Here is a 57,671-nt window from a genome sequence, read left to right on the forward strand (position 1 = left end):
TATCCAAAAGAGACCTTGGAACAGCTCAAGAGCAAGAGCATTATTGGTTAGGAGGTAAGAACATGACATTACCCCAACACGTTGAATTGTATGAGGTAGGACCAAGGGAAGGCTTTCAATCAGAAACAGGCACGATTCCAACGGAGGATAAGATTGCTTTCATTAATGCTCTAAGCCAGACTGGACTCAAAAACATTGAGGCTACATCTTTTGTCAGTCCGAAGTGGGTACCACAAATGGCAGATGCAGAAATGGTGCTAACTAGAATTGAGAGAGTGCCAGGGGTTACTTATCGGGCGGCATATCTGAATTTGAAAGGGCTGGAGCGAGCGCTGGCCAACAATGTTACATTAGACGGAAGTCTAGTTCTATCTGCAAGTGATGCCTTTTCGAAGCGGAATATGAATAAATCGACGAGTGAAATGTTTGCCACACTGCCAGAATGGATTGAGGCCTATAAGAAGGCAGGTATTCCTGTGAAACAGATGGGATTTATGGCTTCCTTTGGCTGCAACTTTGAAGGCTACATCTATTTGGATCATTTGCTGGATATTATGGGCAAGGTCATATCCTTGGCAGAAAGCTATGGAGAAAGGATTCAAAAAGTCAAATTAGCAGATACCATGGGCTGGGCTAACCCAGAACAGATTAAGAGAACAGTTAGTGCCATTCAGGACAAATGGCCGGAACTTAATATACATTTGCATCTGCATGATACACGCGGACTGGGACTTTCGAACGTTTACGCGGCGCTTCAGGAAGGACTATGGGAATTCGATACGGCAGTTGCAGGGCTAGGAGGATGTCCATTCGCTGCAGTGAAAGGGGCACCTGGGAACATTTCTACAGAAGATGTTGCGTTTCTATGCGAACAAATGGGAATTGATACAGGACTTAACCTGGAAGCCTTGGTCGAATGTGCCAAGATGGCTGAACGGATTGTAGGAAGAGAGCTCCCTGGGCATCTATCCAAAGGCGGGGTTTTATCTGGAATTAGGCCAAACTCTTGGATGCAAGTACAAGGAAGTTGAAAAGACTGAATATAACAAATATTAGATAAACTAACGATACGATATGGAGGAATAAAAAATGGATTTTGAATTTACTGACCTACAGAATGATATTCGCGCAGGAGTGAGAGAAGTTTGTTCACGGTTTGATTTAGATTATTGGAGACAATCCCATGAGGAACATACCTATCCAACAGAATTTGTTAAAGCCATGAGTGATGCGGGCTGGTTAGGGGCACTGATTCCGGAAGAGTACGGCGGCTCAGGGTTAGGTTTTACAGAGGGAGCGATTATCCTAGAAGAAGTCAACCGATCTGGCGGTAACTCTAACCAGGTTCACGCTCAAATGTATACGATGGGTGCACTTCTCAGACACGGAAGTGAGGAGCAAAAACGCAAATATTTGCCGCAAATTGCGGATGGTTCCTTGAGATTGCAAACGTTTGCTGTTACAGAGCCGGATGCTGGTACGGACACAACTAAAATTAAAACCTTCGCTGAGAAAAAGGGAGATCGTTACATAATTAACGGACAAAAAATCTTTATCTCACGTTTCAACAACACGGATTTAATGCTGCTTCTAGCTCGTACAACACCGCTTGACAAGGTAGAAAAAAGAACACATGGCATCAGCTTATTTCTGATTGACACTCGTGAGGTTGGTACCGGTATTGAATCAACGAAAATCTCGACGATGCTAGGCGGGGACACGAATCAATTGTTCTTCAATGACCTTGAAGTACCTGAGGAATGCTTAATCGGTGAAGAAGGAAGAGGACTTTACTGCGTAATGGACGGAATGGTGGCAGAAAGGATTCTTGTATCCGGTTCCGCACTTGGTAATGGTAAGTGGTTTATTGACCAGGCAGTTAAGTATGCGAACGAGCGTGTTGTATTTAACCGCCCAATCGGTCAAAACCAAGGCATCCAGTTCCCGATTGCACAAGCCTATATGGAGCTTCAAGCTGCGGAGGCGCTTATGTATAAAGCAGCAACTAAATTCGATAACAAGCTACAGGCTGGTGCTGAAGCAAATATGGCGAAGTACCTGTGCTCTGAGGCTGCTTACCATGCGGCTGAAGCGTGTATGCAAACGCACGGCGGCTATGCTGCAGCAAATGAGTACCACATCAACCGTAAGTGGATGCAAGCAAGAATGATGAAGATTGCTCCAATCTCTTCGAATCTAATCTTAAGCCATGTAGGTCAGCACGTATTGAAAATGCCAAGATCATATTAAGAGAGATTCAAGAAAGGAGAGCGATTTGTGTGACTATAGTAAAAGAATCCTACGAAATGTTGAAGGTTGAATATAAAGGAGAAAACAACGAAATTCTGGTTGTTACGCTCAATCGACCTGAAGTAATGAATGCGATGAATACTCAAATGCTCGAGGAAAGGCTAAGGCTTTTCCGCGAGGAGGCCTACAACGAAGATTTAAGATGTGTTGTCATCACCGGTGCAGGAGAGAGAGCGTTCAGCACCGGAGGCGATTTAAAAGAACGCAATGGAATGAGCGACGGCACATGGAAACGACAGCATCATATCATTGAGGACTTGGTCCTAATGACACGGGATTTCCCGGTACCAGTTATCGCTGCTGTGGAAGGCTATGCCCTTGCCGGTGGCTGTGAATTGGCGCTGTCAACTGATTTTATCATTGCTTCAGAAACAGCTGTTTTCGGCTTATCGGAAGCACTAAGAGGAATTTTACCCGGTGGCGGAGGCCTGCAAAATCTAGCCCGGGCAATCGGGGTACGTAGAGCCAAAGAGCTTATCTATACTGGCCGAAAAATTGACGCGGCATTAGCATACGAATGGGGTATGGTCAACCGAGTCGTTTCCAAAGGAAAAGCGTTGGAAACCGCACTTGAATTGGCAGCCAAGATTGCAGACACCTCCCCAATGGCAGTAAGAGCGGCTAAAGTTTCGATTAACAAAGGATCTGAAACAGATTACCATACTGCCTACGCGCTGGATATTGCAGCATACAACCAGTTGGTGACATCACAAGACCGGTTAGAGGGAGTGGCAGCTTTTAATGAAAAGCGAAAACCAAGATGGAAAAATCAATAACTTGATGACAAAGCTCACTGCCTTTATTACGGAAACATCCTATGAAAAGCTTCAAGAGGATATGGTGGAATTAGCCAAGCGGGCAATCATTGATACAGTTGGGGTGGCATTGGCCGGGTGGAATGAAGTTGCCGTAGAAAAGGCTAAAAAGGTATATGTTTTACAGGAGAACGGGCAGGTTGGTGTCTCCTCTCTTTGGGGAGAGCCAGTGAAGGTGGATTGCGATAAAGCAGCCATTATTAATGGAACGGCTTCACATGTGTTGGATTATGACGATGCCTCGGTAGGTGTCGTCATCCATCCAAGCGCTCCGATTCTGTCTGCGATAACGCCTCTTGCCGAGAAGCTTAAAAGCTCGGGTAAGGAAGTCATTACAGCTTATAGCATTGGTACGGAGGTCATGATCCGGATTGGGCAAGTGATGGGGATCCGGCATTATAATCTCGGCTGGCATGCAACCGATACATTGGGCACGATTGGAGCGGCTGCTGCTTCCTCCCATCTGCTTCATCTCAATGAAGAGCAATGCTCCCATGCCATTGCCATTGCTGCATCGATGACCGGAGGGCTGCAGAAGAATTTCGGTTCCATGACCAAGTCGTTGCATGTTGGATTATCGGCATCACACGGCATTCAGGCAGCAATTTTAGCTGAGCAGGGATTTACAGGGAATAAGGATATTTTTGGAAAAAGAGGATTTTTCATGGCATTTAGCGGTGGGGCTGACGAAGATGAGCTTCAAAAAGCGATGAATTCCATCACATTCGGAGAGCCTTACGATATGCTAGAAGGACTATCTGTTAAGAAGTTCCCTTGTTGCTTCGGTACGCACCGCTTTATCCAAGGCGCTCTAGATCTTAAAGACGAGCATCAGTTGAGCTTAGAGGATATAGAAAAAATTGTCCTTCAAGCACAACTGAGAAGTCTCTTGCCTTTAGTTCATTCACGACCAATAACAGGATTACAAGGAAAGTTCAGTGCGGAATATACCGTACTGGCGGCGTTAGCCGACGGACATGTGAGGTTGAGCAGCTTTGAAGACAATCAAGTGCTCCGTGCAGATATTCAGAAGCTGCTTCCTGTGGTCAAGGTGTTGGAATTGCAGGAATCTGAGGAAGACAAGCGACTTAATCGAAGATTAGCGATAGAAATTAGAATAAAAACAAAGAATGGGCAAGTATATGAAAAAACGGTTCAACACGCACCAGGCTCCAAAGAAAAACCACTTAGTGAAGCAGAGCATCGTGAAAAGTGGGTAAGCTGCTTGAACCATTATGCCCAGTTTTCACTTGAACATGGAAGCATGGGGAACATCGCTCATGAGCTGTATGATCAAGGTTTACGAATCGACACATACACATGCTTCAGTGATTGGATAACCGAGATACACAAACAATTGAATGATTATAAACCAAAACAGATGATTTGATTCAATAAGGGAATCAAGTGGAAGGAGTATCATAATGAAAATTGCATTGTTCAACGAAAATCGCGTAGGTGTTGTCGATGGCAGCAGTGTGATCGATATTACTGAACTAACATCTTGGAACAACGAGGAGCCGCAAGCCTCTCTAGTTAAGCTAATGGAAGACTTTGAGGCTTTGAAACCAAAAATTGAAGCAGGTTTAGAGTCTTGTCCTGTTTATCAAGTTTCGGATGTGGCGTTACGTGCCCCTGTCCCAAATCCGAGCAAAATCGTAGCAGCTCCTATCAATTATATTCTGCACAAACAAGAGATGAATACCGCTTTAACGGTAGACGGTCTCGGCTTTTTCCTCAAATCACCTTCTTCAATTATCGGGCCAGATCAAACGGTACTTCTGCCGTTCAGAGACCGAAGAGTGGATCATGAAGCGGAAATTGCTTTCGTAGTTGGTAAGGAAGCAAAGGATGTCAAGGCAGAGGACGCGTCTAAGTACATCTTCGGATATCTTGCTCTAATGGACATTACGGTCCGTGGTAAGGAAGATCGCCCATGGCGCAAATCCTTCGATACCTTTACACCAATCGGACCATGGATTGTGACAGGGGACGAAGTGGAGAACCCGAACCAACTGCAAATGAATCTATGGGTTAACGATGAAATTAGACAATCGGCTAACACAAGTGATCTCATTTACGATTGCTATAAGTTCTTTGAGGCGGCTTCCAGTGTCATGACGCTTCTACCGGGAGATATTATCACGACTGGAACACCTGAAGGAGTGGCTCCTATTACAAAAGGCGATACAGTACGTATTCACATCGAAAGAATCGGTGAATTTTCTGTACAGGTTGACTACAAGCCGGGCATTTAATTGATTATAAAATGAAATCATTATTCATTTTATAGATTGAAAGTTAACAAGAATGGAATGGTGACTATGAGAATTCATAAGACTTTTACAGAAAAAGATAGATTAGAAGATAGGATCAACTATTTGAGAAATGAAATGCTCCAATCTGCTGCAGCTACTGGTTTGAATAGTCACAGGACCATTTACTATAGTCAGAAATTAGATAAACTCATCACCATCTATCAAAAGCATTTTTATCATATGGACACGAACGAAAGAATGCTTCAAAACGATAAAATTATTTGAATATTGAAACACAAAAATAGCTTTAATATCTTGCTTTTAACAATACCATTTGTTTGATTTCATAAGAACGTTTTTATTTGAGTTTGCTCCATGTACTTATATGACTTTATTGTACTATACGTTATGACGAAAGTGGGGGAAGTAAATGTCGGAACATAAAGCAAAGAAACAATGGACACCGGAATTGCAGGAGTTCCACCAAGAGCTGAAGGATAAGAATATGGGCCCTTTATGGGCTTCCGTGTTCAGCTCATCTCAGCCAAAGCCTCGAGCGGTTCCTTATTTGTGGAAAAAGAAGTTGATTCTCGAGGCGCTTGACAAGGCTAAGGAGCTGCTTGCGGTAGGTACGGGTTCGATTGACCGACGAGCCGTGTATTTAGTTAATCCTGGGATGAAGCATTTAGAGCCACACGGATGGGGCGGGGCAACACAAACCTTGTATGCTGCCGTTCAAGCACTTAATCCAGGGGAAATCGCTCCATCTCACAGGCATATGACCTCTGCACTTCGGTTTATTATGGAAGGTCATGGTGCATCCGGCATTGTAAACGGTGTGAAATATCATTTCGAACCGGGGGATTACGTCATTACACCGGAGTGGACCTGGCATGATCATGTGAATGAAGGAAACGAAACAGTGCTATGGATGGACTGTTTAGATATCCCTTTCACTTCAGCACTTACAAGCTCCTTCTTCGAGTTGTATCCCGAGGAGCAGCAGCCCGTTGAATTTCCAGTAGATTATGGTACAAAGCGTTATGCGGGTGGTATGGTACGGCCAATTTCCGATCGCAAGCCTTCACCGGCACCTCTTGGACGATATACATGGGACTTGACGAAGCAAGCACTGGATGGGCAGAGTGAATTGAAGCCAGATCCATTCGATGGGTTCGCTGTAGAATATATCAATCCCTCTACGGGCAAAGATGCAAATGGAAGAGTCGGCGCAAGAATGCAGAAGCTGCCAGTTCAATATAAGGGAAAAGCACATCGCCATGTGCATAGCTCAGTCTATCATGTGCACAAAGGCAGCGGGTACACGATAATGAACGGTGTTCGATTTGACTGGGAAGAGGGCGACTTCTTCGCATTGCCGGCCTGGACATGGCATGAACACGTGAATACATCTGAAACAGAAGAGGCATTTTTGTTCTCTACGAATGATCTGCCAATTTTGGAGCCATTTGGCTTTGAACGAGAAGAAGCGTATACAGAAAATGGCGGTTATCAGGAGATCAAATCTGTTTTTGAGCCTAATCGATCAGATGTAATAACAATAGATTAGTAGAATCATAATAATAGATGGGGTGGTTGTAATGGGAGAAGTGAAAGAGGTCATCGTTGTTGGCGGCGGCATAGGAGGTTTAGCTGCTGCTTTAGGAATTGCAAAATTAGGAAAAAAAGTAACGGTGCTTGAGCAGGCACCACAGTTTGGTGAGGTGGGCGCCGGATTGCAGGTAGCTCCAAATGGCTTGCGGGCGCTTGATGCTTTAGGAGTACTGGATGAAGTCTATAAGCAGGCGGTGTTTCCTCGCCGTCATGTGTTCATGGACGCACTGAGCGGTAATGAGCTATCTGCCGTGCAATTTGGCGATAAATTCCGGGAGAGCTTCGGGTATCCATACATCGTTATTCATCGTTCGGATCTGCATAGTGTATTACTTAAGGCTTGTCAATCGTTAGAAAATGTTTCTTTCTTGACTAATCATCGCTTGGAGTCCATTAAGGAATTCGATGATTATGTGGAATTACGTTGTGAAAATGGTGCTGTACTTAAAGGAGAAACAGTAATCGGTGCGGATGGAATCCGTTCGATGACACGTAAACTAGTCAGTCAGGCAGATCCAGTTATCTCTAAGTATGTGGCATATCGCTTTACTGTTCCAATGTCAGAAATGACGATTGATATCGATTGGGATGAGAAATTAACGTGGATTGGGCCTGGAATTCATTTGGTTCAATATCCGGTACGTCATAAGAGTGTTATTAACCAAGTAGCCGTATTCAAAAGCTACAAATATAGTGAGAACTCTGATGATTGGGGAACAGTGGAGGAGCTCCATCAAATGTTTGCTGATAGCTGCTCTACTATTCAGGAATCTCTCAAGTTTGCAGACAGCGGATTAATCACAAAGCTGTTTGATATCGAACCGTTGGATAAATGGTCAACTAATCGCGTGACGCTTTTGGGCGATAGTGCTCATGCCATGCTGCAATATTTGGCACAAGGTGCTTGTCAAGCTCTTGAAGATGCCGTTTGTTTAACGGAAAAAATCCGGGAGAACGGTTCAAATATAGCCAAGGCATTGGACGAATACCAACAGGAACGCATTCCAAGAACAGCACAGGTTCAACGTGGAGCAAGGACCTGGGGAGAAATCAAGCATGCTGAAGATTCAGTTACAAGACTTCTTCGCAATACAATCATGCTGAATCGTTCGGCAGATGATTACACGTATTTGGAATGGTTATACAAAGAAAGAAAAAAGCTTACCACTGTTTAAAACAAAAGAAATAGGTTCAAATCTTAACTATTTAAAAGGCTATATTCCTTAAGCCATTCCTGGATATAGCCTTTACCTATACTTTTGTTGAAGAAAAATCAACTTATTATATAAATTCAAGGGCGTGATCATACATGAAATCTATTAAATCGAGAGGTCCCTTAGAGGGTATCCGCATTCTTGATCTGTCAACGGTTATTGCTGCCCCCTATGGTGCCGCACTTCTTGGTGATTTTGGGGCAGAGGTTATAAAAATTGAGATGCCAGAGGTCGGCGATCCATTGCGGAATCTAGGTCCCTATTATAAAGGGGAAGGACTAAGATGGCCGGGCATGTCTAGGAACAAGAAATCAATTACTTTGGATTTGCGTCAGGAAGAGGGCAAGGAAATTCTGCGGAAGCTGGTTAGCAAGTCGGATATGGTGATTGAAAACTTCCGGACGGGTACATTGGAAAAATGGGGAATCGGTTATGAGGACCTAAAGGAATATAATCCTGATTTGGTCATGATCAGGGTAACCGGCTATGGACAGACCGGACCATATTCACACAAAGCAGGCTTCGGCACCCCCGCAACAGCCTTCAGCGGGTTTACGTTTTTGCACGGATACCCCGATCGTCCGCCAATCAGTCCTTCTTTTTCTTTAACCGATTATGTCACGGGAATTTATGTTGCTTTTGCAGCGGTTACAGCCTTGTACCATAGGGATTGTCAAGATGAAGGGTCAGGTCAATACGTAGATGTCAGCTTATATGAATCTATGTTCAGAATGATGGAATTTTTGATCTCAGACTATGATCAGACCGGCAACATTAAGGAGAGATCACCAGGATTGAGCGGTCACTCAGCACCGGCCGGGAATTTCCTAACAAAGGACGGACATTGGATTATTTTAGTTACGAGCTCCGACAAGACCTTTGAACGTTTGGCAAAAGCGATGAACCGGGAAGATATGCTGACGGATAAACGCTATCATACTAACTCAGTCCGGTTGAAGCGATTTGATGAAGTAAACGGAATCGTCTCCGATTGGGTGAAAACAAAAACAAAAGATGAACTTCAGCATCTTCTCGACGCATGCGGCGTTCCGATGAGCCCAATCTACAGCATCAAAGATATTTTTGAAGATCCCCAGTACAAGGCGAGAGAAAATATTGTGGAGGTTGACCATCCAAGACTTGGAAAAGTTAAAATCCCTGGCGTTGTTCCGAAGTTTTCTGAAACACCTGGTTCCGTCAGACAAATTGCTCCGGATTTAGGTGAGCATAATGAAGAAATTCTAAAGAAACTATTGGAGTTGGATGAAGGAACCATTGCTAGTTTAAAAGAGAAAAAAGTGATCTAAAAGGAGTGTTCTAGCTTGGCTAATAAAGAGGTTACAATTACCGAGGTTTGTCCAAGGGACGGTTTTCAAGGCGTAAGTGAATGGATTCCAACGGAAGAAAAAGTCAGAATTATTAATCAACTAATTGATTGCGGCTACAAACAGATCGAGGTTACCTCCTTTGTGCATCCAAAAGCGATTCCGCAATTAAAGGATGCAGATGATGTATTGAAAAAAATCAAACGTCCGGCAGATGTGAAGCTGCGGGCACTGGTTCCGAATGTCCGCGGTTTGGAGAGAGCCATTGCAGCTGGTGTAGATAAGGTGAAGCTGATGCTGTCTGCTTCAGATTCCCATAGCATAAGCAATGCAAACTGTAAGACAGAAGAGGCATTTCAGAGGTTTGTACCGTTAGTTGAACTCGCTGAAAAAAGCGGCATGAAGGTAGGGGGATCAATTTCTGTTGCTTTTGGCTGCCCTTATGAAGGTGAAATTCCAGTTGAGCGTCTTGTGATGATCTGTGAACGTTATCGTTCCTTAGGAATTAAAGAGGTTTCACTTGCAGATACAACGGGTATGGCAAATCCAATACAGATTAAAAACAATGTTCGTGAATTAATGAAGAGATTTCCAGACTTCACTTTCTCCCTTCATCTTCATAATACAAGAGGCATGGCATTTGCTAATGCTGTTGCAGGATGGGAGGAAGGCATTGTTCATTTTGACAGCTCTGCTGGCGGATTGGGAGGCTGCCCTTATGCACCTGGAGCAAGTGGCAATATAGCCTCTGAGGATTTAATTCACGGCTTTGAGGAAATGGGGATTCATACGGGTGTTTCCTTAGATAAAGTGTTAGAGGCAGCCAAGGATGTCCAGCAGAGTCTACCAAAGTATGTAGACAGTTTCCTACTAAAAGCAGGCAAGTGTTCAGATTTATCCGCCAGCCCAAAGGCACAGCAAAAAGTTCAGTTATAGTTTGGGAAGAATGGAGGATTTCGATTGTATCAGCAAACTTTAAGTACTGCTTATGGATCGGTTCGCATCCACAGTTTGCAGTCGTTAACACAAAGAGGCATTGTGAATACGGATGACTTGCCTTTTACAATGAAGATTCTTCTTGAATCGCTCATGAGAAATCAAAGCCGTCTCGGGCTTACAGAGCAGGATTTAATCCAAGTGGCTAGAAGAACACGCTCCAATGAACCGGTTGAAATCCCGTTTTTGCCAACAAGAATCATTATGCAAGATGCATCGGGTGTTCCTGCATTAGTCGACATGGTGTCGTTTCGTCAGAGAATGATGGAGGAAGGAATCGATCCAAGCCAAGTGAATCCCGCTATTCCCGTTGATTTGGTTATCGATCATTCCGTTCAAGTTGATTATTCTGGATCGGAATCAGCTTTTTCAAAAAACCTTCAGCTAGAATATGAACGTAATCAGGAAAGATACGAGTTTTTAAAATGGGCGCAGCAATCATTTAAAGGCTTTCGAGTCATTCCGCCTGCCAATGGCATCATCCATCAAGTCAATTTAGAATGCTTAACAAAAGTCATTCAATTAACGAATCAGGATCAGGTGAGAACGGCACATCCGGAAATAATCATCGGTACAGACTCCCATACTACGATGGTGAATGCATTAGGCGTACTAGGTTGGGGAGTTGGCGGTATTGAAGCGGAAGCTGCCATGCTGGGTATCCCTGTTAGTATATCAGTGCCTGAAGTGGTGGGGGTTGAAATTACTGGGAAGCTGAACAATGGGGTCACGGCGACAGATGTTGCCTTAACGATAACCCAGCTCCTGAGGAAGCACAATGTTGTGGGCAAATTTGTAGAATTTTTTGGTCCCGGCTTAAAGAGGCTTTCTCTCCCAGATCGGGCGACAATTGCAAATATGGCTCCAGAATATGGGGCAACCTGCGGCTTCTTTCCGGTTGATGAAGAGACGTTAACATTTTTGCGAATGACTGGCAAACGGGATGAGGAAGTTGATCTTGTTGAGAAATATTGCAAAGAACAAGGATTGTTTCATACGTCAGAAACCGGCGAAAATAGAAGGGTGTATTCCGACCTTCTAACATTTGATTTACATTCAGTAGAAGCAAGTATTTCGGGTCCAAGGCGTCCGCAAGACAGAATGCCGCTTCGTGAGGTAAGAAAATCGTTTCCTAAATCCCTTTCTCCTATCCAATCTAACGGGATGAATACCGGGAGCGCCGAATTGAAAGATGGCTCCATCGTGATAGCTGCCATTACAAGCTGTACGAATACATCAAATCCCGTCAATATGATAGGTGCAGGACTTCTGGCCAAAAATGCCGTGGAGTATGGCCTAACCATTCCCAAGTCCATTCAGACTTCTTTGGCACCTGGATCGAAGGCAGTTACAGGGTATTTGCAAAAAGCGGGACTGCTGCCGTATCTGGAAAAGCTGGGCTTCTATCTCGCTGGTTACGGATGTGCCGTATGCGTGGGCAACAGCGGCAAGCTGGATGAAGATGTCGAAAAGGTCATTCAGGAGCAGGATTTGGCGGTTGCCGCCGTTTTAAGCGGAAACCGTAATTTTGAAGGCCGCATTCATCCTTTGGTTAAAGCAAATTATTTGGTCTCTCCTCCTTTGGTTATTGCTTTTGCTATCGCAGGAACGATGGATATAGATATGGAGAGCGAACCGCTGGGCCGAACTTCTCTGGGAAAAGAAATCTATTTAAAGGATATTTGGCCGAGTTCTGATGAAATTAACCGCAGTGTGAATTCCACAATCACATCCGAAGTATTTCGCGAAGCCTATGAACATGTATTTGATGGTGATGAGAGGTGGCAGAGTCTAGAATATGAGGATGCTCCGATTTTTAGATGGGATGATCGGTCCACGTACTTTAAAGCGTCGCCTTTCTTCAAATCGGAGATTAATGAACACCACCAGACGGGAGATATTCGCCAAGCCAGAGTCTTGTTAATGGTAGGGGATTCGATTACTACGGACCATATTTCACCTGTCGGACACATCCCGTATGACAGTTCGGCTGGAAAATACCTTATTGAACAGGACGTCGAACTAGCCGATTTTAATTCTTACGGTTCCCGCCGAGGAAACTATGAGGTACTTGTCAGAGGGACCTTTGCCCATCCAAGGCTAAAAAATAAATTTATTGATAAAACAGGAGGTTATACTCTCTATGTACCGAGCGGGGAAGAAATGGATGTCTATTCTGCATCTAGAAGGTACCAACAGGAACAGACGCCGCTCATCATATTAGCCGGCAAAGATTATGGAATGGGGAGTGCAAGGGATTGGGCTGCTAAAGGCACCTATCTTCTCGGTGTCAAGGCGGTTATTGCCGAAAGCTTTGAACGAATTCATCGCAGTAATCTGGCCATGATGGGGATTGTGCCTCTTCAATTTATGCCAGGAAAAAACGCGGAATCGTTGAATCTTACAGGTCTAGAGACTTATTCAATTCTCGGATTGAACGAGCCGCTAAGTCCGTACCAAACGGTGAGGGTGGAGGCCGTGAAACCAGATGGCTCGAAGACCACTTTCCAAGCAGTGCTGCGGTTGGATACGCGTATGGAAATTGAGCTTTATTTGAAAAGGGGTATTTTTCAAAGTATCTTAAACCAATGGGAAGAGAGATTGACAAGTTGACAGGTTTAAATCGCGTTATATGAAAAAAGGAGAACTTTCAACGGTTCTCCTTTAGTTTTGAAATAGGTTACAATTCTATGAAAAAATATATATAAAGTGATTATATTAAAAAAATGGCCACAATCGTTGTCACTACTAAACCAATGGTAACCGGCAGGAGGTTGCGGCGGGCAAGCTCAAATGGATCAACATTACAAATGGCTGCTGCCGGAATAAGTGCCCAAGGAACGAGTGTACCTCCGCCGACCCAAATGGCTGCAATTTGACCAAGTGCAGTTAACGTAGCAGCTCCGGATCCGATGGCAGTCGCGAATAAATTGGCGATGGATCCAGCTAGCGAAATACCGGAAAAACCAGATCCATCAAGGCCTGTAATCGCACCAACAGCCGTTAATGTAACAGCCGCGATTTCCTTGCTTAATGGGACAACAGAAGCAAGGGCAACGCCAAGGTCATTGACAATTCCATGGGACGATTCTGGTAAATAGTCGCCGATAATGGTGCTGAAACCAGAATCCCCTAAATAAAAGAAGGCAGCAATCGGAATAACAGGACCGAAGACTTTAAAGCCAAATTGGAACCCTTTGATTAAAAAATCGGTTGTTTGTTCAAGTCCTTTCGCTTTATAACCTGTGAGAGAAATCATAATTAATATAAAGACAGACGTTCCTCCGACTAAGGCTGTAGCGTCACCTCCTGTTAAATCAAGAATGGACATGGCAGCAACATCAATGGCGAAAAGAACTGGAATCAGAAAAGCGAAGAAACGTTTTTGATTAGTGGAAAGGAGAGTTGGTTGGGAGGTTGGTTGAACTTCTGTGACATTGGATGTGGCGGTTAGTTTACCGGATTTGATATCTCTTTTGAGAAAATAAAAGGCGCAGAGCGTTGTAACTGCTCCCATCACAATCACAAGGGGAATACTGGCTGATATCACCTCTTGAACAGGGATGCCTGCAGCATCTCCTGTCAGCTTAGGTGCTGCCTGAATAACAAAATCACCTGAAAGGGCAATTCCGTGGCCAAATAAGTTCATTGCCATGGCTACACCTAAGGCAGGAAGGCCCGCTCTGAGAGCTACCGGAAGAAGTACGGCACCGAGCAAAGCAACAGCCGGTGACGGCCAGAAAAACCAAGAGATAATCATCATGAGGATACCAATCGTCCAGTAAGCCAGTGTAGGATTGCGAATCAATTTTCTAAAGGGAGAAATCATGACATCGTTTATTCCTGTGGATGTTAAGGTATGACTCATAGCAACGATAATGGAAATGACAAGAATAGTCGACAGTAATTCTGTGATTGCGTAAATAAAGCTGTTAAAAACACTGCTGACGGAATGACTTATACCGCCTGTGGCAGTAATGGCAATGAGGAAGATCCCAACGATACAAACTATCGTCGTGTCTTTTCTCATTATCATAAAACCGATAATAAGAGCAATAAAAACAACATATATCCAATGAAGAGCTGTTAACTCAACCATTCCAAGCATAATCGCTCACCTCAATTCTTTTGATGTTAGAATATGAGAAATAGGGTGAATGGGTGAGCGCACAAAAACGCTCTATTTTAGTAGAGCGATTTTGGCAAAAAATGTTCACTATGTTACATATTAACGAATAATGGTCCGTAACTTCGCTCTTGGATTTAAGAACCTACTAACTTTTTGTGAATATGTCTTGGTCTAATTCTAACGGTCGTTTTTTTGCTGTAAACATATAGTAATATTTTAAGGCCGGCATAACAAACAGAAAAATAAATAAAAGCCTGAATATTTGGAAGACAGAAACAACCGAGATATCTGCACGAATCGCATCTGCCAGTAATACCATTTGATCAAGTCCACCAGGTGCTGTACTTAAAAAGCTTGTTGCGAACGAAAAGTCTAAAGTATGGGAAACGATAAGGCTAGTGCCGTAGGTTATGATAATTAAGCCAACGGAGCTTAAGATACCTGCTGCTAAATAGCGTAAAGGAAGCTTAATCATATGCGGCTTTAACATGAGTCCAATATGAGCACCAATTAACAGCTGTGCACCCTTCATGACAAGAGGCGGGACAGGTGCTAAGTCAAATGGTGCGAATTGCAAACCAATGACCAGTATAATAGGTGCTAAGAAATAAGCAATTGGCATTTTAAAGCATTTAGCAACATATGAAAAGCCCCAGGACAGTAAAAATAATAGGATTAGACTATATGACATAGGGATATTTGCTGCTGACTTGCTTACGATATGGCCTGAAACAATAAATGGAATGACCACAACGACTAATAGCAGACGCACAATTTGGAAATAGGTAATCGCTGCTAGATCGACATCCTTTTCTTCCTCTGCAAATAAAAGAATTTGACCTAATCCGCCTGGAATGGTCCCTAGAATCATCGATTTTAACGATAGTCTTGACCATTTACTTAATACAAACGCCAGCGCAATGGAACTGGCAATAAGGATAATATTTAAAAGAAACATATAGAGTAATAGGATACCAGTGCTTCTAAAAAGAGATAAGTTGAATTGTTCACCAATGGCAATTCCTACAATGACAATTCCAATATCTTGCAGTCTTGGCGACCATGATAATGCTCCTTTATAGAAAAATTGGGCAGTAATAATGGAAAATATAGGACCAAGCATCCAGGGAATGGGTATATGCAACAAGCTAAATACATATCCGCCAATGACAGCAAGCAGGAATACTTTTAATATGCCTTTCAAGAATAACACCCCCTTCTGAAATATTCGTTCAATCATCTTGCTAAGAAGAGAATGATTACTCTATGAACGGTCAGTAAGACTTCCACTGATGGAAGTCTTCTTTATCCGTCCCTTCACATAACGATCAGCATTCATTTTTGATAGAGAGTAATCAAAAGGAATGCTGATTGTGTGAACGCTGTGCTACGCTTTTACTGCTTGTATATTTACGTCGTCGCGTCGACGATCCCCCCAATAGGTAGAGCCGTTTTTCTGGTATTCCGCGTAGGTCCATTTAATAGGTTCCCAATCTGGCTCAAAGATGAGGTAGCTGTTTGTGAAAATCTCAACGCGCAGGCCGCTGCCCGGATCTTTCACATAAATAAACATTGCTTGAGAAATTCCATGTTTACCAGGTCCGACAAAGCTAACTTCCTGTTCACTTAAAATATCAGCTGTACGTAAAATGTCTTGAGCGTTATCCTGCCAGAATGCGATATGGTGCATTTCGTTTGGTCCAACAGAAGGTTTTGACATCATGGCTACATCGTGTACTAAATTGGTCACACTCATCCAGCCTACTACCTGTTTATCGTCGGAGTTTACTAAATATTCACGCAATTTAAAGCCTAATGTTTCTTGTAAATAGGTTACAATTAGGTGATTATCCATCGATGTTTGCAGATTGACATGGTCGATTCGACGAGGTGAAACACCTTTTGCCCATGCTTTATAGACTTGGTTTTTCAGCACGGATTTACGTCCTTCTTCTGCTTGTGGTTTTTCCATATCAAAATAAATTTCGAAGCGGTGTCCACTTGGTAATTCAAAACGGATGGCTTCGCCTTGACCTGCTTCTTCACCAGCAGCAATCCATCGTACCTCTGTTCCTGCATCCTCTAATAGACGGGCAAAATTTGCCACATCTTCCCGGCGTTTTGCTTTCCAGCCAATATGATCGATATAAGACGTTTCTCCGGCTGTTATGGAAAGGGTATGGTGCTCAAAGTCACCCCATGCACGTAAATAATGTGTACCATTAACCTCACGTGTTTCCTCTAAACCGATGATTTCTTTAAAGAACCATAATGATTTGTCTAAGTTCTCTGTTACTAATGCAACATGCCCTAATTTAGCAATTTCAGGCGCGTATATAAATTTTTCCATCAACTACACCTCTAAATGTTATAGATTGTTAACTGTCAGATTGAATCTTGCAATCAATTATCCTTGAATATTTGTTTGGATACCAAATAAATGTCTTCCATAACCATGAATTCCATCTTCGTATAAGGAGGTAATATGTGTTCCAATTGCAAGTAAATCGCGCGTAAACATTTCTACAGGATGACCTTTTAATAAGGAATGCCCGCCAAGCGTCAACAAGCTTTTTACACCAATATTGACACACTTATCAATAATAGAAGCACGAATTGCTTTATATTTTGCCCCTTCATATGGACCGCCTTTATCTTCTTCCATCATCGAAATGTAACGGTTTAAGAGAGCTTGAGCAGCTTCCATTTCTAAGCTTAATTCTGCAAGTACACGTTGACTGGTCGGAGATTCTTTTTCTACGACGCCGGAGAAGCGGACGCGGCCTGCTGTATGTTTTTCAAACTCAGCTAAGACACGCTCAGCACCGCCAACAGCCATTGCCGCAAAGCCTACATAGAAGCCAGGATAGAAAGGAGTGTTATAGTATAGATAATCTTGATCGAAATCCTTTTCTGGCGGCTGACTGCATGCGATGATTTTACTAAAACGAAGAATCGCTTCAGGCTTCACAAAAACCTTGTCAACAATCAGTGTATTACTGCCTGAACCGCGTAATCCGAGGGAATCCCAGTTTTTAATAATTTCTAAGTCTGATACTTTTAAGAGGATACCAACACGTTCAGGTTTATCAGAGTCATCAAATTTCATAAAAGCCCCAACGCCAACCCAGTCACTATAGTTGATTCCGCTTACAAAGTTATACGTTCCAGAAACATAGTAGCCGCCCTTAGCCTTTTCTACCTTCCCTACAGGAGCGAAAACATCGGCGACAAACCCGCCTTGGTTCACCACTTCATCACGTAATGGCTTTGGCAGGTAGGATACCCACGAATTGTGTACGGAGAAGAAGTAGGTTAACCACGCTGCGGATAGATTGTGGTAGCCAACGGTTTTAACCATATCGACAAATGTATGCCAATCAAGCTGTGGGTGACCATACTCTTTCGGAAGAATTAAACGATTAATCTGTTCATCGCGAATGATGTTGGCAATATTTTCTGAAATTGTGGCATCTTTATCTGCCTGTGATGCTTCAAGCTCTGCCGCCTGACCAATTCTTTTCGCCTTTTCGATTATTTCATCATAGAGTAGTTTATTTTCAACTAGTAGTTCCATCCAATCATTCCTCCCAAATTGAATTTATATTATTTTACTGCTGCAGCTTCCTCAATTTTAAGTCCAAAAAAGTCAATGACTAGTTTATTAACCAGTTCAGGTTGATCTGTTTGACATTGATGCCCGCAGTTGTCAATGTACGTAAACTCGATGTTTGACAGTAATTTTTCCAGTTTATAAGCTGTTTCAATTGGTGCAACCCCATCATTTTTGCCCCAAATGAATATTCCAGGAATTTTTAGCTTTGGTAAGGAATCTTTAATACAGTAGCGGTCCCATAACTTTGGATCATTATTCATTTTTTCTAGATAATCATCGAATGCTTTATTTGCTTCTCGTACACCTGGTCGGTTTGCAGCTTGATGGCGTAATTGGATTAATTCTTCTGGAACTTCCGCGCCATTCGAATTTCGAGTCATAAACTTACGAAGTGCTTCCTCTGTGTAATCGTAGCCGATAACCTCTAAAAACGATCGTAATTTTCTTAATGGTACTTCCTGCATGGCTTGATAAATTGTGTTACTGCCAATATAGACAACTTTTTTTACTTTTTCCGGATGGTCAATGGCATATTTAGCTGCGATATAAGCACCTTGTGAATTACCAACTAAGTACACTTCATCTAAACATAATGCTTCAATAAAATCGTGTACATGATCCACTAAGCTTTGGTGCCCATTAACAGGCCATGCATGTGGTCGCGTGTCGGTAAAGCCCATGGATAATTGGTCCAGTGCAAATGCTCGATAGCCTGCTTCCGCTAAAGCGGGTAACATATAACGCCAACCGGCCGCGCCACAAGCTCCTGGACCTGCCCCATGTAATAAAATGACTGCTGGTCCTTCTGTACCTGCCCATGAATAATGTGTACGAACTCCATTTGCTAGCACCCAGCTATTATGAAAACCTTCGAAAATTGTCATGAGTTTTACCTCCGTTGTTTGTTTGTATTTGATAATGATTAAAGTATACATACTTGATTTTTGAAATATAATATTAATTTTTATTGAATAACCCATATAATTCTTTAAAAATTATTGAAATTCATTATTTTCTGAATTATATTTAAGACAAAAAGGGGAAATGTTTGTGAGTGATCTCTTAATTGATTCAATGGGAACGAAGAACATTTTAATGTCGGCCAATGCCTTCCTCACATTAAAAAATAATTTAATTAAAAATATCGGGTCGTATAAAACAAACGGTTTCTTGTTTCGCTTTGGGAAAGAATTCGGCATAGAATCTGCAAAAAAAATTTTCCAAAATGGAACGAGGAAAAAGACAGTTGGTAAAATGCATTCAAGACTTGGACACGTAAAAGATGTTACATTTACGGGGGAAATTTTGAGGCATCCAGATGGTACAATTGAATGTGTCAACACACGAGGAAAATGGGTAGAGTCGTTCGAAGCCGAGCTGCATGTGAAAAATTACGGCTATACAGCGGAATGTATTTGTCACACATTATGTGGATTTGCCAGTGGGGCATTATCGTATGAATTTGGAGAATCAATTATTGCGATTGAAACAAAGTGTGTCGCGAAGGGGGATTCTTGCTGTGAATACGAAATTCGTCTTGAACAAGATTGGTTGCCAGAACAGGAGGAGTTAATCAACTTGTATCAAAATGATAATATTTTGTCGGAATTAGAAATGACGTATGACGCGCTCTTGCATCATAAGCAAATGCTTGAAAAAATATCAACGTTCCATAGCCAACTCACAAAAAAGGTGACAGATAAACATTCGATGGATGAGATTATTCGAACAGCATACCATCTATTAAACATTCCAATTTTGATTGAAGATATCCACGGAAATCAGTTAAGCCAAGTCGGATTAACTGAGGAGCAATTACAAACCATTAGAAACAGCCAATCGAACCTAAAATATTTAGGAGATAAACAATCTGCATCCTATTATGCAGGCCCTTCTTATGAAAAATTAGTCTCACCTGTATTAATTAATAATAAAAATTACGCAAGGTGCTCATTTTTTTACTTCCCTCCACAAGAAATAGATAATAATGATTATTTATTTTTAGAAAGAATATCGACTGTTATTGCCCTATGCATTTTATATGAGGAGGCACAATTTGAGGAACAGCGGCGTATGAAAAGCACCATATTAGAACGATTAATTCATAATCAAAACATTCAGGACATTGAATCGTATTTTAAGTTTTTGCCATTTAAATTTCAGCTGCCATTCTCCACAGCTGTCATTCAAATTGATAGAATAAAGCCGAATAAAGAGATGATAGACTTACATGAGCAATTAATCCAACTGTCAGCACTTATAAAAAAGTGGGAGCTTCCTAGTATTTTTGCTGTGGTTGGAGAAGAAATTACGTTATTAAACTCACAAATTATCGATAAACAAGCTTTCATCAAAAAACTTAATAAAATCTTTCAGCATATGGAGAAGCAAAATAATAATTATAAATATACAATAGGCATCAGCAGTACTTTTACAGATTTAAAACAATTTGATCGAACGTTGAAAGAAGCACGAATTGCCTTACGATTCCCCAATAAACAGCTCACTACAGACTATGAGGATTTAGGTATATTAGGTGATATCGCTACAAATATGAGCGTAGAGCAGCTGCATGAAATGGCCAAGAAAACATTAAAGGAATTGTATCATTTCGATGATCCGCGCAAAAAGGAACTGCTGCATACGCTTTATGTCTATTTATTAAATGGGCAGCGTTTAAAAGAAACCATGGAAGAACTGGCATTATCAATCGGCGGAATTCAGTATCGTATTAAGCAAATTGAAGAACTGCTGCAGGTGACGGTCAAAAATGCTTCAACGGCCGCCTATATTTTATTAGTCATTCAGGCACTGATTTTGTCAGGAGAATTACAATTTGATTAGGACAAGCAATAAAAAACTCATTGAAAATGGATAGTACCAACTTCGATGAGTTTTTTTAGAGGTATGTTATTTTTCTCAGTTTATTATCGATTATTTTACTGATTCAATAGGTATAAATGTAACCGTTTTCTCACTTTTCGTGAAAGTATTTTTGCGTTTGCGTGTCAATAATATGATTACAGCACTGATGATATACAACGCTACAACGATTAATACACCTGAATTAAAACCAGAGCGAATATCGTCTCCTGCTAATGTAATTAAATAACCTGTAATATATGGTCCAATAACCCCTGCCATACTCGTAATCGATAATGAAATGCCTGAAATACTGCCGATTAAGTTTTTCGGTACGATTAATGTTTTAATGGTCGTACCTAACGGCAGTAGGCACGTATTCATAATTAGGCCAATCGCAAGGAAAGTAACAGATAGAATAGGCGCTTCAACGACCGTTGTTACACCGTAAGCAACAGCCCCTATGATTAATACTAAAGTTAACACCTTGTCGAAGGATTTGATGAGGCTTTTATTTTTGCGGAATAAAACGTCTGTATATTTCCCGATGAAGATGGCAAAAATTGTCCCTGCAATACCCATGCAGGCGAACACGATACTCATTACTTTTGCATCAAGACCAACAATTTTCGTTAAATATGTTGGCGCCCATGTAAGAACCCAGGTGTTGATCCACATCGATACAAATCCTACGGCCATTACGGAAAGGACATAAGGGTTCAACATAATTTTAATGATATCCTTGAATTGAGCCTCCTGTGTAGAGGGGAGGGCTGAAATCGTTTCTTGAATCGGTTCTTTTGGATGGCTTTTGAAAAAGCAAAATACAACTGCCCAAACTAAACTGACTAGACCTAAGACGGCAAATGTATGCTGCCAACCAACTGAGCCAATTAATAATACTAGAATAGGGGCAGCTAAATATGTACCGAAGGTTGTCCCAGATGTCATAATTGCGTAGGCAGATCCACGTGTTTCATTCGAAAACCATTTTGCAATGTGTGCGACACATAATCCATACGTACCACCTTCGAAGAAACCTAAAACCACACGAATGATGATTAAACCTATAAAGTTTTCAACAAAATAGGCACTTAATAAAGAAACCGTCCAACCAGCCGCAATCAATATTAGTAAATTTTTTGTATTAAAGCGATACGTTAAAGTACCTAGTACAATACTACCGATTGCATAGGATGCAAAGAAACTGCTGCCTACCAAACCAAATTGATCATAATTCAAATGCAGGTGACTCATAATCGGTTCTGCAGCTAGCCAAGGACTGACTTATCTGCGTAATTCAATACAGATAGTGCAAAAATCATTGCTAATACCAGCCAACGCATAATAACAACCCCTTAATAGGCTTTCTAATTCCGTATCGCTCCCAATCCAATAAGATGTTTGTCAACGCATACATATGATTACAATTTAATTATTCACCTCCTCTATCAAGTGAAAGTAGATTAAGATTACTTTTGACATTTATCGTATAAAAGGGGCATTTACGAATGCTGAAATAATTTTTCGGAATATTGCAATAAACATATTCTATGTTAATTTAAATAGTTTTACAATAAAAATGTTATTCACTATTGATATATTGTTTTGCTAGTTTAATGGACTGAAAAACGATGTATTATCAAGTATGAATGACCATTGATTTTTATTGTTTTTATCTGAAATTTCAATAAAAAAGATAATTATAATATTTTTTTGATTATTTTATGATAGTAACAATTAAGCAAGGAGGAATCGTAAATGAAAGTGATATACGTGAATGAAGCCAATTTACGCGATTTACAGGCGGAAGCACTAGATGTTGCCATGGCTCTTGGATACTTTGACGGTGTACATCTAGGACATCAAAAAGTCGTGGAGACCGCAAAGCAGAAAGCTTTGACACATCAGCTTTCATTGGCGGTCCTTTCCTTTACTCCACATCCGAAAAGTGTATTAATTCCAGACTTTGAAGTTGCTTACTTAGAGCCGATTGAGCAAAAAATAGAAAAGCTTGAGCGATTAGGTGTCGATATATTTTATGTTGTTGAATTTACAAAGGAATTAGCGAAAATTAAAGCGGCTGATTTTATACGGCAATATGTTGTTGGTTTGGGCGCAAAGGAAATTATTTGCGGTTTTGACTATACATATGGTGCAAAAGCGAGTGGTAAGGCCGAAATGATTCAACAACAGGTGCCACCGCAGATTGGCGTTACGGTAGTTGAGGAGCTAAAGTGGCGAGGACAAAAAATTAGTTCAACGCTTATTCGAAAGTATTTACGTGAATGTCGATTACAAGAAATTCAAAGTTTGCTAGGTGACTACTATAAAACAAAGTATTGCTGTAAAAATGGGATATTACCAAATTACTCACTCCCAAATATAGGGAAATACAAAATTTTAATCGAAAGAGATGGCGCTATTTCAGAGGCAATCGCAATGGTGAAATCGAAAAAGAAAATCCTTCTGGAATATGACAATCCGACTTTCGACAGTGTCTTGACAATTAAATGGCTGGAGAAAATATAAAGCGTATGCTACCCGAATGAAAAACCTTGATTGGCTAAATGCCATTCAAGGTTTTTCATTTGTCCTAGTCATCTTCATTAACAATTGTATATTTGGTAATAAACGAGGAACGTGGAAAAACTTTTGGCAGTTTCTTTGATGGATTCTCTGCTGCGGATTTTGAATAGACTTCTTCAAATGACTCTGTCGGTTTCCAAAGATGATAGGATGATTCAAATTTCCAGACAGTGAAAATCAGATACGTATCAGATTTTAATGGACGCAAAACACGTATTGCTGTTAAATCAGGCACTTTATTTATTAAAGCCGCTTGATTTTTAAAATGATACTCGAATAATGGGCGCCCTTCATCCGTAACAGGGATATGATGAAAAACCGCAAAACCTGATTCAGGAAAATGCCCAAAATCAGCAATAATTTCATAATTTCTAGGCTCTTTAAAAAAAGAAACTCCATTTGTTTGATGTATGAGAAGAAACTGATCCTCTTTTTGCATCAAAACCAGTTGTTCATCCTTATGTTCAGTCATCAACTTCTTTAAATATGGAAGAGTGCCGCTAGTTATATACATCTTCAACCTAAACACCTCAAATATTTTTCTCCATTATTTATTATATCTTGAACTGCTAGGAACGTTCCCATTCTGTTTAACTAAAAACCTTTAAGGAAAAACGTCAATTTTTTGAGAATAAATAAGGTAAACTATACAACGATAGGTGAAAAAAGGTATGATTGAAATTGTCATATAAATGTGCTTATGTTATTCGTAATTATTCATTTAGTATATTACACTAATTAATAGAAATGTCTTGAAAGGGGATTTTAATAATGGAGAAACAGCTAAACGAAACGTTTTTAAAAGCAGCACGGGGAGAGAGAACAGACTATGTACCCGTTTGGTATATGAGACAAGCTGGACGTTCACAGCCGGAATATAGAGAAATAAAACAGAAATATTCATTATTTGAAATTACCCATCAGCCTGAGCTTTGTGCCTACGTAACAAGATTGCCTGTTGAGCAATATGGGGTTGATGCTGCGATCCTTTATAAAGATATTATGACACCGCTGCCGGCTATTGGTGTTGATGTTGAAATCAAATCAGGAATCGGACCGGTTATTTCCAATCCGATTACATCTTTGGCGGATGTAGAAAAATTAGGCGAGATTCACCCTGAAGCAGATGTTCCATATGTCTTGGATACAATTAAAATCCTTACACAAGAACAATTATCTGTTCCATTAATTGGATTTTCAGGTGCGCCATTTACCCTTGCCAGTTATATGATTGAAGGCGGACCTTCGAAAAATTATACAAAAACAAAAGCATTTATGTATGCGGAACCAAAAGCATGGTTTGCCTTGATGGATAAGCTTGGCGAAGTGACGATTACATATGTGAAATCACAGATTAAAGCAGGGGTTAAGGCTGTACAAATATTTGATTCATGGGTCGGAGCCTTAAATGTCGAGGATTATCGTTATTATATCAAACCGGTCATGAATCGGATTTTCTCCGCTTTAAGTGAAGAAAATGTGCCTCTCATTATGTTTGGAGTAGGTGCTAGTCATTTAGCACTTGAATGGAATGATCTTCCGCTGAACGTTGTCGGTTTGGACTGGCGTCTGCCAATAAGTGAAGCTAGAAGGCTCGGGGTAAACAAAACCATTCAAGGGAATTTAGATCCTGCTGTGTTATCGGCTCCTTGGGAGGTAATTGAAGAAAAGGCAAAAGCAATTCTTGATCAAGGAATGGAGAAACCGGGTTATATCTTTAATCTAGGACACGGTGTATTCCCAGAAGTAAACCCTGAAACCTTGAAAAAACTGACAGCATTTATTCATGAATACTCAGCTGAGAGACTGTCTAAATAACGGGACGTTGAAGGGATGGATTACTAAAATGAAAAGAAAAATGGGCCTGCTTGTTATGGCCTATGGAACTCCGTATAAAGAATCTGATATAGAGCGTTATTATACACATATTAGAAGAGGAAGAAAGCCTTCACCGGAAATGCTGGAAGATCTCAGAAGCCGTTATGAAGCAATTGGAGGTCTTTCTCCGTTAGCAAAAATCACGCAGGAACAGGCAAAAAAGCTTGAAGAATATTTAAATAACAGTCAGGATATGATTGAATTTCATACGTATCTTGGCTTAAAGCACATTGAACCTTTTATAGAAGATGCTGTAAGAAAGATGCATGAGGATGGGATAGAAGAAGCTGTCAGTCTTGTACTGGCACCGCATTTCTCAACGTTCAGCATTCAATCCTATAATGGAAGAGCTATAGAGGAAGCCGCCAAAATAGGCGGTCCGAACATTGTCAGCATTGACAGCTGGTATGATGAACCGAAATTTATTCAATACTGGGTTGATAGAGTGAAGGAAACGTTTCAGCAGATGCCAAGTGAACAAAGAGACCATGCTGTTTTAATTGTGTCAGCTCACAGCCTGCCGGAAAAAATTACGCAATTGGGTGACCCATATCCTGATCAGCTGCAGGAAAGTGCAGACTTAATTGCAAAGCATGCAGGAGTAACTCATTATGAAGTCGGCTGGCAAAGCGCAGGCAACACGCCGGACCCATGGCTGGGGCCGGATGTCCAGGATTTAACAAGGGAATTATATGAAGAAAAAGGTTACAAAGCTTTTGTATATGTTCCGGTCGGGTTTGTATCAGATCATTTAGAGGTCTTATATGACAATGACTATGAATGTAAAGTGGTTTGCGACTCTCTTGGTGCGGCCTATTATCGTCCGGAAATGCCAAATGTGCAGCCGGAGTTTATTGAGGCACTTGCAGCTGTCGTAATGAGGCGAGTAGCGGATTATAAATGATATTTATTAAAAAGAAGGCGATGAAAGATGTCAGATAGTAAAAAACAGATTGTCATTATTGGTGGAGGAATTACTGGTTTAACAGCAGCCTATTATTTGCAAAAAGAGGTGCGGGAAAACCATTTACCATATACTGTTAAACTGATTGAAGCATCACATCGCCTTGGCGGTCAAATGCAGACTTACAAGAAAGATGGATATATAATTGAAAGAGGCCCTGATTCTTTTTTAGAAACGAAAGAAAAAGCTATTCGGTTAACTAATGAAGTAGGAATGGCAGATCGGTTAGTTCATAATATTCCAGGTACTACCTATATTTTAGCAAATGACCAGCTGCATACGATTCCAGGCGGGTCCATTATGGGCATTCCAACAGAGATAGGACCGTTTATGACAACAAAGTTATTTTCTATCCCCGGGAAATTACGGGCAGCAGCTGATTTGATCCTGCCTCGCTCTCATGCAGAGAATGATCAGTCTCTTGGCGGCTTTTTTCGCCGCAGATTGGGGGATGAAGTGGTCGAGAATTTAATTGAACCGCTTTTGTCTGGTATCTATGCGGGTGATATCGATAAAATGAGTTTAATGACCCTATTTCCTCATTTTTATCAGGTGGAAAAAAAGTATCGAAGTTTGATTATTGGAATGAAAAAAAGTACTCCTCCTAGACCGAAGGAATCACCAAAGAAGAATAAAGGAGCTTTTTTGGCATTTGAGACAGGATTGCAGTCGTTTGCAGATGCCATAACGGCAAAGCTTGAGCCGGATTCCATTAAGCTGGGTTTTAGGGTGGAAAAGGTGCGGAAAAAGCTTAAAGGATACGAAATTGAATTGAACGGCGGAGAAGTCCTTGCTGCAGATAGTCTGATCATGGCTGTTCCGCATCAAACCGTTTATCATATATTTCCAGAATATGAGTTTTTTCAAATGTTTAAGGAAGTACCTTCAACATCCGTTGCTACAATTGCTCTAGGATTCTCAAAGGAAGCTGTCAAAAAGGATATTGACGGTACCGGATTTCTTATTTCTCGAAATAGTGATTATACGATTACTTCCTGTACCTGGCTGCACAAAAAATGGCCGCACACAACACCGGATGGAAAGGTGTTGCTCCGTTGTTTTGTTGGTAGAACAGGAGGCGAAGCGATTGTGGACTTATCAGATGATCAAATAGTGGCGAATGTATTATTCGATTTGTCTAAAACGATTTCGATCACTACCGATCCCGAGCTTGCTGTAGTATCCCGCTGGACACATGCAATGCCGCAGTATACTGTCGGTCATCAGGAAAGAATTGCAAAAGTCATAAAAGGAATGAAAGAACAACTTCCCGGCATTTTTCTTGCAGGGAGTTCGTTTAATGGAGTAGGACTTCCAGATTGTATCAAGCAAGGTGAGGAAGCTGTTTCGAACGTGCTGCAGTATCTTCAAGAAATAGAATCTAAAGAAGTAAAAATGACGATATAAGTAAGGAAGAAGCTGCTAATTGGGCAGTTTCTTTTTTTTACACAAAGAAAAAAGCCAAAATTCTTTGGCTTGTATTATACAACAGAATCCAAGATATAGTAATCTGTTAAACTAGTAAATTAGCTTTAGTCTATGATAGATCATCTAATGTAAATTTTTATAGGTCATGAAGGCCCATACAATGGTCGCATTTGTTGCCGTAGCAATCAGCCTGCTCCTCGATTTCCTTTCCACACTCAACACATTTTTTAGCTGGTAGATTTCTGAAAAATTCAATGATATTCTTTACCATGATGTCCCCTCCAATTCGTAACTTTCAATCAATTTCGTGTCTTAATTGTAATATAACAGTACGATTTTTGTCAACGACTGTTTTAAAACAATTTTATTAATATGGAAATATTAATAAATATCTAATAACTTAAATTCATAATACAAATAATAGAATATAGTGATATAAACTAGAGAGAGGATTGAGTATTATGGAGATAACTGTAATAGGCCCATGGGGAGGATATCCGAAAGTAAATGAAGCAAGTGCAGGTTATTTAATTGAACATAATGGATTTCGTGTGTTAATTGATTGTGGCAGCGGTGTACTGTCAAAACTGCAAAATATTGTTCAGCCGGAACTGCTTGATGCGGTAGTAATCTCGCATTATCATGCTGATCATATTGCAGATATCGGAGTCCTGCAGCATGCAAGACTTATTAAAGGTTTTTTAGGCGAAAAGATGGAGTGTTTGCCTATTTACGCTCACCCATTTAATCAGCAAGAGTTTGCTAAACTAACATATAAAAATATTACGAAGGGTGTTTCGTATCAGTCAGATGAACTTTTGAAGCTGGGTCCATTTGATGTTCGGTTTTTACGCACGAAACATCCGGTTGAGTGTTTTGCGATGCGGTTTGAATCTGGAGGAAAAACTGTAGTCTATACAGCGGATACAGCTTTTAAGGATGAATTGATTCCATTTTCTAAAGAAGCAGACCTTTTGCTGTGTGAATGTAATTTCTATGGTGATCAGGATGGTTCAAACGCAGGGCATATGACTAGCTTACACGCAGGGAAATTAGCTAAAATAGGAAATGTAAAACAGCTTGTATTAACTCATTTGCCTCATTACGGGAGACTTGAGCAGCTACAGGAAGAAGCGGCAGAAATTTATCATGGACCGATTCAACTGGCTCATTTTGGGTTAAACATTTCATTATAGTATAAAAAGGAGTGGGTATTTTGAAAATAACCTATCATGGTCATTCAGTTGTTAAAATTGAAACTGGCGGCAAGACGATTTTAATTGATCCGTTTATAACTGGGAATGGTTTAACCGATTTAAAAGATGAAGAGGTAAAACCTGATGTTATTATGGTCACTCATGGTCATGGCGATCATGTTGGTGATACGATTCAATTAGCAAAAGCAAATGATTCTCTTGTTATTGCCAACGATGAACTTTCTACCTATCTAAGCTGGCAGGGATTACGTGTTCATGGAATGCATATCGGCGGTTCCTATCAATTTGATTTTGGAAAGGTAAAGCTGACTCCGGCCTTTCACGGGACTGGTCTTCAAACAGAAAATAAAGAAATCATATACTGCGGAATGCCAGCTGGTATTTTATTTACGGCGGAAGGAAAGACAATTTATCATGCGGGAGACACTGCTTTATTTTCCGATATGAAATTAATCGGTGACCGTCATTCTATTGACGTAGCATTTCTTCCGATTGGAGATAATTACACAATGGGACCGGAAGATGCTGCTTATGCTGCGAAACTTCTTGGGGCAAAAACCATTGTACCGATGCATTATAATACATTTCCTGTTATTCAACAGGACCCGCAGGAATTCATCTTACTGCTTGAACATAACAATGGAAAAATATTAAATCCTGGTGAAGGGATTGAATTATAACCAATGCATAATCGTGTGAACCGTGGATTCACACGATTTTTTTTTAAGTGATGACTACTTTTCAGCTTGTTCGCATAGATTAATAGTAATAGAAAAGGGGTGGATGGATTGAGTAGAAATCGTTATTTATTATGTTTACTGGCAAGCGGGATGCTTCTTTATTATGCTGTTCCCCGATTATCCATTTCGGCAGGAGGGGCAGAAGGTCTCTTTTCTTTATTCTGGCTTGCCTTAGCCTTAATGGTCATAGCTGGAAACTTAACTGGTCTGTTATACACACCGATAAAGAAAAAAAAGCAACAGTCTGCTGGTAATAAAAGAAAAAGAATCAAAGCACGTTTTTACCAATAATACAGAAATTATGAATAAATTGAAACAGAGAAGGTCATTTAATTGAAACAGCTGGCTGAGACCCTTATAATAAGACTATATATACTAGGGAAACTGAAATTAAGTAGAGGGTGAGAGTCTTGGCTACGAAGCACGAGCAAATACTTCAACACATAGATGAATTACCAATCGGTGAAAAAATATCAGTGAGGCAAATCGCCAAGGCATTAGAGGTAAGTGAAGGGACAGCGTACAGAGCGATTAAAGATGCAGAAAATAAAGGGTATGTTAGTACAATTGAAAGAGTCGGTACGATTCGGATTGAAAGAAAGAAAAAAGACAATATTGAAAAGCTTACTTTTGCTGAAGTGGTAAATATTGTGGATGGTCAGGTTCTAGGCGGCAGGCAAGGTCTTCACAAAACATTGAACAAGTTTGTAATCGGTGCCATGCAATTAGATGCGATGATGCGTTATATTGATGCGGGAAGTCTTTTGATCGTCGGAAACCGGGTAAATGCACATGAACTGGCGTTAAAGGCAGGGGCAGCTGTATTAATTACAGGCGGCTTTGATACGAACGAAGACGTTAAGAAACTAGCCGATGAACTAAGCATGCCTGTCATTTCAAGCAGCTATGATTCCTTTACGACAGCTACGATGATTAATCGTGCGATCGACGATCAATTAATCAAAAAGGAAATCATTCTCGTTGAGGATATTTTAACACCGCTCGAAAAAACCCACTATTTAAAAATAACCGACACAATTAACGATTGGTATTTGTTAAATCAGGAAACTGAGCATAGCCGTTTCCCTGTGACAGATACAAATTTAAAGGTACTAGGAATGGTTACTTCAAAAGATGTCATTGGTCATGATAACGATACCTTAATTGAAAAAATCATGACTAAAAATCCAATGACTGTCGGCGAGAAGACGAGTGTTGCTTCTTCTGCCCATATGATGGTATGGGAAAGCATTGAGGTATTGCCGGTTGTAAACGATGCAAATAAGCTTGAAGGAATTATTAGCCGTCAAGATGTTTTGAAGGCATTACAAATGATTCAGCGGCAGCCACAGGTTGGTGAAACGATTGATGATATTATTACCAACCAAATTAGTATGATGAAGGGGAAAACAAAAGGTGATGATGTATATCGCTTTGAAGTATCCCCGCAAATGACAAACCATCATGGAACGATTTCATACGGCGTATTTACAACGATTGTTTCTGAAGCAGCAAATCGGGTACTAAGAGGCTATAAAAAGGGCGATCTTGTTGTAGAAAATATGACCACCTATTTCCTCAAGCCGGTACAGTTGGACAGCATGCTTGAAATTTATCCTAAAGTGCTGGAAGTTGGCCGTAAATTTGGGAAAGTGGATATTGAAGTCTTTAATGAAGGGGTATTGGTTGGAAAAGCAATGCTCACATGTCAATTAATAGACAGACATTAAAACCAAAAGCGACGGAGCCCTTAGCTCCGTCGCTTCATTATCAGACATGCTTCGTTTCCTGAAGCTCTTGAATAGCTAGAGGCAGGAAATATTTATAGGCCTTTATTCCGCCCATAACATTGATGATACCCAGAATAATAAAAACAGCAGCTACAATATACGTGACAGTAGTTTGAAATAGAAAAAGCTGATTGATGCCGAATAAAGCTATGAAGGATCCTAGTGCGATACTTCCTTTTGCTGAAATCCACTGTTTTTCGGCTGACACTTTTGTCCGGAAATACTTTGTTTTGTAGAAAAGATAAAATGCTAGTGAAATAACAATAAGCATTACCAAAATAGGCATTTTCCTCTATCCCCCATTTTAAAATTACTATTTCTATAGTAAACGATTTTGACTGAAAAATGTTAAAAAAATGAATTATATTTCTTTTTCTTCTTGATTACTTATGCTATTAATTAAGTATCTACTTTAAGAGAAGGTGACACTCATGAAAGAGCAAATACTTCAGACTATAAAAAAATATGATACAATTATTATTCATCGTCATGTTCGTCCTGACCCGGATGCCTATGGTTCACAAGGCGGGTTAGCGGAGGTTTTAAAGGCGTCATTTCCGGAAAAGTCAATTTATACAGTTGGAAAAGAAGAAGAATCACTTCAATTTTTAAGACGTCTAAATGATATACCGGATGATACATATAATGGCGCCCTTGTGATTGTTTGTGATACGGCAAATGAAGCTCGTATAGACGACAATAGATATGGGCTTGGGGATATGCTGATTAAAATTGACCACCATCCCAATGAGGATCCATATGGCGACTTATTGTGGGTAGATACAAATGCGAGCTCAACTAGTGAATTAATCTATGAATTTTATCTTTATGGAAAAGATAAAGGATTACAAATGTCAGATGCGGCAGCACGGTTAATCTATTCCGGGATTGTCGGTGATACAGGACGTTTTCTATACCCTAGTACAACGGAAAAAACATTTGCCTTTGCTGGCGAGCTCATCCATTATCAGTTTTCCCGTACCGAGTTATATGAAGGGATGTACAATTTAAAACCCAATATTGTGAAACTCAATGGGTATATTCTACAAAATTTTGCAACTGGTCATAACGGGGTTGCTTTTGTCAAAATGACAAAAGACTTGCTGAAACAATATGATGCGACGCCTTCTGAAGCTTCTCTGCTCGTTAGTACACTAGGAAATATTCAAGGGATCATTGCTTGGGTCTTCTTTATTGAGGAAGTGGATCAAATCCGGGTCAGACTTCGTTCAAAAGGTCCGGTAATAAATGGCATTGCCCGCAACTATAAAGGAGGCGGCCATCCAAAAGCTGCCGGAGCATCTATCTATTCTTGGAATGATGCGGAACAGGTGATCCAAGAAGTGGAGGCAATATGTGAGGAATATGCCCGGTCTTAAACCGGGCATATTTTCTAATTTGAAATGGTAATCTCGAGCTCTATTGAAAGTGTTGTGTAAATTGTCATTTCGGTTACTTTTAATTTATAACGTTTATCCGTTATTTTGACCGTTTTATTTTCAATAATTTTTTTAATTAACTCACGGCTGTTATAGACTGTATCAATATCCTTTGCCATCATCATCCGGATGTCTTCCTTTACCTGCTCCTCTATTTCAAATACACTTAGCTGATCGAGATGGTATTTTTCTTTATTCTTTATTTTTATATAAATGGATTGAATAGTAAGTTTGGCCTTACTTTCTTTATTTATTTTTTTAAACTCTTCCTGCCAAATCGTCTTTTCGTTTTTTAAATCAGCTATTTCATCCTTTTGTGTTTGGATTTCTTTACTATATTCTTCCTGCCATTCTCCATAAATAAATAAAAATATAAACCAGCTTACCACTCCACCTATCACCATGCCTGCAAAAAATTGCTGCCAGGTGGGCTTTCGATAATAAGGTGGAATTCTCATAGCGTTGTATGCTCCTGGGTAAGCCAAGTAATAAACAAAGAACCTGTTTGTGCGCCCCCTAATGCAGAGAGGATTAGAAGGAATTGTTTAAATAGGTCCTTTGTTTCACCTTCTAAAAATCCCCTTTCAAAGGTATATACAGCGTCAAAAGTACCGCCGATGGCAGTGACAATCGCCCAGATCCGGATCATGCTTGAGATGCGATAGATTTCCGTTAAGGGCGGTTTTCCAGTTAAAAAGGCCGCCATGCCTCCAATAAGGGATCCGCCGATTAAAACGCCAAGTGCGATAAAATAGCTTTGTAAGAAAAGAGAAAAAAAGGGTTGATCCTGCATGTAATCCCATCCTTATTTGATTAATTACCTCATAATTAAACATATGGACAAGATATCAGAATTATGTTACCTCAAAGCAGGAAAAAAGAGAACATACTTTCTTTTTACTAGGAAAACTCTATAATAATATGTACAGATGATATAACTGATTTTTATATAAAAAGGCTATGTTAGAGGGAATTGTTGATTTTTGGCCCTTGTTGATTGTAGTGGAGGGCACGTAGACTCCTCGAAAATTCTATCGAATTTTCTCGTGCGTGGGCAGACTCGAGGAAGTAATTCAATGTCCTGCGGGAGAAGCAATAAAGAAGAGACCCTGGAGACACGGAGTGTCGTGCACTCGGCGGTCGCCCTAAGGTGCGCGAAGTGTCCGGAACGAAAATCAACAACATAGTTTAGCAGATCCCTTTATAGATAAGTAATTACTTAAAAAATATAGAAAATAGTCTTCTCATAAGACTTTTAAGGAAGTGAATGTACGTGTCTTTTATTCACCTTCATGTGTATAGTGCCTTTAGCTTGTTAACAAGTACAGCAACTGTTGAACAGCTTGTGCTTGATGCAAAGAAAAAAGGGTACAGAGCACTGGCTTTAACAGATCGTAACGTCATGTACGGCGCAGTAAGTTTTTATAAAGAATGTATGAAACATTCAATTAAGCCAATAATTGGACTAACAGCAGATGTTCTTAGTGAAGAACAAGTGGGATCTGCTTTTCCGCTTGTATTATTAGCAAAAAATCAAATTGGATTTCAAAATCTGCTTAAAATAACGAGCAGCATACAAACGAAATCCTTGTCTGGGATTCCTGTTAAATGGCTGAAGCATTATGCTGATGGATTATTTGCTTTAACGCCCGGTAAGGATGGGGAACTAGAGCAAGCTTTGCTAGATGAAGATATCACAAAAGCTGTGAAGGTATTGAACTTATATAAAAGTTTATTTGGAGAATCTTTCTATATTAGTCTGCAAAATCATCACATTCCTTCTGAAACAAAGATCAATCAAAATCTTATTGAACTAGCTAATGATTATCAGGTACAGCTTGTTGCAACAAATCAAGTGCATTACCTACAGAAAGAAGATTCATTTGCTCATGAATGTTTACTTGCGATCAAAAATGGCAGCAAATTACAGGATGAAAATCGCGAGCGGCTTGAAAGCAATCATTATGATCTTAAGACACCTGAAGAAATGATTGAGCTTTATACAGAAATCCCTGATGCGTTAGAAAATACGCTGAGAATCGAGGAAGCTTGTAATGTCATGATCGAGCTTCATAAAACAAAACTGCCTAAATTCCCAACAGAAAGAGGTCAGTCAGCGGAAGTGTTACTGGAGGAAATGTGCTGGAGAGGACTTCATGAAAGATATGAATCACCTGAAGAAGAAGTAAAAAAACGCCTTCAATATGAATTAGCGATTATCAAGAGAATGCAGTTCAGTGATTATTTTCTTATTGTTTGGGATTTTATGAGATTTGCAAGAGAAGCAGGAATCCTAACGGGTCCGGGCAGGGGATCTGCTGCGGGGTCACTGGTCGCATACACACTATATATTACGGATGTTGATCCTATTGAACATCATCTTCTCTTTGAACGTTTTCTCAATCCGGAAAGGATCTCGATGCCGGATATTGATATCGATTTTCCAGACCACCGCCGTGATGAAGTGATTCAATATGTTGCTAAAAAGTACGGCCAGCTTCATGTAGCGCAGATTATTACATTTGGTACATTAGCAGCAAAAGCTGCTCTTCGGGATGTTGGCAGAGTATTTGGGTTAAATACCAAAGAACTAGACAGGCTTTCTAGGATGATTCCTGGAAAATCGGGCATTACACTCAAGGAAGCCTACAATGAGTCCCCATTATTAAAAGATTTTGTCAATGAATCAAACCAGCAGCGAAATCTATTTGAAACGGCTTTAAAGTTGGAAGGACTGCCGAGACACACGTCCACCCATGCAGCAGGAGTTGTAATTAGTGAACAGCCCCTTGTCGATGTGATTCCAATTCAAGAGGGGCATGAAGACATTTATTTAACTCAGTATACAATGGAGCATCTAGAGGAGCTCGGCCTTTTGAAAATAGATTTTCTTGGGTTACGAAACCTTTCTTTAATTGATTCCATTTTGAAGTCTATCTATCGTAAAACCGGTATAAAATTAAATATTAATAATATCCCGATGGACGATCCGGCAGCCTATCAGTTAATAAGCAAAGGTTTGACGACTGGTGTATTTCAATTAGAATCTGAAGGAATGCGGAATGTTTTAATCAGGTTAAAACCTAATCGATTCGAGGATATTGTAGCTGTCAATGCCTTGTATCGTCCGGGACCGATGGAAAATATCCCCCATTTCATTGATCGTAAACACGGACGTGAAAAGGTGGTCTATCCTCACCCTGATTTAGAACCTATTCTCGAAAATACGTACGGAGTCATTGTTTACCAGGAACAAATCATACAGATTGCTGCTAAGCTAGCTGGATTTTCTCTTGGTGAAGCTGACCTTTTAAGAAGGGCAGTCAGTAAAAAGCAAAAGGATGTACTTGACAGGGAAAGGGCGCATTTTATTGAGGGAGCTGAACGGAAAGGCTATGAACGAAAAACAGCCAATGACATTTATGATTTAATCGTAAGGTTTGCCAATTATGGTTTTAATAGAAGCCATGCTGTTGCCTACAGTTTTATCGCTTATCAGCTTGCCTACTTAAAAGCGCATTATCCGATCCATTTTATTGCTGCTCTTTTAACGTCTGTTACGGGCAATGAAATGAAAATTGCTCAATATTTAAGAGAAATGAAGACGCTGAATATTCCTCTTCTTCCGCCTTCCATAAATAAAAGCGGTTATTCTTTTCTCGCAGAAAAAGATGGAATTCGTTATAGTCTTGGTGCCATAAAGGGAGTCGGAATTGCAGCCCTGACTGAAATCATGCGTGCCCGTAAAGAAAAAGGATTTGTTGACCTCTTTGACCTGTGCATCCGGGTATCATCAAAAGTTGTCAATCGCAAAACACTAGAAGCTTTAGTCTATGCAGGGAGTCTAGACGAGTTTGGCGAGGATCGAGCTGTATTATTAGCAAGCCTAGATGTCGCCTTAGAACATGCGCAGCTGGTAAAACCAACTGAAGGTCAGCAAGGGGATTTATTTTCACATATTGAATTGACCATAAGGCCTAAGTATACGACTGTTGAGCCGATGCGTGATGAGGATAAGCTTCGAATGGAAAAAGAGGTGCTTGGTTTCTATTTATCCAACCATCCTGTATCCGTATACGAGAAATATTTTCCTGCCTTGAAGGTACATTCTTTATTTGGTTCAGCCCTTCCAAATTCAAATAGGAAAGCTGTTGTCTATATCGGTGAAATAAAAAAAATTCGGACCAAAAAAGGCGAGCAGATGGCTTTTTTAACAATCAGCGATTCCAGTGGAGAGATGGAGGCTGTTGTATTTCCTAACATATTTAAGAAGATCTCACCAATTTTACAGCAAGGAAAGATTCTTGTAATTGAAGGAAAAGCAGAAGAAAGACAAGGGAAAACACAGTTTGTAATTAAAACCGGGCAAGAGATTGCAGCAGCAGTGGCTCCTTTACAAAATCAACCGTCAACGTTATTTATTAAAATCATCAAAGAACTGGAAACAGTAGAACAGCTGCAGACTTTAAAAGGGGTTCTGAAGAGATATCCTGGGATAGTCAGTGTTGTTATTTATTATGAAAGTACGAAAAAAATGATTCGATTAGAAGAACAACTGTATATTAATCCAACAACTACCTGCCTAGAAGAACTGAAAAGAATGGTTGGCACCGAAAACGTATTTTTGAAGTAACAATCTTTCTACTCCTTTACAAGTCATTAAGATATGTTATATTGTAAAAAAGAAACTGGTCAGACCAGTAGGAACTAACTTAAAATATTAGATGTATGATAATTGCCACCAAAAAAAGAAATGCCGGCCTGTTTCATAAAGATATGAATTGGATTGAGGAGTGGGAAAGGTGACGTTAAGAGAAGAAGCTTTGCATATGCATCGAGTAAACAAAGGTAAGTTAGAGTCAAAATCAAAAGTAGAGGTGTTAAATGCAAAGGATCTAAGTTTAGCATACTCTCCTGGGGTAGCAGAACCATGTAAAGAAATATATGATAAACCGGATTCGGTTTATGAATATACGATGAAAGGAAATATGGTTGCCGTTGTATCAGATGGAACAGCCGTACTCGGTCTTGGTAATATTGGACCTTCAGCAGCACTTCCGGTTATGGAAGGAAAGGCTGTATTATTTAAAAGCTTCGCTGGTGTCGATGCTTTCCCAATTTGCTTAAATACAACAGATGTTGATAAGATTATTGAAACAGTCAAACTACTAGAGCCTAATTTTGGTGGTATAAATCTTGAGGATATAGCAGCGCCAAATTGCTTTGTCATTGAAGAAAGACTAAAGAAAGAAACGAATATACCCATTTTTCATGATGATCAGCATGGAACGGCCATTGTAACGGCAGCGGGTTTGTTAAATGCATTGAAGATTGTCAACAAAAAGATGTCCGAAATAAAGGTGATTGCAAACGGTGCAGGAGCGGCAGGAATTGCGATTATTAAGCTTTTACATAGCTTTGGTGTACGTGATATTATCATGTGTGACACAAAAGGAGCTATTTATGAAGGCCGTCCTGTAGGAATGAATGCAGTGAAATCAGAAGTAGCTAAGTTTACAAATAGAGATAACCAATCTGGAAGTCTGCAGGATGTCATTGCAAGTGCCGATGTGTTTATTGGTGTTTCTGCCCAGGATGCTCTTTCCAGTGATATGGTGAAATCGATGAATCGAGATCCGATTATTTTTGCTATGGCTAACCCGAATCCGGAAATTCATCCTGATACAGCAAAAGCAGCTGGAGCTGCAGTAGTTGGTACAGGAAGATCCGATTTCCCTAACCAGGTTAATAATGTTCTGGCATTCCCTGGGATTTTTCGTGGTGCACTCGACGTTAGAGCTACACATATCAATGAAAAGATGAAGGTGGCAGCTGTTCATGCGATTGCCGAACTTATTGCTGAGGCTGATCTCCATGAGGATTATGTCATTCCGGGACCGTTTGATCCGCGCGTCGCTCCTGCAGTAGCTGCAGCCGTTGCAAAAGCTGCCATGGAGACCGGTGTTGCGAGATTGAAGGCAGATCCGGAGGAAATAAAAGAAAAAACCCGTGAGCTTGCCCGAATTGGAAAGAGTGAGTGAACAATAAGTGAAACCATCAGAAGCAGTTCCTAAGGTCTACCTGGAGATCGTTAAACAACTTAGAAAAATGATTACAGAAGATCGTCTTAAACCCGGTGATAAACTGCCATCAGAACGTGAACTGTCTGAGCGTCTAAATGTTGGACGCTCTTCTGTTCGTGAGGCTTTGCGGGCTTTGGAGCTTTTAGGATTAATCGAAACAAGAAGAGGCGAGGGAACGTTTATTCGTGACTTTAAAGGTCATCAATTGATTCCACTTTTAAGTACGTTTATTTTACAGGATGAAAATTCAAAGCGCGATGTAATAGAAACTAAGTTTCTTATTGAAAAGAACTGTCTAGCGCTAATTTTAAAGAGAGCTGATTTAGAATCATTTCTAACTGACAGAAGCATGATAAAGGATCCAATCAATGATGATGAATTCTTTTTAAGAATCGTTCAATTAGCCGATAATCATTTATTATTAAGAATATGGGTGATTTTGGCTGATTACGTTAACTCTTTGCAATTAAATATGCAAAAGCCTGTAAAAACGGATTACAAAAGGCTGTTAACAGCACTGTCTGACAGAGATGAAGAGAAAATAGCGGAAGCCTATCACCTGTTAAGGGGATTGTCGAATGAATGACGACAGATTATAACAAGGTTTGTTGAGAACTTCATATATAGTAATGAAGTAAGGACGAGATTCCAACGAGATAACTAGCGAACAAATAAGTGGTCAGGCCGCAAAGTTTTAATTGATGTTGTAATAAATAAGGGAGGTCTCACCTTGCTTAAAGAGATTTTTACAAAAACAACAAAAAAGAAATATGCAACAATCCCTTCTGAACATACAAAGCAAGATGTACCAGAGGGAATTATGACGAAATGTCCAAACTGTAAGAAAATCATGTATACAAAAGAATTAATAAAAAATTTAAAAGTATGTTTACATTGTGGATATCATCACCCTATGAATTCACGAGAAAGAATTGCTTCCTTTTTAGATGAGGATTCTTTCGAGGAATTAAACGCTGAATTGACATCGGTAAATCCACTCAATTTTCCGGGTTATCTAGAAAAACTTGAGCAGGATCGAAAAAAAACGAATGAGAATGAAGCGGTAGTGACTGGAATTGGAACTGTAAATGATATAAAAGTAGTTGTCGCTGTAATGGATTCAACTTTCCGTATGGGAAGTATGGGATCTGTAGTAGGTGAAAAGATTACATTGGCAGCAGAAAAAGCGGATGAGCTATCCTTGCCATTTATTATCTTTACTGCTTCCGGAGGTGCCAGAATGCAGGAAGGTGTTCTTAGTTTAATGCAAATGGCGAAAACAAGTGTGGCCTTAAAGCGATTTAGTGATCATGGAGGGTTGTTTATTTCTATTATGACCCATCCGACAACAGGGGGAGTTTCAGCAAGCTTTGCTTCTCTTGGTGACTATAATCTGGCTGAACCGGGTGCATTGATTGGGTTTGCTGGTAAAAGAGTGATTGAGCAAACGATTCGTGAAGAGCTTCCAGAGGACTTTCAAACAGCAGAATTTCAACTGAAACATGGTCAGCTGGATGCTGTCATTCATCGTTTGAAGTTAAAAGATCAGCTCACAAATATCCTTGATATTCATAACCCAAGGGAGGTGCCTGAATGGTAGGGGAATTGGAATTTGAAAAACCTATTCTTGAGTTGAGGAAAAAAATTACGGATTTAAAGGAATTCACCGAAAACACTGATGTGGATTTAACAGCGGAAATTGAAAAGCTGGAATCGCGCCTTCTCAAGCTAGAAAAGGAAATATACGAAAATATTAAACCGTGGGACAGGGTCCAGATTGCCCGCTTTGCAAGCAGACCAACAACACTTGATTATATTTCATTATTGTTTACAGATTTCTTTGAATGCCACGGTGACCGGACATTTGGTGATGATGAGGCAATTGTTGGCGGAATCGCGAAATTCCAAGGTCTGCCTATAACTATTATCGGGCATCAGCGGGGAAAAGATACAAAAGAAAATATTCGCCGCAATTTTGGAATGCCGCATCCAGAAGGTTACCGTAAGGCGCTAAGATTAATGAAACAGGCTGAAAAATTTAACCGTCCAATCATTTGCTTTATCGATACGAAGGGTGCGTATCCAGGGAAATCCGCAGAGGAACGCGGACAAAGTGAAGCTATAGCCCGAAATTTATTGGAGATGGCCGGTTTCACTGTACCGATTATCTGTATCGTGATTGGTGAGGGCGGAAGCGGCGGTGCACTAGCATTAGGTGTGGGAAATCATTTACACATGCTTGAAAACTCAACATATTCCGTTATTTCTCCTGAAGGCGCAGCTTCAATTTTATGGAAGGATGCAGGTCTGGCTAAACAGGCTGCCGAATCAATGAAAATTACAGCACCTGATTTGAAAGAATTAGGTATTATTGATCGTGTGATTCCAGAGGTAAAAGGCGGCGCTCATAAAGATGTGAAGGAACAGGCTGGTTATATCGAAAAGGTCCTGCTTGATTCCCTCAAAGAGCTTAAGAAGCTGAATAAGGATCAATTAGTCGAACATCGATATAATAAGTTTAAACGAATTGGTGAAATTTCGTTTTTAAAAGATTATATCGGGGCAAATTAAAAACGTACTGTATAGTACGTTTTTTTGTTTTTTATTAGGGTTACTTTTTGGGTTAATCGCTTTCACTTTAATGACAATTCCGCCTATTTTGGTGAATGCATAGATTCTGTTGAGATATAGGTTTCTTCATGCTATTTTAATACTGTTCGGGTTTTTTTTCATTTTATAATTTTAATTATCGAAAATTTTTTTACGAATGTTCTATCTATTTTGATAACTTCTTGGTAAAGTATTGGTAGGAGGTAAAAACATGAGACGAATTGGTGTACTTACAAGTGGTGGCGATGCTCCAGGGATGAACGCTGCTGTCAGAGCTGTTGTTCGTAAAGCGATTTACCATGATGTTGAGGTTTATGGAGTCATTGGCGGTTATGCAGGATTAATAAATGGGAATATCCAAAAATTAGAGATAGGTTCAGTTGGTGATATTATTCACCGTGGCGGTACTGTTCTTTTATCTGCAAGATGCGATGAATTCAAGACTAAAGAAGGGCAGTTAAAGGGTGTTGAGCAGTTAAAGAAATTTGGGATTGAAGGTTTGGTTGTGATTGGCGGCGACGGTTCATACAGAGGAGCACAGGCTTTGACGTCACACGGTTTCCCATGTGTAGGTGTCCCTGGAACCATTGATAATGATATTGCTGGTACTCAATATACCATTGGTTTTGACACAGCTTTGAATACTGTTATCGATGCAATTGACAAAATTAGAGATACAGCGACATCTCATGAGCGAACATTCGTAATTGAGGTAATGGGACGCAATGCAGGAGATATTGCTCTTTGGGCAGGTCTTGCAGGCGGTGCAGAAACCATCCTGATTCCTGAAGATCATTATGATATTAATGAAGTCTGCGAGCGCCTGAAAAAGAGCAAGGCTCGTGGAAAGAAGCATAGTATTATCGTTGTAGCTGAAGGTGTAATCAGCGGGGTTGAATTTGGTAAGAAAATAAAGGAATTGACTGACTTTGATACCCGTGTTTCTGTACTGGGTCATATGCAGCGCGGCGGTTCTCCTTCAGCCTTTGACCGTGTGTTAGCAAGCCGTCTTGGTGCGCGTGCAGTTGAATTGATTTTAGAAGGAAAAGGCGGAAGAGCTGTTGGAATTAGAAACAACCGTGTAATTGATCATGATATTACTGAAATTTTAGAAGAACCTCATACACTTGATTTTAACCTGTTAAAATTATCAAAAGAACTATCTATATAAAAAGTAACATACATATCAGGGGGTAATTACAAATGAAGAAAACAAAAATTGTTTGTACGATTGGACCTGCAAGTGAAAGTGTAGAAATGCTAACTCAACTAATAGAAGCTGGTATGAATGTTGCTCGTTTAAATTTCTCTCATGGAAATTATGAAGAGCATGGCGAAAGAATTAAAAACATCCGTGAAGCGGCTAAGAAGACTGGTAAAAACATTGCCATTCTGCTTGATACAAAAGGACCGGAAATTCGTACACATAACATGGTCAATGGAGCAATCGAACTAAAAGCCGGCAATTCGACGATTGTTTCAATGACAGAAGTTGAAGGAACTCCCGAGAAGTTCTCAGTTACATATGAAGGGCTAATTGATGATGTAGAGGTTGGCTCTAAGATTTTACTTGATGATGGTTTAATTGGTCTAGAAGTAGAAAAAATTGATAAAGCAAATGGCAATATCTATGTGAAAATCTTAAACAGCGGAACATTAAAAAATAAAAAAGGTTGTAACGTTCCTGGGGTATCAGTAAAATTACCTGGTATTACACAAAAGGATGCAAATGACATTCTATTTGGTATCGAACAAAATGTTGATTTTATTGCAGCATCTTTTGTCCGCAGATCTTCAGACGTTCTTGAGATTAAGAAATTGCTTGAAGAAAACAATGCTACACATATCCACATCATTCCTAAAATTGAAAATCAGGAAGGTGTTGATAATATTGATGAGATTCTTGAAATTTCTGACGGTCTAATGGTTGCCCGCGGAGATTTAGGTGTAGAGATTCCTGCTGAAGAAGTGCCTCTTGTGCAAAAGAATCTGATCAAAAAATGTAATGCTTTAGGAAAACCGGTTATTACGGCTACGCAAATGTTAGATTCTATGCAAAGAAATCCGCGTCCAACACGTGCAGAAGCAAGTGATGTGGCAAATGCTATTTTTGATGGTACGGATGCTATTATGCTATCCGGTGAAACGGCTGCTGGATTATATCCGCTTGAAGCAGTTGAAACGATGCATAGAATTGCCTCCCGTGCAGAATCTGCATTAGATCATAAAAAATTGTTATCTACCCGAAGCAAAGAAAATGATCATACGATTACAGATGCGATTGGACAATCTGTTGCACATACAGCATTAAATTTGAATGTGAATGCCATTATTACTTCGACAGAAAGTGGACATACAGCGCGTATGATTTCTAAATACCGTCCAAAAGTACCGATCGTCGCTGTTACGGCAAATGATCATGTCTTAAGACGTCTTTCTCTTGTATGGGGTGTATATGCACAATTGGGTCAAAAATCTAATTCAACAGATGAAATGCTCGAGAATGCAGTGGATGAAAGTTTAAAGAGCGGCTTTGTTTCACATGGTGATTTAGTCGTTATTACAGGTGGTGTTCCAGTAAGCGAATCTGGTACAACAAACCTGATGAAAATACATGTTGTTGGTGATATTTTAGCAAGAGCGCAAGGTATTGGCCGTAAAACAGCATTTGGAAAAGTAGTGCTTGCCAATAATGCTGAGGAGGCCCTAGCGAAAGTGAAAGAGGGTTCAATCCTTATTACACTTGGCACTGATAAGGAAATGGTACCTGCGATTGAAAAATGCAGTGCGCTGATTACAGTAGAAGGCGGTCTTACAAGTCATGCAGCAGTTGTAGGCTTGAACATTGGTATTCCTGTTTTGGTAGGAGTTGAAGATGCAATGAGTATTTTCAAGGATGGACAAGAAATAACCGTCGATGCCCAGCGTGGTGTCATCTATAATGGACATGCAAGTGTGCTATAATTAAAGAATGGGGAAGGGAAATAATTCCCTTCCTTAATTTTTGTTTAAATAAAAGCGGAGAGTGAAGGAATCTGATGAGAGTATTAATCCTGTTGTTTATTTTGATTCCGGCTGCAGAAATAGGGGTTCTTCTCCTTTCTGGTAATGTGATCGGTATCTGGCCGACGATTGCGCTCCTGATCATTACGGGAGTACTAGGGTCGTATCTTGCCAAAAAGCAAGGCATGAATACCTTAAGAAAAGTACAAGAACAACTGCAATATGGCAGACTGCCGGGGGATGAAATACTCAATGGAGTTTGTATCCTTATTGGTGGCGTCATGCTGCTTTCACCTGGATTTTTGTCCGATGTTTTGGGACTGATTTTATTGCTTCCTCCTACTAGAGCTGTAATGAAACCAATCATTCTCAAAATGCTGCAAAAATGGATGAATAAAACTACATTTACCATTATTAGGTAAGAAAAAAGAGGGTATGAAACCCTCTTTTTTCAATCCGCTATTTCTTTTCCTTTAATAAAGGTCCATAAATCCCTAAATACATTTGCTTTGTGCAAGGTTGTAAGGATCACCAGTGTAACAGGTCCGACAATCAGTCCTAAAAAACCAATTAACTTAAACCCGACAAATAAAGCAATCAAGGTTGCCAGGGGGTCCATGCCAATGCTGGAGGAGAGTACTTTTGGTTCCATGATTTGGCGTTGGACAAGAACAACAACATATAGAACTCCAAGACCAATCGCAGCATTGATGTCCCCTGTGATGATTTCATAAATGATCCATGGAACAAAAATTAATCCAGTTCCTAGATATGGAAGGATATCTACTAACCCGGTGACAAGAGCGATTGTTATGGCGTAGTTAATCCGTAAAATCAGTAAGCCGATTAATATAATAACCGTTGTAATCGAAATGAGGGTCAGCTGGGCTTTAATAAAACCAAACAAGGCTTTTTGTAAATCCACCATCACCTTTTGGCTGCTCGTTTTTGCACGACTTGGCAAAATCCGCCCTCCAGTGGCTTTTAAACGGTCCCAGTCTTTGCTGATAAAAAAAGTCGCTAGAAGCGAGAAAATGATTACAGTTGCAGCATTAGGAAACCATGAAATAATGGTGGGAATAAACCCGAAAAAATGTTGAATGAAATCCCCTAAGTTAGTGCCAATGGTACTTCCAACGTTTTGAATATTCTTCATAATGGTGTCTTGCTGGCCAGTTCCCAGACTGTTAAAAAGACTTGTCAGCTGATCATATATAGGAATGATTTGCGAAGCGATTAAGCGTTCTATATAACTGATTAAGGTATCTAATTGATCTGGTACAACCTTTGCTAAGTAGTCTGCACCGGAAACGATTTCCGCTACAAGCAAGGTGATTATTCCTGCGAAAAAGGCAAAAACAAGTATTAATGCAAGCAAAACTGCGAGTGTCCTGGGCAATCGTCCTTTTTTTTGCAGAAAGTTAACAAATGGATTCATTAAAAAAGCAATCGCAAGCCCAATGATAAAAGGGTATGTAATTTTAGATAGGTAATAAATTAGCAGCAGTGAACCGACAATAATGCCGATTACCAACAAAAAACGGAAAGTGCGATTGACATAAATCCGGTTCATTTAATTCACCTCTTTCTCGATATTTGGTCCATAAAAAAGTTTACATTCCTCATTGATTAAGCCTCAAAATGGGGATAGTAAGATTAATAAATAATACGAAATAAAACTGGTTAAAGATTCATGTAAGTAAAACAAATAATCATAAAATTTAGGATTGACTTAATACATTATACTTTTTGGAATAGAAAAGTTATGATAATATAGTATAGAATCGTTAGAAGGGAGAATATTGGTTGATATCACAAGCTACCTTCTTTTTACTGCTATTATTGGTAATTGCATTGATTGCCAAAAATTACTCGCTAATTATTGCTGTAATATTCTTGATCGTTATGAAATTAATTGGTTTTGATGCAAAAACATTTTCTTACCTGCAATCAAAGGGAATAAACTGGGGGGTAACGGTTATTACGGTTGCTGTTCTAGCTCCGATTGCGAGTGGTGATATTGGGTTCAAGGATTTAACAGCAGCTTTTAAATCTCCATATGCATGGATAGCATTGGTATCTGGAATTATCGTCGCTCTGTTGGCAAAAGGTGGAGTCACTTTACTGGCGAAGGATCCTCATATAACTACGGCTCTTGTTTTAGGAACTATCCTTGCTGTCACTCTGTTTAAGGGGGTCGCAGTAGGTCCTTTAATTGGTGCAGGGATTGCGTATTTAGCCATGAAAATACTCGAAATATTTTAAAATAATTTCCAAAAAAAATAATTTTTTTTGGATTTTAAAATTCTTTTCGTTCACAAAAGTCTGATAATTGTTTATAATAATAGTTGTAAATATTGTATTATTACATCATAACTAATATTGTAAGCATTTTCTTTTTTGCATAAAATGAACACTCGCTCAATATGAAACATTTTAATGAATTCTTTAGGTTGCTATCGACTGCTTTTTTAGCAGCCGATTTCTTACTAAGGGGACGATACATGTCTCCTTGACACCATTCAGAAAATTCTTTCTGATAATTCTTAGTTTTTTGAATAGAATAGTTTACAGACATCTGGTATGGGGAATTTTTTGTTTTTTAAGGGGAATTTATTTAAAAGGAGAGGATTTTATATGACAGTAACACGTGGTCTTGAAGGGGTAGTAGCAACATCCTCCTCAGTTAGTTCAATCATTGATGATACACTTACGTATGCAGGCTACAACATTGATGATTTAACAGAGAACGCTAGTTTTGAAGAAGTTGTCTATCTTCTATGGCATAGACAACTGCCTACAGTATCACAATTAAAAGAATTAAAACAGCAATTAGCTGAAAATGCTGAGCTTCCACAAGCAATTCTTGATCAATTCAAAACGTATCCAATCGAGAAAGTGCATCCAATGGCTGCTCTTCGCACGGCAGTATCCCAATTAGCACTGTTTGATGAAGAAGCAGATGTAATGAATAGAGATGCAAACTATAGAAAGGCTATTCGTTTGCAGGCGAAATTGCCAACGATTGTTGCATCCTTTGCTCGTATTCGCAAAGGCTTAAACCCAGTAGCACCAAGAAAAGATTTAAGTTTTGCCGCTAACTTTTTATATATGCTGTCTGGAAAAGAACCTGATGCCATTGCAGAAGAAGCGATGAATAAAGCGCTTATTTTACATGCAGACCATGAATTAAATGCTTCCACATTCACTGCTCGTGTATGTGTTGCGACTTTGTCTGATGTATACTCTGGAATTACAGCAGCTATCGGTGCCTTAAAAGGTCCTCTTCATGGCGGTGCAAACGAAGCAGTTATGAAAATGCTTACAGAAATTGGGACGCCTGAAAATGTGGAAAATTATATCAGGGAAAAGTTAGTGAATAAAGAAAAAATCATGGGCTTTGGACACCGTGTATACCGTCAAGGAGACCCTCGTGCAAAGCATTTGAAATTAATGTCTCAGAAACTCACAAAACTTACTGGACAGCCAGAGTATTATGAAATGTCCATTAAGATTGAGGACATTGTAACCGGGGAAAAGAAATTACCGCCAAATGTGGATTTCTATTCTGCGTCTATGTACCATAGTTTAGGAATCGACCATGATTTATTTACACCAATATTTGCTGTAAGCCGTGTATCCGGCTGGCTGGCACATATTCTAGAACAATATGATAATAATCGTTTAATCCGTCCTCGTGCAGAATATACAGGACCAGGAATGCAGGTTTATGTACCGATTGAAAAGCGTGAAGAATTATAAGAAACACCGTAACTTATAGACTTTTCACTGTTTTTAATCTTGTTTATTCGCTATGTTTTTACATTTATATAAAAAATTGGTTTAATAGTAATGTATGGGAAGGCTGGAGGCTGAACAGATACAACCTACTAACATAAATGTCAGTCTCTAACAGCCTATTTTAACCCATGCCTAAAATTTGGAGGGAGATTTACATGCAAGGCGAAAAAATCACAGTAACTAACGGAGTATTAAATGTACCAAATAATCCAATCGTTCCATTCATTGAGGGTGATGGAATTGGTCCTGATATTTGGGCTTCAGCATCAAGAGTTTTAGATGCTGCTGTTGAAAAAGCATATAAAGGCGAACGCAAGATCCAATGGAAAGAAGTTCTTGCTGGTGAAAAGGCGTTCAACCAAACTGGTGAATGGCTGCCACAAGAAACATTAGATGTGATCAGCGAGTATTTACTTGCGATCAAAGGTCCATTAACAACACCTGTTGGCGGTGGAATTCGTTCTCTAAACGTTGCACTTCGTCAAGAGTTAGATCTTTATGTTTGCTTACGTCCAGTACGCTGGTTTGAAGGTGTTCCTTCTCCAGTAAAACGTCCTCAAGATATTGACATGGTTATTTTCCGTGAAAACACCGAAGATATCTATGTAGGAATTGAGTACGCTCAAGGCACTGAAGAAGCGAAAAAATTAATCAGCATTTTACAAAATGAATTTGGCGTAACTAAAATCCGTTTCCCTGAAACTTCCGGAATTGGTGTGAAGCCTGTTTCTAAAGAAGGTACAAGCCGTCATGTACGTGCTGCAATTGACTATGCAATTAAAGAAGGCAGAAAATCAGTAACACTTGTACATAAAGGTAATATTATGAAGTTTACTGAAGGTGCATTCAAAAACTGGGGCTATGAAGTAGCTGAAACAGAATATGCTGATAAGGTATTTACATGGAATCAGTATGACCGTATTAAAGAAGAACAAGGTGTAGAGGCTGCAAACAAAGCACAAGCTGATGCAGAAGCAGCTGGCAAAATCATCGTTAAAGATGCTATTGCAGACATCTTCCTACAACAAATCCTTACACGTCCAAGTGAGTTTGATGTTGTTGCTACATTGAATTTAAATGGAGACTATATTTCTGATGCACTTGCTGCACAGGTTGGTGGAATTGGTATTGCTCCAGGAGCAAACATCAACTATGTATCTGGACATGCTATTTTTGAAGCTACACATGGTACAGCACCAAAATATGCTGGATTAGATAAAGTGAACCCTTCATCTGTTATTCTTTCTGGCTGCCTATTACTTGAACATATCGGCTGGAAAGAAGCGGCAGATATGATTATTAAATCAATTGAAAAAACAATTGCATCAAAAGTGGTAACATACGACTTTGCCCGTCTAATGGAAGGTGCAACTGAAGTGAAATGTTCTGAGTTCGGTGACGAGCTAATTAAGAACATGGAAGCATAATCAGTCAAGGCTTCCCTTGGAACCGAAGCTGGTTAGAATAAAAGTGGAAACGCCTTACTCATGATGGGTAAGGCGTTTAAGCTAAAAACTGGAAAAAAACTTGTGGATATGTTTATATATAGATGCATGAATTGCCGCTTTAATATTCTAAAAATTTGGAGTATTATAGAAGTAAACAAGCTACATATTGAAGGGAGAGGTTTAACATATGGCAATAACACGTAGAAAAGTATCTGTAATTGGTAGTGGTTTTACAGGAGCAACAACAGCTTTATTTCTTGCTCAAAAAGAATTAGGTGATGTTGTTTTAGTTGATATCCCGCAAATGGAAAACCCAACTAAAGGAAAAGCATTAGATATGCTTCAAGCTAGTCCTGTTCAAGGCTTTGATGCTAACATCATAGGCACTTCAGACTATAAAGATACAGAAAATTCCGATATCGTTATTATTACAGCAGGAATTGCGCGTAAGCCTGGTATGAGCCGTGATGACTTAGTGCAAACAAACCAAAAAGTTATGAAGGCCGTAACCAAAGAAATTGTTAAATATTCTCCAAACTGCTATATTATCGTTCTAACAAACCCGGTAGATGCAATGACCTATACAGTTTTTAAAGAGTCAGGTTTTCCAAAAAATCGTGTAATCGGCCAGTCGGGTGTTCTTGATACAGCGCGATTCCGTACGTTTGTTGCAGATGAATTAAACCTGTCTGTTAAAGATGTAACTGGCTTTGTATTAGGTGGACATGGCGATGATATGGTTCCGCTTGTACGTTACTCTTATGCAGGGGGAATCCCTCTCGAAACATTAATTCCTAAAGACCGTCTAGACGCAATCGTTGAGCGTACACGTAAAGGCGGCGGTGAAATTGTAAACCTTCTCGGAAACGGAAGTGCTTATTATGCACCGGCAGCTTCCCTGGTTGAAATGACGGAAGCCATACTTAAAGACCAGCGCCGTGTGCTTCCGGCAATTGCTTATCTTGAAGGTGAGTATGGTTATAACGGAATTTATTTAGGAGTTCCAACTGTTATTGGCGGAGATGGAATTGAGCAAGTCATTCAGCTGCAATTAACAGATGCCGAAAAGGCTCAACTTGATCGTTCTGCTGAATCTGTAAAAAATGTTATGGCTGTTCTAGCTTAATGATTTAATGAGAAAATTCGGGGAATTAACTCCCCGAATTTTTTTTTTGATAAAAGTAAGGTATTGTACAACGCTTTTTTTTATGTGTATAGTATTAATTAGGGTACTACGCAACCTATTAAATTGGATGATAAGGGGTTTTTTAATAGTATTCTATAAACGGAGGATAACATGGAAAAAAAAGTGCTTGTCGTTGATGATGAAAAATCTATTCTTACACTAATTGAATACAATCTAAAACAATCAGGTTTTGATGTAATTACTGCAATGGATGGGGAAGAAGCAAAAAACCTTGCACTACAAGAGAATCCTGATTTAATTGTACTTGATTTAATGCTGCCAAAAATGGACGGCCTGGAGGTTTGCAAGGAGCTGCGTCAACAGAAAAATTTCACACCCATTTTAATGTTAACGGCAAAAGACGATGAATTTGATAAAGTGCTTGGCCTTGAATTGGGTGCAGATGATTACATGACAAAGCCGTTCAGCCCTCGAGAAGTAGTTGCACGTGTAAAAGCAATATTAAGGAGAACTCAAATTCAAATGGAGGCATCTGCCGAGCAGAATGCTAATAATGATTCAGATCAAATCATCATCAATCATTTAACTATTTATCCTGAACAATACGAAGCGTACTTTGAAGAAAACTTATTAGAATTAACACCAAAAGAGTTTGAATTATTATTATACTTGGCTAAAAACAAAGGACGGGTATTAACACGTGATCAGCTGTTGAGTGCTGTCTGGAATTATGATTTCGCAGGTGACACTCGGATCGTTGATGTTCATATAAGCCATTTGCGGGAAAAAATTGAAAAAAACACAAAAAAACCAGTTTATATTAAAACCATAAGAGGCTTAGGCTATAAGCTAGAGGAGCCAAAGGAAGAATGACGAAGTTTCGGACGAGGCTTCTCTTTACCCTCATTTCTCTTCTTGTTATTGTATTAATCTGTCTTGGTCTAATTTTAGGTCAGTTATTTAAACATTATTATTTAAATACTTTTGATGAACGGTTAAAAAAAGAAAATGCCCTTGTGATCTCTTATATTGAAGACCATGGAGGTATTCAAGATTTTAGTAAAGCCAGAATTACGGCTATCAGCAATGAGTTAAATGCTAGAATAACGGTTTTCGATGTGGAAGGCAATATTGCCTATGATAGCGGAGATGTGGGACATACAAGTAGTAATGATCATAATAATGTAATAAAAGCAATTATTGATAATAATACCGAATATGTGAATGAATTAAATAAATCAACATTAATAAATGATTTTCATATCAAGTATTATTGGAAACCGATCATTATTGATGGTTCCAAAAAGGGCTATGTTCTTTTTAGTACGAAAATGACAGAGCTAAAAAAAGCCTATTCACAAATTTGGTGGCTGCTATCCATTTGCTTTAGTTTTGCGTTCATTGTTATTTTTATTCTTGGCCGTATGATTATGAACCGCTACACAAAGCCGATTGAGAGAGCAACTAATGTTGCCTTCGAATTGGCAAAAGGAAATTATCAAGCTAGAACCTATGAGGAGCAAGCTGGAGAAATTGGGATGCTGAACTCATCATTGAATATATTAGCACGTAATCTTCAAGATATGAGAAAATCACATGAAATGCAAAAGGATCGTCTCAGTACACTTATTGAGAATATGGGCAGTGGTCTGCTCCTTATTGACAGCCGCGGATATATTAGTTTAATTAATCGTACGTATAAGGAAATTTTTGACGTTAAAACGGCTGAATATCTATATAAGCTTTATTATGAAGTCATCGACCATCGAGATATTAAAAAACTGATTGAAGAAATTTTTATGACGGAACAAAAAGTAAAAAAGCAGATGGTTATTCCATTGAAAATTGAAAGGCGTCATTTTGAAGTGTATGGTGTTCCTATTTTAGGGACAAATGATGTTTGGAAAGGGATATTGCTTGTTTTTCATGAGATAACGGAAATAAAAAAATTAGAACAAATGCGTAAAGATTTTGTTGCAAATGTATCACATGAGTTAAAAACACCTGTTACTTCTATAAAAGGTTTTTCTGAAACACTTTTAGATGGGGCAATGGGAGATAAAGAAACACTAGAAGCCTTTTTAAACATCATTTTAAAAGAAAGTGACAGACTGCAATCTTTAATTAATGATCTGCTGGAATTGTCAAAAATTGAGCATGAGGGTTTTAGTTTGTCATTACAGTCTTTCAATTTAATTGCCCTGCTTGAAGATGCAATAAGGATCATGGAAGGAAAGGCAAATGAAAAAAATATTACGATCATATTTGATGGACATCCGGGTGAATTATTTCTTGAAGGAGATATTTACCGCTTAAAGCAAGTCTTTATCAATATCATTTCGAATGGTGTATTGTATACTCCTCCGGGAGGAACGATTACTATTCATTTGAAGGAAACAAGCAAAACGGTGATCGTACTTATTAAAGATACTGGGATGGGAATCGAAAAGAAAGAAATCCCGCGTATTTTTGAACGGTTCTATAGGGTAAATAAAGCCAGGGATCGAGATTCAGGGGGGACGGGACTAGGTTTAGCGATAGTTAAGCACTTGCTTGAGGCTCATAAAGGGAAAATAACAGTGGAGAGTGAAATTGGTAAGCATACCACGTTCAGCATTGAACTTTTTAAAAAATTCCCGCGGAAATAGAGTAAGTGGAAAAGTTTACATATCGTTTACATACCGTTTATAGCAGCTTAACATTATTTAGCTATTATTATTTATGAAATACCCCTTCATCCAAAGGAGCCAAAATAAAAGAGACGAGAGCAGCCTGCTCTCGTCTCTTTTATTTTACCCGCACGTAAAAAATGCAACATGTCTGAAACTTTTCCGCAATATAATCGTAGATAAAGTAATAGTTTAATTGAGGAAAGGATGAGATCATGGTCAGTTTAAAAAGGATATATATCATTGTTGCTGCCGTCCTACTTATCATTGTTCTTGCTTTAGCTGCGTTTACGACATGGTATACGGTGGATGAATCAGAACAAGCCGTCATTCTAACCTTTGGTGATGCAAAGGAAGGAACAAGTGAGCCAGGGCTGCACTTTAAATTACCGTGGCCGATTCAACAGGTAGAAAAGTTATCAAAGGAAACATTCAGTTTACAATTTGGTTATCAAGAACAAGAAGGTAAAATTCAGGAGTTTCCTGCAGAAACGAAAATGATTACAGGTGATGAAAACATCGTATTAGCTGATTTAGTTGTCCAATGGAAGATAACGGAGCCTACGAAATATTTGTACAACTCAGTTGATCCAAAAGAAATTTTATATGATACGACATCTGCATCACTCCGAAGCATCATCGGAAGTTCAAAAATTGATGATGCATTAACTTCCGGTAAAGCTGAAATTGAAGCAGATGTAAGGGACTTATTATCTACATTATTAAAAAAATATGATATTGGAGTTTCGATCTTAGCGGTCAAACTGCAGGATGTTGAACTGCCGAATGATGAAGTACGTAAGGCATTCACGAATGTAACGGATGCTAGGGAAACGATGAATACCAAGATTAATGAAGCAAAAAAATATGAGAATAAGCGATTAAATGAGGCAGAAGGTGAAAAGGAAGCTATTATTCTTAACGCCGAGGGAGACAAAGCAGAGCGTATAGAAAAGGCTCGTGGTGATGTAGCCGTTTTCGATAAATTATATGAGGGCTATCAAACAAACCCGGGCATTACAAAAGAACGCTTGATTCTGGAAACACTTGAGCAGGTCCTTCCTGAAACGGAAGTATATATTATGAATGATGACGGTAATACATTGAAGTACTTCCCAATTCGTCCGCTTGAAACAAAGGCTGAAGAAGATACGAAGAAGGGAAGTGAAAACAATGGCTGATAAAAAAATCGTAAACATGAAAGAAAAGGGCGGAAATAGTTTTCAATGGCGTGGCTACACAAAGATAGGAATCTTTTTTGTCATTTTAATTGCAGTCATGGTGTTTATCTTTTCGAATGTTTTTATTGTAAAAGAAGGTGAATATAAAGTTGTCCGTCAATTCGGGGAAGTAGTAAGAATTATTGATGAACCTGGATTAAACTATAAAATCCCTTTTGTCCAAAGTGTAACCTCGTTACCAAAATACCAAATGATTTATGATGTGAAAGAAGCCGAGATCAATACGAAAGATAAGAAAAGAATCATTATCGATAATTATGCCGTGTGGAAAATTGTTAATCCAAAGCTTATGATATCAAACGCTAGAACAACTGAAAATGCAGAAAGTAGAATGGAAGAGTTTATTTACTCTGTCGTTCGTGCAGAATTGGGGCAGTTAAATTATGACGAAATTATTAATGATGAAAAATCCTCTAGAGGCTCATTAAATGATCGCATAACTGAAAAGGTAAATGAATTTTTGGATAAAGATAAATACGGTATTGTTGTAACCGACGTTCGAATGAAAAGAACGGATTTACCTTCAGAAAATGAGCAATCAGTATATACCCGCATGATTTCAGAACGGGAATCAAAAGCACAGGAATATTTATCAATGGGGGATGCTGAAAAGAATAAGATCACCGCGCAGACAGACAAGACTGTGCAGGAAATGCTGGCAACCGCAAAAGCAGATGCAGAAACTATTCGCGGACAAGGGGAGGCGGAAGCAGCCGTAATATATAATCAATCTTATTCCAAAGATGGAGAATTTTATTCTTTATTCCGTACGCTCGAGTCCTATAAAAAAACCATCAATGGTGAAACCGTTCTTGTACTACCTTCTGATTCTCCATATGCCCGTTTGTTAATGGGAGCTTCAGAATAAATAATAGGTAATAGTAAATAGCCGTTATTTTCCTTTCCTTGTTTAATCATGATAAACTAAGGAAAGATATAACGGCTGTTTTTTTTTGCACAATGAAAGGGAGTGTTGGGATGACAAAGAAGCTTGTGTTAATTGATGGAAATAGTATTGCGTATCGCGCATTTTTTGCTTTACCGCTTTTACATAATGATAAGGGAATACATACGAATGCAATTTATGGATTTACGATGATGCTGATGAAAATTTTAGAAGAAGAAAGACCGACACATATTTTGGTAGCGTTTGACGCCGGAAAAACTACGTTCCGTCATAAATCCTTTAGTGAATATAAAGGTGGCAGACAGAAAACTCCGCCTGAATTATCGGAACAGTTTTCGTTCATCCGTGAGCTTTTAGATGCTTACCGGATTTCAAGATATGAGCTTGAAAACTATGAAGCTGACGATATAATCGGTACGCTGACCTTACAAGCAGAAAAAGAGGGCTTTCAGATAAAGGTAATATCTGGTGACAAGGATTTAACGCAGTTAAGTTCACCGAAGACTACCGTCGGGATTACTAAAAAGGGTATCACCGATATTGAAGAATATACACCAGACCATATTATGGAAAAATATGGTCTATCACCTGAGCAAATTATTGATATGAAGGGTCTGATGGGAGATACCTCAGACAATATTCCGGGCGTTCCCGGTGTAGGTGAAAAAACAGCGATCAAGCTTTTAAAAGAATTTAAAACGCTTGAGGATTTATTATCATCTATTGAAAATGTCAGCGGCAGCAAATTAAAAGAAAAACTGGAGACCTATAAGGACCAGGCATTATTAAGTAAAGAGCTTGCTACGATTATGCGGGAAGCACCGGTTGAAGTTAAATTAGACGAAATTGAATATGAGGGATTTGAAAAGGAAAAACTTAGCAGCTTATTTAAGGAGCTTGGTTTTCAGTCTTTATTGGACAAATTTGGAGAAGAGCTCGCCGATACGGATACAGCTGAATTAGAGGATATTGAATTCGAGATTGTAACGGAAATAAGCAACGATTTGTTTGCTGACCACAATACTTTTTATGTTGAAGTTCTAGATGATAATTACCATTATGCCGATATCGCAGGTTTCTCATTGGTGAATGAAAAAGGGCACTTTTTTATCCCTACTAGGATTGCCCTTGAATCATCCGTCTTTAAAGTCTGGGCAGAAGACGAAGAAAAGAAAAAAACAGTTTATGATGTGAAAAGGTCCGAGGTTTCATTACGTCATCATGGAATCCATTTAAGCGGTGTAACCTTTGATTTATTAATTGCTGCTTACCTTGCGAATCCATCTGAGACGATCACAGACATTGCTTCGATAGCAAGCCGATATGGATTTTCTGCTGTTCAATCAGATGATACGTTTTATGGAAAAGGGGCCAAACGAAAAGTGCCGGAAGAAAATGCGCTTGCCGAACATCTTGTTCGCAAGGCATTGGCGCTACATGATCTCGAAGAAACGCTTGAGAATGAATTAAAAGAAAACCAGCAGCTTGAATTGTATCATGATCTTGAAATGCCGCTCGCTTTTATCCTTGCTGATATGGAATCGCAAGGCATAAAGGTTGACCGTGAACGTCTGAGCA

General features: G+C 39.5%; 50 protein-coding genes and 1 pseudogene (2 of these 51 cut by a window edge). 39 read left to right on the forward strand and 12 right to left on the reverse strand.

Features of this window, described 5'->3' with window-relative positions:
- The 12 genes from R4Z09_RS05565 to acnA form a co-directional block, all read left to right on the forward strand.
- Positions 1-51 carry the final stretch of a CoA transferase gene (locus R4Z09_RS05565; protein WP_338451351.1) on the forward strand. Its footprint begins 1,143 nt before the window's first position, so only the last 51 of its 1,194 coding nucleotides appear in the window; its start codon lies beyond the left edge, outside the window; its stop codon occupies positions 49-51.
- Between the two features lie 11 nt (positions 52-62).
- Complete coding sequence (locus tag R4Z09_RS05570) at positions 63-1,031, forward strand: hydroxymethylglutaryl-CoA lyase (RefSeq protein ID WP_338451352.1); 969 nt, start codon at positions 63-65, stop codon at positions 1,029-1,031.
- A 58-nt stretch (positions 1,032-1,089) separates the two neighbouring features.
- Positions 1,090-2,250, forward strand: a complete 1,161-nt coding sequence (locus R4Z09_RS05575) for an acyl-CoA dehydrogenase family protein (RefSeq protein ID WP_338451353.1) — start codon at positions 1,090-1,092, stop codon at positions 2,248-2,250.
- Positions 2,251-2,279: 29 nt separating this feature from the next.
- Positions 2,280-3,086, forward strand: coding sequence for an enoyl-CoA hydratase/isomerase family protein (locus R4Z09_RS05580; protein ID WP_338451354.1), 807 nt, complete (start codon positions 2,280-2,282; stop codon positions 3,084-3,086).
- Positions 3,052-4,515 carry an MmgE/PrpD family protein gene (locus tag R4Z09_RS05585; protein ID WP_338451355.1) on the forward strand — a complete coding sequence of 488 codons (1,464 nt, stop codon included), beginning with the start codon at positions 3,052-3,054 and terminating at the stop codon, positions 4,513-4,515. The genes R4Z09_RS05580 and R4Z09_RS05585 overlap by 35 nt, the downstream gene beginning before the upstream one ends.
- Before the next feature lie 34 nt (positions 4,516-4,549).
- Entirely contained in the window at positions 4,550-5,383 is an 834-nt protein-coding gene (locus R4Z09_RS05590) for a fumarylacetoacetate hydrolase family protein (protein WP_338451356.1), read from the forward strand.
- A gap of 66 nt (positions 5,384-5,449) precedes the next feature.
- Positions 5,450-5,668, forward strand: coding sequence for an aspartyl-phosphate phosphatase Spo0E family protein (locus R4Z09_RS05595; protein ID WP_338451357.1), 219 nt, complete (start codon positions 5,450-5,452; stop codon positions 5,666-5,668).
- A gap of 145 nt (positions 5,669-5,813) precedes the next feature.
- Positions 5,814-6,953, forward strand: a complete 1,140-nt coding sequence (locus tag R4Z09_RS05600) for a cupin domain-containing protein (RefSeq protein ID WP_338451358.1) — start codon at positions 5,814-5,816, stop codon at positions 6,951-6,953.
- Positions 6,954-6,984: 31 nt separating this feature from the next.
- Positions 6,985-8,172, forward strand: a complete 1,188-nt coding sequence (locus tag R4Z09_RS05605; protein ID WP_338451359.1) for an FAD-dependent monooxygenase — start codon at positions 6,985-6,987, stop codon at positions 8,170-8,172.
- A gap of 134 nt (positions 8,173-8,306) precedes the next feature.
- Positions 8,307-9,518 (forward strand): CoA transferase, encoded by a 1,212-nt coding sequence (locus tag R4Z09_RS05610; RefSeq protein WP_338451360.1) that lies wholly within the window; start codon positions 8,307-8,309, stop codon positions 9,516-9,518.
- A gap of 15 nt (positions 9,519-9,533) precedes the next feature.
- On the forward strand, positions 9,534-10,472 hold the full coding sequence (locus R4Z09_RS05615) for a hydroxymethylglutaryl-CoA lyase (RefSeq protein ID WP_338451361.1): 939 nt from the start codon (positions 9,534-9,536) through the stop codon (positions 10,470-10,472).
- A gap of 24 nt (positions 10,473-10,496) precedes the next feature.
- Positions 10,497-13,145: an aconitate hydratase AcnA gene (gene acnA / locus R4Z09_RS05620; protein WP_338451362.1), complete on the forward strand. Its 2,649-nt coding sequence runs from the start codon at positions 10,497-10,499 to the stop codon at positions 13,143-13,145.
- Positions 13,146-13,245: 100 nt separating this feature from the next.
- On the opposite strand, the gene R4Z09_RS05625 is transcribed toward acnA, so the two are convergent.
- From R4Z09_RS05625 to R4Z09_RS05645, 5 genes are all read right to left on the reverse strand, one after another.
- Positions 13,246-14,640: a hypothetical protein gene (locus R4Z09_RS05625; protein ID WP_338451363.1), complete on the reverse strand. Its 1,395-nt coding sequence runs from the start codon at positions 14,638-14,640 to the stop codon at positions 13,246-13,248.
- Positions 14,641-14,806: 166 nt separating this feature from the next.
- Positions 14,807-15,865: an AbrB family transcriptional regulator gene (locus tag R4Z09_RS05630; protein ID WP_338451364.1), complete on the reverse strand. Its 1,059-nt coding sequence runs from the start codon at positions 15,863-15,865 to the stop codon at positions 14,807-14,809.
- Between the two features lie 183 nt (positions 15,866-16,048).
- Positions 16,049-17,011, reverse strand: a complete 963-nt coding sequence (locus R4Z09_RS05635) for a VOC family protein (protein WP_338451365.1) — start codon at positions 17,009-17,011, stop codon at positions 16,049-16,051.
- Between the two features lie 57 nt (positions 17,012-17,068).
- Entirely contained in the window at positions 17,069-18,238 is a 1,170-nt protein-coding gene (locus R4Z09_RS05640) for an acyl-CoA dehydrogenase family protein (protein ID WP_338451366.1), read from the reverse strand.
- Between the two features lie 29 nt (positions 18,239-18,267).
- Positions 18,268-19,161: an alpha/beta hydrolase gene (locus R4Z09_RS05645; protein ID WP_338451367.1), complete on the reverse strand. Its 894-nt coding sequence runs from the start codon at positions 19,159-19,161 to the stop codon at positions 18,268-18,270.
- 166 nt (positions 19,162-19,327) lie between these two features.
- Between R4Z09_RS05645 and R4Z09_RS05650 the strand changes: the two genes are divergently transcribed.
- The gene (locus R4Z09_RS05650; RefSeq protein ID WP_338451368.1) at positions 19,328-21,121 is read left to right on the forward strand and encodes a V4R domain-containing protein; all 1,794 of its coding nucleotides are present in this window, start codon (positions 19,328-19,330) and stop codon (positions 21,119-21,121) included.
- A gap of 90 nt (positions 21,122-21,211) precedes the next feature.
- On the opposite strand, the pseudogene R4Z09_RS05655 reads toward R4Z09_RS05650, so the two are convergent.
- Positions 21,212-22,408: pseudogene (locus tag R4Z09_RS05655) on the reverse strand (MFS transporter); the annotation flags it as partial.
- A 492-nt stretch (positions 22,409-22,900) separates the two neighbouring features.
- Between R4Z09_RS05655 and R4Z09_RS05660 the strand changes: the two are divergent.
- Positions 22,901-23,671, forward strand: coding sequence for an FAD synthetase family protein (locus tag R4Z09_RS05660; protein WP_338451369.1), 771 nt, complete (start codon positions 22,901-22,903; stop codon positions 23,669-23,671).
- 64 nt (positions 23,672-23,735) lie between these two features.
- Here R4Z09_RS05660 and R4Z09_RS05665 read toward each other — a convergent pair whose 3' ends face one another.
- On the reverse strand, positions 23,736-24,248 hold the full coding sequence (locus R4Z09_RS05665) for an antibiotic biosynthesis monooxygenase (RefSeq protein ID WP_338451370.1): 513 nt from the start codon (positions 24,246-24,248) through the stop codon (positions 23,736-23,738).
- Between the two features lie 251 nt (positions 24,249-24,499).
- Here R4Z09_RS05665 and hemE point away from each other — a divergent pair, with 251 nt between their 5' ends.
- The 3 genes from hemE to hemY are packed head-to-tail and all read left to right on the forward strand — an operon-like array spanning position 24,500 to position 27,977.
- Entirely contained in the window at positions 24,500-25,546 is a 1,047-nt protein-coding gene (hemE, locus tag R4Z09_RS05670) for a uroporphyrinogen decarboxylase (protein ID WP_338451371.1), read from the forward strand.
- Positions 25,547-25,574: 28 nt separating this feature from the next.
- Positions 25,575-26,510 (forward strand): ferrochelatase, encoded by a 936-nt coding sequence (gene hemH / locus R4Z09_RS05675; RefSeq protein ID WP_338451372.1) that lies wholly within the window; start codon positions 25,575-25,577, stop codon positions 26,508-26,510.
- A gap of 27 nt (positions 26,511-26,537) precedes the next feature.
- Positions 26,538-27,977 (forward strand): protoporphyrinogen oxidase, encoded by a 1,440-nt coding sequence (gene hemY / locus R4Z09_RS05680; RefSeq protein WP_338451373.1) that lies wholly within the window; start codon positions 26,538-26,540, stop codon positions 27,975-27,977.
- Between the two features lie 157 nt (positions 27,978-28,134).
- On the opposite strand, the gene yhfH is transcribed toward hemY, so the two are convergent.
- Positions 28,135-28,269 carry a protein YhfH gene (gene yhfH, locus R4Z09_RS05685; RefSeq protein ID WP_338451374.1) on the reverse strand — a complete coding sequence of 45 codons (135 nt, stop codon included), beginning with the start codon at positions 28,267-28,269 and terminating at the stop codon, positions 28,135-28,137.
- 190 nt (positions 28,270-28,459) lie between these two features.
- Between yhfH and R4Z09_RS05690 the strand changes: the two genes are divergently transcribed.
- From R4Z09_RS05690 to R4Z09_RS05705, 4 genes are all read left to right on the forward strand, one after another.
- Complete coding sequence (locus R4Z09_RS05690; RefSeq protein ID WP_338451375.1) at positions 28,460-29,194, forward strand: MBL fold metallo-hydrolase; 735 nt, start codon at positions 28,460-28,462, stop codon at positions 29,192-29,194.
- A 20-nt stretch (positions 29,195-29,214) separates the two neighbouring features.
- The gene (locus tag R4Z09_RS05695) at positions 29,215-29,895 is read left to right on the forward strand and encodes a metal-dependent hydrolase (RefSeq protein ID WP_338451376.1); all 681 of its coding nucleotides are present in this window, start codon (positions 29,215-29,217) and stop codon (positions 29,893-29,895) included.
- Positions 29,896-29,994: 99 nt separating this feature from the next.
- Complete coding sequence (locus R4Z09_RS05700) at positions 29,995-30,246, forward strand: hypothetical protein (RefSeq protein ID WP_338451377.1); 252 nt, start codon at positions 29,995-29,997, stop codon at positions 30,244-30,246.
- Between the two features lie 119 nt (positions 30,247-30,365).
- Positions 30,366-31,685 carry a CBS domain-containing protein gene (locus tag R4Z09_RS05705; protein ID WP_338451378.1) on the forward strand — a complete coding sequence of 440 codons (1,320 nt, stop codon included), beginning with the start codon at positions 30,366-30,368 and terminating at the stop codon, positions 31,683-31,685.
- A gap of 40 nt (positions 31,686-31,725) precedes the next feature.
- On the opposite strand, the gene R4Z09_RS05710 is transcribed toward R4Z09_RS05705, so the two are convergent.
- A complete protein-coding gene (locus R4Z09_RS05710) occupies positions 31,726-32,031 on the reverse strand; it encodes a YtpI family protein (protein ID WP_338451379.1) in 306 nt (101 codons plus the stop codon).
- A gap of 145 nt (positions 32,032-32,176) precedes the next feature.
- On the opposite strand from R4Z09_RS05710, the gene R4Z09_RS05715 reads away from it, so the two are divergent.
- Positions 32,177-33,124 carry a bifunctional oligoribonuclease/PAP phosphatase NrnA gene (locus tag R4Z09_RS05715; RefSeq protein ID WP_338451380.1) on the forward strand — a complete coding sequence of 316 codons (948 nt, stop codon included), beginning with the start codon at positions 32,177-32,179 and terminating at the stop codon, positions 33,122-33,124.
- A 14-nt stretch (positions 33,125-33,138) separates the two neighbouring features.
- Here the strand turns inward: R4Z09_RS05715 and ytrI are convergent, their stop codons facing one another.
- Positions 33,139-33,642, reverse strand: a complete 504-nt coding sequence (gene ytrI, locus R4Z09_RS05720; RefSeq protein ID WP_338451381.1) for a sporulation membrane protein YtrI — start codon at positions 33,640-33,642, stop codon at positions 33,139-33,141.
- Positions 33,639-33,977: a YtrH family sporulation protein gene (locus tag R4Z09_RS05725; protein ID WP_150438163.1), complete on the reverse strand. Its 339-nt coding sequence runs from the start codon at positions 33,975-33,977 to the stop codon at positions 33,639-33,641. Before R4Z09_RS05725 ends, ytrI begins: the two co-directional genes overlap by 4 nt.
- A 480-nt stretch (positions 33,978-34,457) precedes the next feature.
- Between R4Z09_RS05725 and dnaE the strand changes: the two genes are divergently transcribed.
- The 8 genes from dnaE (at position 34,458) to R4Z09_RS05765 (ending at position 45,302) form a co-directional block, all read left to right on the forward strand.
- A complete protein-coding gene (dnaE, locus tag R4Z09_RS05730) occupies positions 34,458-37,817 on the forward strand; it encodes a DNA polymerase III subunit alpha (RefSeq protein ID WP_338451382.1) in 3,360 nt (1,119 codons plus the stop codon).
- 169 nt (positions 37,818-37,986) lie between these two features.
- Entirely contained in the window at positions 37,987-39,225 is a 1,239-nt protein-coding gene (locus tag R4Z09_RS05735) for an NAD(P)-dependent malic enzyme (protein ID WP_338451383.1), read from the forward strand.
- 67 nt (positions 39,226-39,292) lie between these two features.
- Complete coding sequence (locus R4Z09_RS05740; protein ID WP_422392288.1) at positions 39,293-39,853, forward strand: FadR/GntR family transcriptional regulator; 561 nt, start codon at positions 39,293-39,295, stop codon at positions 39,851-39,853.
- 144 nt (positions 39,854-39,997) lie between these two features.
- The gene (accD, locus tag R4Z09_RS05745) at positions 39,998-40,867 is read left to right on the forward strand and encodes an acetyl-CoA carboxylase, carboxyltransferase subunit beta (RefSeq protein WP_338451385.1); all 870 of its coding nucleotides are present in this window, start codon (positions 39,998-40,000) and stop codon (positions 40,865-40,867) included.
- The gene (gene accA, locus R4Z09_RS05750) at positions 40,861-41,838 is read left to right on the forward strand and encodes an acetyl-CoA carboxylase carboxyl transferase subunit alpha (RefSeq protein ID WP_338451386.1); all 978 of its coding nucleotides are present in this window, start codon (positions 40,861-40,863) and stop codon (positions 41,836-41,838) included. Before accD ends, accA begins: the two co-directional genes overlap by 7 nt.
- Positions 41,839-42,088: 250 nt before the next feature.
- Complete coding sequence (pfkA, locus tag R4Z09_RS05755; protein WP_338451387.1) at positions 42,089-43,048, forward strand: 6-phosphofructokinase; 960 nt, start codon at positions 42,089-42,091, stop codon at positions 43,046-43,048.
- Between the two features lie 32 nt (positions 43,049-43,080).
- Entirely contained in the window at positions 43,081-44,841 is a 1,761-nt protein-coding gene (gene pyk / locus R4Z09_RS05760) for a pyruvate kinase (protein WP_338451388.1), read from the forward strand.
- A 74-nt stretch (positions 44,842-44,915) separates the two neighbouring features.
- On the forward strand, positions 44,916-45,302 hold the full coding sequence (locus tag R4Z09_RS05765; protein WP_338451389.1) for an FxsA family protein: 387 nt from the start codon (positions 44,916-44,918) through the stop codon (positions 45,300-45,302).
- 29 nt (positions 45,303-45,331) lie between these two features.
- On the opposite strand, the gene ytvI is transcribed toward R4Z09_RS05765, so the two are convergent.
- Entirely contained in the window at positions 45,332-46,453 is a 1,122-nt protein-coding gene (ytvI, locus tag R4Z09_RS05770) for a sporulation integral membrane protein YtvI (RefSeq protein WP_338451390.1), read from the reverse strand.
- Positions 46,454-46,686: 233 nt separating this feature from the next.
- Here ytvI and R4Z09_RS05775 point away from each other — a divergent pair, with 233 nt between their 5' ends.
- The 9 genes from R4Z09_RS05775 to polA form a co-directional block, all read left to right on the forward strand.
- Positions 46,687-47,145, forward strand: coding sequence for a DUF441 domain-containing protein (locus tag R4Z09_RS05775; RefSeq protein ID WP_338451391.1), 459 nt, complete (start codon positions 46,687-46,689; stop codon positions 47,143-47,145).
- A 372-nt stretch (positions 47,146-47,517) separates the two neighbouring features.
- Positions 47,518-48,642 (forward strand): citrate synthase, encoded by a 1,125-nt coding sequence (gene citZ, locus R4Z09_RS05780; RefSeq protein WP_338451392.1) that lies wholly within the window; start codon positions 47,518-47,520, stop codon positions 48,640-48,642.
- 194 nt (positions 48,643-48,836) lie between these two features.
- Positions 48,837-50,108 (forward strand): NADP-dependent isocitrate dehydrogenase, encoded by a 1,272-nt coding sequence (gene icd, locus R4Z09_RS05785; protein WP_338451393.1) that lies wholly within the window; start codon positions 48,837-48,839, stop codon positions 50,106-50,108.
- Between the two features lie 208 nt (positions 50,109-50,316).
- Entirely contained in the window at positions 50,317-51,255 is a 939-nt protein-coding gene (mdh, locus tag R4Z09_RS05790) for a malate dehydrogenase (RefSeq protein ID WP_338451394.1), read from the forward strand.
- Between the two features lie 171 nt (positions 51,256-51,426).
- Positions 51,427-52,149 (forward strand): response regulator transcription factor, encoded by a 723-nt coding sequence (locus tag R4Z09_RS05795; protein WP_338451395.1) that lies wholly within the window; start codon positions 51,427-51,429, stop codon positions 52,147-52,149.
- Positions 52,146-53,924: a two-component system histidine kinase PnpS gene (gene pnpS / locus R4Z09_RS05800; protein ID WP_338451396.1), complete on the forward strand. Its 1,779-nt coding sequence runs from the start codon at positions 52,146-52,148 to the stop codon at positions 53,922-53,924. Before R4Z09_RS05795 ends, pnpS begins: the two co-directional genes overlap by 4 nt.
- 236 nt (positions 53,925-54,160) lie before the next feature.
- Positions 54,161-55,126 (forward strand): FtsH protease activity modulator HflK, encoded by a 966-nt coding sequence (gene hflK / locus R4Z09_RS05805; RefSeq protein WP_338451397.1) that lies wholly within the window; start codon positions 54,161-54,163, stop codon positions 55,124-55,126.
- Positions 55,119-56,054 (forward strand): protease modulator HflC, encoded by a 936-nt coding sequence (locus R4Z09_RS05810; protein WP_338451398.1) that lies wholly within the window; start codon positions 55,119-55,121, stop codon positions 56,052-56,054. The genes hflK and R4Z09_RS05810 overlap by 8 nt, the downstream gene beginning before the upstream one ends.
- Positions 56,055-56,164: 110 nt before the next feature.
- A protein-coding gene (gene polA, locus R4Z09_RS05815; protein WP_338451399.1) for a DNA polymerase I crosses the window boundary here: on the forward strand, positions 56,165-57,671 show its 5' portion. Its footprint extends 1,127 nt past the window's final position; 1,507 of the gene's 2,634 nt are visible here — the first part of the coding sequence; the start codon lies at positions 56,165-56,167; the stop codon falls past the right edge of the window.

This window comes from Niallia oryzisoli, from assembly GCF_036670025.1.
Lineage (GTDB): Bacteria > Bacillota > Bacilli > Bacillales > Cytobacillaceae > Bacillus_BD > Bacillus_BD oryzisoli.

Excerpts from the sequence above, each read along its gene's own strand:
- R4Z09_RS05570 (WP_338451352.1), top strand. The coding sequence starts at position 63 with ATGACATTACCCCAACACGTTGAATTGTATGAGGTAGGACCAAGGGAA.
- R4Z09_RS05575 (WP_338451353.1), top strand. The coding sequence starts at position 1,090 with ATGGATTTTGAATTTACTGACCTACAGAATGATATTCGCGCAGGAGTG.
- R4Z09_RS05585 (WP_338451355.1), top strand. The coding sequence starts at position 3,052 with ATGAAAAGCGAAAACCAAGATGGAAAAATCAATAACTTGATGACAAAG.
- R4Z09_RS05590 (WP_338451356.1), top strand. The coding sequence starts at position 4,550 with ATGAAAATTGCATTGTTCAACGAAAATCGCGTAGGTGTTGTCGATGGC.
- R4Z09_RS05595 (WP_338451357.1), top strand. The coding sequence starts at position 5,450 with ATGAGAATTCATAAGACTTTTACAGAAAAAGATAGATTAGAAGATAGG.
- R4Z09_RS05600 (WP_338451358.1), top strand. The coding sequence starts at position 5,814 with ATGTCGGAACATAAAGCAAAGAAACAATGGACACCGGAATTGCAGGAG.
- R4Z09_RS05605 (WP_338451359.1), top strand. The coding sequence starts at position 6,985 with ATGGGAGAAGTGAAAGAGGTCATCGTTGTTGGCGGCGGCATAGGAGGT.
- R4Z09_RS05610 (WP_338451360.1), top strand. The coding sequence starts at position 8,307 with ATGAAATCTATTAAATCGAGAGGTCCCTTAGAGGGTATCCGCATTCTT.
- R4Z09_RS05625 (WP_338451363.1), bottom strand. The coding sequence starts at position 14,640 with ATGCTTGGAATGGTTGAGTTAACAGCTCTTCATTGGATATATGTTGTT.
- R4Z09_RS05635 (WP_338451365.1), bottom strand. The coding sequence starts at position 17,011 with ATGGAAAAATTTATATACGCGCCTGAAATTGCTAAATTAGGGCATGTT.
- R4Z09_RS05640 (WP_338451366.1), bottom strand. The coding sequence starts at position 18,238 with ATGGAACTACTAGTTGAAAATAAACTACTCTATGATGAAATAATCGAA.
- R4Z09_RS05645 (WP_338451367.1), bottom strand. The coding sequence starts at position 19,161 with ATGACAATTTTCGAAGGTTTTCATAATAGCTGGGTGCTAGCAAATGGA.
- R4Z09_RS05660 (WP_338451369.1), top strand. The coding sequence starts at position 22,901 with ATGAAAGTGATATACGTGAATGAAGCCAATTTACGCGATTTACAGGCG.
- hemE (WP_338451371.1), top strand. The coding sequence starts at position 24,500 with ATGGAGAAACAGCTAAACGAAACGTTTTTAAAAGCAGCACGGGGAGAG.
- hemH (WP_338451372.1), top strand. The coding sequence starts at position 25,575 with ATGAAAAGAAAAATGGGCCTGCTTGTTATGGCCTATGGAACTCCGTAT.
- hemY (WP_338451373.1), top strand. The coding sequence starts at position 26,538 with ATGTCAGATAGTAAAAAACAGATTGTCATTATTGGTGGAGGAATTACT.
- yhfH (WP_338451374.1), bottom strand. The coding sequence starts at position 28,269 with ATGGTAAAGAATATCATTGAATTTTTCAGAAATCTACCAGCTAAAAAA.
- R4Z09_RS05690 (WP_338451375.1), top strand. The coding sequence starts at position 28,460 with ATGGAGATAACTGTAATAGGCCCATGGGGAGGATATCCGAAAGTAAAT.
- R4Z09_RS05710 (WP_338451379.1), bottom strand. The coding sequence starts at position 32,031 with ATGCCTATTTTGGTAATGCTTATTGTTATTTCACTAGCATTTTATCTT.
- R4Z09_RS05715 (WP_338451380.1), top strand. The coding sequence starts at position 32,177 with ATGAAAGAGCAAATACTTCAGACTATAAAAAAATATGATACAATTATT.
- ytrI (WP_338451381.1), bottom strand. The coding sequence starts at position 33,642 with ATGAGAATTCCACCTTATTATCGAAAGCCCACCTGGCAGCAATTTTTT.
- R4Z09_RS05725 (WP_150438163.1), bottom strand. The coding sequence starts at position 33,977 with ATGCAGGATCAACCCTTTTTTTCTCTTTTCTTACAAAGCTATTTTATC.
- R4Z09_RS05740 (WP_422392288.1), top strand. The coding sequence starts at position 39,293 with ATGATTACAGAAGATCGTCTTAAACCCGGTGATAAACTGCCATCAGAA.
- accA (WP_338451386.1), top strand. The coding sequence starts at position 40,861 with ATGGTAGGGGAATTGGAATTTGAAAAACCTATTCTTGAGTTGAGGAAA.
- pfkA (WP_338451387.1), top strand. The coding sequence starts at position 42,089 with ATGAGACGAATTGGTGTACTTACAAGTGGTGGCGATGCTCCAGGGATG.
- pyk (WP_338451388.1), top strand. The coding sequence starts at position 43,081 with ATGAAGAAAACAAAAATTGTTTGTACGATTGGACCTGCAAGTGAAAGT.
- R4Z09_RS05765 (WP_338451389.1), top strand. The coding sequence starts at position 44,916 with ATGAGAGTATTAATCCTGTTGTTTATTTTGATTCCGGCTGCAGAAATA.
- ytvI (WP_338451390.1), bottom strand. The coding sequence starts at position 46,453 with ATGAACCGGATTTATGTCAATCGCACTTTCCGTTTTTTGTTGGTAATC.
- citZ (WP_338451392.1), top strand. The coding sequence starts at position 47,518 with ATGACAGTAACACGTGGTCTTGAAGGGGTAGTAGCAACATCCTCCTCA.
- icd (WP_338451393.1), top strand. The coding sequence starts at position 48,837 with ATGCAAGGCGAAAAAATCACAGTAACTAACGGAGTATTAAATGTACCA.
- mdh (WP_338451394.1), top strand. The coding sequence starts at position 50,317 with ATGGCAATAACACGTAGAAAAGTATCTGTAATTGGTAGTGGTTTTACA.
- R4Z09_RS05795 (WP_338451395.1), top strand. The coding sequence starts at position 51,427 with ATGGAAAAAAAAGTGCTTGTCGTTGATGATGAAAAATCTATTCTTACA.
- pnpS (WP_338451396.1), top strand. The coding sequence starts at position 52,146 with ATGACGAAGTTTCGGACGAGGCTTCTCTTTACCCTCATTTCTCTTCTT.
- hflK (WP_338451397.1), top strand. The coding sequence starts at position 54,161 with ATGGTCAGTTTAAAAAGGATATATATCATTGTTGCTGCCGTCCTACTT.
- R4Z09_RS05810 (WP_338451398.1), top strand. The coding sequence starts at position 55,119 with ATGGCTGATAAAAAAATCGTAAACATGAAAGAAAAGGGCGGAAATAGT.